The sequence below is a fragment of the Blastococcus sp. SYSU D00868 genome (genome assembly GCF_054050575.1).
Genome location: NZ_JBJGZO010000032.1, coordinates 1 through 54,276, shown reverse-complemented (window position 1 = coordinate 54,276; position 54,276 = coordinate 1). Strand labels below are relative to the sequence as shown.

Below are 54,276 nucleotides of genomic sequence, written 5' to 3'. Positions count from 1 at the left end.
AGCGCGTCCTCCCTCACGGTGTGCGGTGAGGGAGGACGCGCCACGATCAGGTTCCCTGATCCCGGCCCCGGAGCTCGCGGCGGAGGATCTTGCCGGTCACCGTCTTGGGCAGCTCGTCGATGACCTCGACCTGCCGGGGGTACTTGTAGGCGGCCATCCGCTCCCGGCAGTGCGCGATCAGCTCCTCCGGGGTCGCCTGCGCCCCGGCCCGCAGGCTCACGTAGGCCTTGACCGTCTCCCCGCGCTTCTCGTCGGGCACGCCGACGACGGCGGACTCGCGGACCGCCGGGTGCTCGGCCAGGACGTCCTCGACCTCGCGGGGCCAGACCTTGTAGCCCGACGCGTTGATCATGTCCTTCTTGCGGTCGACGATGAACACCCAGCCGTCGGGGTCCATGAACCCGACGTCGCCGCTGTGCAACGCCCCGCCGGGCAGGTTGGCGGCGGTCTCCTCGGGCTTGCCCCAGTAGCCCGCGACCACCTGCGGCCCCTCGGCGACGATCTCGCCCACCTCGCCCAGCGGCAGGTCGTTCCCGTCGTCGTCCTGGATCCGGACGACCGTGCTCGGCGCCGGGGTCCCGACCGACAGCGCCCCGGAGGTGGGGTCCACCGGCGAGGGGGAGCCGAACGGCGTCACGGTCATCGGGGACGTCGTCTCGGTCAGCCCGTAGGCGTTGTGCACCTGGATGCCGGTGGCCTCCCGGAACGCCTTCTCCGCCGTCGGCGAGATCGCCGCGCCCCCGGAGTACACGGAGGTGAACGAGGCGAAGTGGTCGCGGGTGAACTCCGGCGCGTTGAGCAGCGCGTTCAGCGCGGTGATCGCGCCGATGGTGAACGCCGGCCGGTGCTCGAGCAGCGCGTCGAGCACCACCTGCGGGTCGAACCGGTAGGCCAGCACCAACGGCGCCGGCACCAGCATGCTCACCGCGATGTGCCCGATCAGGCCGGTGATGTGGAACAGCGGGGCGATGCCGAAGATCGCCCCGTCGCGGCCGGCGTGCGCCCAGTCCCGGTACACCTGCGCGGTGAAGACGACGTTGCGGTGGGTGTTCATCGCGCCCTTGGGCACCCCGGTCGTCCCGGACGTGTAGGTGAGGAACGCGACGTCGTCCGCGCCGAGATCGGCCGGGGGCGGGGTCTGCCCCCGGTACCGGGCGGCGAACTCGAGCAGGTCCTCGGTGCCCTCGTGCCGCTGCCGGCGGGTGGCGGCGAACAGCCGCGGGTCGTCGCGGGTCTGGAAGTCCAGCTCGCTGGTGGTGAGGACCAGCCGGACGTCGGTGTCGGGCACGACGTCGCGCGCGACCTCGTCGTACAGCGCCTCCAGGGAGAGCAGCACCGTCGCGCCCGAGTCCTCGAGCAGGTACGACAGCTCCCGCTTCCGGCTCATCGGGTTGATCGACACCATGACGCCGCCGGCCTTCCAGGTCGCCACCATCGCGACGACGAACTGGGGCACGTTCTGCAGGTAGACGGCGAGCCGGTCGCCCGGGGAGAAGCCCGAGGCCAGCAGCCCGGCGGCGAGGGCGTCGCTGAGCTCGTCGAGCTCCCGCCGGGTCACGGTGCCGTCGAAGTAGTGCAGGGCGACGCCGTCGGGGTCGCGCTCGACCCCGGCGCGGTACATCTCCAGCGCGTTCGCGAACTCGATCTCGTAGTCGGCCGGCTGCCCCTCGGCGTAGCGGGCCAGCCAGGGCCGGTCGTCGTAGGCGCTCACGACCGGCCCTACTTGATCGCCAGCGGGTTGACCGGCGAGCCGGTGGCCAGGTGGATCTTCAGCGGCGCGGCGGCCCACAGGAACGTGTACTGGCCGTCCTCGGCGCAGTCGGCGGCCAGCTCCTCGAGGTCGCAGATCTCGGTGAGCGTGACCCCCAGGTTGCGCATCAGCGCGCAGTGCAGGGGCAGCGCGGTGCCGTTGTTCGGGTCGAAGGTGACCTCGTTGGCGATGGTGTCGGTCGCCAGGTTCGGGATCTCCATGTCCTGGAACCAGCGGACCAGCTCGGGGCTGTAGACCAGGCCCGGCTCGTTGAAGCCCTCGTAGAACGCGTCGCCCTGCTCGTGGAACAGCTGCAGGAAGTTGGTGCGGAGGACCAGGACGTCGCGCTTCTCGATCGGGGTGCCCTGGGCCTCGGCGCAGGCGACCAGGTCCTCGTGGGTGAACGTCTCGCCCTTCTCGAGGGTCGGCTTCCCGCGGAAGCGGGCCATGTCCAGCAGGATGCCGCGGCCGACGACACCGCGGCGGGCGATCGGCTCCACGCTGGCCTTGGCCATGCCGCCGACGGTGGTCCGGGCGTCGTAGCCGTTCCAGATCTGACCGCCGTACCAGACGTGACCCAGCGCGTCGTACTGCGTGGAGCCCTGCAGGAAGGCGTTGATCTTGTCGTCGGCGTAGTGCAGGCCGCCGGGGAACTGCGGGCCGCCGTCGCCGTCCCAGCTGGACTCGTCGAGGATCTGGGTCCGCTCGGCCGGGGTGCGGCCGGGCCACACCGGGTCGCCCTTCGGGTCGCCGATGAGCCGCTGCAGGGTGAACACCTTGCCCTGGCGGACGTGCCGGATCCCGCGCAGGACCTCGTCCGCGGTCAGGTAGTTCAGCGCGCCGACCTCGTCGTCCTCACCCCACTTCCCCCAGTTGGTGGGGGCGTCGGCCAGGACCTCGGTCATGTCGGGGGCGTCGGGCACGTCGGTCTCCTCGTCTGCAGGTGGTGGGGTGTGGCAACCGTCACAGCCGCCGCCCGGCCGGGGCAAGGGGCCCGGGGGGACGAGCCGGGCCGGTCGCAACGTCGGTGCAACCATCGCGGCCCGCGCGGAGCCAGTTCTGCGGCACCGGTCGGTGCGCCCGGCCACCTCGGCGGTCTCCGCCTGCCCGCCCGGCGTCCCTGACGACGCCGACCGGTGGGGCCGGGCCCTCGTCGAGGGCGTGTAGGGCACGGCGGCCGTCCCGCCCAGGCCGGACACCGCGCTGTTACCAGAGTGACGCCTGCGACCGGTGCCGCGGGCGGGTTCGGCCTGGGAGGATGTGCCGGTCGGGCACGAGTGCGTCGGGGGGTGAGCACGGTGGTGGAGCCGGGGCGGCGGAGCCTGGGTGAGCGCTACGAGCTCGGCCGGCTGATCGCCTCCGGTGGCATGGGCCAGGTCTGGCGCGGCACCGACGTGCTGCTCGGCCGGCCCGTCGCGGTCAAGGTGCTGCGCAGCGAGTACACCGGCGACCCGACGTTCCTCGCCCGCTTCCGTGCCGAGGCCCAGCACGCCGCCGCGCTGTCGCACCCGAACATCGCCAGCGTCTTCGACTACGGGGAGACCCACTCGGAGGACGGCGAGGCGCTGGCCTACCTGGTCATGGAGCTCGTCGAGGGCGAGCCGCTGTCGGCGGTGCTGCGCCGCGAGGGCCGGCTGGACGCCGCCACCACCCTGTCGGTGCTGCAGCAGACGGCCTCCGCCCTGGCCGAGGCGCACCGGGTCGGGCTGGTCCACCGCGACGTCAAGCCCGGCAACATCCTCGTCTGCCCCGACGGCAGCGTGAAGATCACCGACTTCGGCATCGCCTGGTCGGCCGGCAGCGTGCCGCTGACCCGCACCGGCCAGGTCATCGGCACGCCGCAGTACCTCTCCCCGGAGCAGGCCGAGGGCCGGCTGGCCACCCCGGCCAGCGACGTCTACGCGCTCGGCCTGGTCGGCTACGAGTGCCTGGCCGGCCACCCCGCCTTCGACGGCGACAACGCCGTCACGATCGCGCTCAAGCAGCTGCGGGAGGACCCGGAGCCGCTGCCCGGCGAGCTGCCCACGGGCGTCCGGACGATCATCACCCGGGCGCTGGCCAAGGACCCGGCCGCCCGGATGGCCGACGGCGCGGCCTTCGCCGCCGCCGTCGCCGACGCCCGCGCCGGGCGGCTGCCCGAGCTCGCCGAGACCGGCGTGCGCGCGGCCCCACTGGCGCCCCCGCCGGGGTCGCCGGGCGACGGCGGGCCGCCCACGGTCGCCGCCGGCGCGCACCGCTCGCCGCCGCCTCCCGGCCGGCGGCGGGCCACGGCCCTGCTGGTGCCCCTGGTCGCGCTGCTGCTCGGCGCGGCCGCCGCCGCCGGGGTGTTCCTCGTGCTCGCGGGCGAGTCGCCGGCCACCCCCGTCGCGGCCGCGCAGACGCAGGAGGCCGAGACGGTCGCGCTGTCGGCCGCCGACTACGTCGGCCGGCCGGTCGACGACGTCGCCGCGGAGCTGTCCGCGCTGGGGCTGAGCGTGTACCGGCACCCGCAGATCACCGACGACGTCGAGGCGGGCACCGTCACCCGCGTCGACCCGACCGGCCGCGGCCTGGAGCCGGGCGACGACGTCGACGTCTGGTACGCCGTGGCCGACGACGACGAGGGCCGGCCCTCGGGCGGCAACCGCGGGGCGGACGGCGGGGGGCTGACCCCCGTCGACGACGACGCGGCGCCCCCGACCCGCGACGTCCCGCCGGACACCCCCACCACCTCCGCCGCGCCGACCACCCCGGCGTCGCCGACCGGGTCCGGCACGGTCGCCCCGACCCCCACGGGGCCCACCACCACGACGACGGCTCCGCCGACGGAGACGAGCACGCCGACGACGCCGACCACCCCGTCGACCACGACCTCCGGCGAGACCCCGCCGGAGAGCCCGGCCGCGACCACCCCCTGAGCCCGGCGGCGCCCCCGGCTGAGCGCGGCGGCGTTCCCCCGGCCGGGGGAACGCGGCGCCCGGGCGGCCGCGCCGCGTTTCCCGACCGGCCCGCCGTGGCATCCCTGCACCTGCACGGGGACGCACGTCGGGGGGTCGGGCAGTGGGTGGACCGGTCCGTCGCGTCCTCGGTGGGCGGTACGAGCTGGTGGAGCTGCTGGCCACGGGCGGCATGGGCCGCGTCTGGCGGGCCCGGGACCTGAGGCTCGGCCGCGCGGTCGCCGTCAAGGTGCTGCGCGGCGAGTACACCGACGACGCGGTCTCGCTGGCGCGCTTCCGCGCCGAGGCGCAGGTCTCGGCCCGGCTGGTGCACCGCAACATCGCCGCCCTGCACGACTACGGCGAGGCCGACGGGCCCGACGGCGCGGTCTGCGCCTACCTGGTGATGGAGCTGGTCGAGGGCGAGTCGCTGGCCGCCCGGCTGGCGCGCGAGCCGCGGCCGCCGCTGGACCTCGTCCTCGACGTCGTCGACCAGACCGCCGCCGCGCTGGCCGCGGCGCACGCCGCCGGGGTGGTGCACCGCGACGTCAAGCCGGGCAACGTGCTCCTCGGCGCCGACGGCGTCGTCCGCATCACCGACTTCGGCATCGCCTGGTCGGCCACCAGCGCCCCGCTGACCCGCACCGGCCAGGTCGTCGGCACCGCCTGCTACCTGTCCCCGGAGCAGGCCGAGGGGCAGCACGCGACCCCGGCCAGCGACGTCTACGCGCTCGGCATGGTCGCCTACGAGTGCCTGGCCGGGCACCGCGCCTTCGACGGCGACAACCCGGTGCAGATCGCGCTGCGGCAGATCCGCGAGGTGCCCGCCCCGCTGCCGGCCGACGTGCCGGAGAACGTCCGCCGGCTGGTGGACCGGGCGCTGGCCAAGGACCCGGCCGAGCGGTACCCGGACGGCGCGGCCGTGCGGGCCGCCGTGGCCGACGTGCGCGCCGGGCGCCGGCTGGACCCGGTCCCGACGCCGCGCACCCGGGAGCTGTCGCTGCCGGTGGCGGCCCGGCGCGGGCGCCGGCTGCTGGTCCCGGTGGCGACCCTGCTCGTCGGGGCCGGCCTCGGGGTCGGCGCGCTGCAGCTGGCCGCCGGCTCCTCCGGTGTCGTCCCGCCCGCGGCCGCGGCGGAGGACGCGGTGGGGGACGGGGCCGCCGCGACGCCGGAGGTCGAGGTGCTGGCCGGCGACCTGCTCGGCCGGCCGGCCGACGAGGTGGAGGCCGAGCTGGTGCGGCGCGGCCTGCAGGTGGCGCGGGTCGAGCAGGTGACGACGCGGACGCCGCCGGGTGTGGTGGTCGCGGTCAGCCCGTCGGGCCGGCTCGCGCCGGGGACGGTGGTGACGCTCACCGTCTCCGTGACCCCGGCGGCGCCGCCGCCCGGCACGCCGTCGGCGCCCGGGCCGTCGAGCGGGACCAGCGGGACCGGGGCGCTGGCGGCACTCCCCTCCGCGCCCGCCCAGCAGGCGGCCCCGGCGCCGCAGCCGGCCGGGTCGGGGGGCGGCGGCTCCGGGAGCGCGGGCGGGTCCGGGGGCTCGGCGGGTCCCGGGACCTCAGGCGGCGCGGGCAGTGGCAACGGCGCGGCGAACGGGCACGGCGCCGCGAACGGCAACGGCGGGGGCAACGGCAACGGCAACGCGGGGAACGGCAACGGCAACGGCGGCGGGCGCGGCTGACCGGTCGCCGGACGGCCCGGGCACCGGCCCGCGCGCGGAGGCCGGTGCGCCGGAGTCTGCCTAGGGTGCAGGCGTGGGTACGCGCGCGGGCATCGTCGTCACCGGGACCGAGGTGCTCACCGGCCGGGTGACCGACCGCAACGGGCCCTGGCTGGCCGAGCAGCTGCGGCAGCGCGGCGTGGACGTCGCCGCGGTCGTCGTCGTCGGCGACCGCCCCGAGGACCTGCGTGCCGCGCTGGACTTCCTCGCCGGCGCCGGCGCCGACCTGCTGATCACCTCCGGGGGGCTCGGCCCGACCGCCGACGACCTCACCGCCCAGGTGGTCGGCGACTGGCACGGGCGGCCGTCGGCGGTGGACCCGGAGCTGGAGCAGCGGGTCGGCGCGATCGTCGCCCGGCTGACCGCGCGCCGCGGCTGGCGGGTGGATCCCGCGGCCCAGGCCGCCGGCGTCGCCAAGCAGGCGCGGGTGCCGGCGGGCGCGACGGTGCTGGAGCCGGTCGGGACGGCGCCGGGGCTGGTGGTCCCGCCCGGCGAGGGGCGCAGCGGGCCGCCGGTCCTCGTGCTGCCCGGCCCGCCGTCGGAGCTGCAGGGCATGTGGCCCGCGGCGCTGGCCGCCGGGCCGGTCGCCCGCGTGCTGGACGGCGCCCCCGAGCTGCGCCAGGAGACGGTGCGGCTGTGGGGCACGCTCGAGGCGCAGCTGGCCGCCACCCTGCGCGACCACGACGCGGAGCTGGGCGGCCTGGAGATCACCACCTGCCTGCGCGACGGCGAGCTGGAGATCGTCACCCGGTTCGGGCCGGAGGCCCAGCCCGCCTACGACCGGCTGGCCGAGGTCCTGCAGGGCGCCTACGGCGACACCCTGTTCTCCACCGGGCCGACCGTCGACGACCTCGTCGCCGGCGCCCTCGAGGCGCAGGGGCGCACCATCGCCACGGCGGAGTCGTGCACCGGCGGCCTGCTCGTCGCCCGGCTGACCGAGCGCGCCGGCTCCTCGGCGTGGGTGCTCGGCGGCGTCTGCTCCTACGCGAACTCAGCGAAGGAGGCGATGGTCGACGTCCCGGCGGCGATGCTCGCCGAGCACGGCGCGGTGAGCCCCCAGGTGGCCCGCGCCCTGGCCGACGGCGCCCGGACGCGCTTCGGCGCGGACGTCGGGGTGGGCATCACCGGCATCGCCGGCCCGGGCGGGGGGACGCCGGACAAGCCCGTGGGCACCGTGCACCTGTGCGCCGCCGGGCCGGACGGCGTGGTCGCCCGCTCCGTCCGGCTGCCCGGGTCGCGGTCGGCGGTGCGGGAGCGCTCCGTCGCCCTGGCCATGCAGATGCTGCGCGAGCTGCTGCTGGGCGGGCCGCCGGCGTGACCACGACGACGCTGCACGCGAGCGGGCCGCGACCCCCGACCGAGGTCTGGGACCGCTACCGGTTCCTGGACCGCTGGCGGGAGTGGGCGCCGCAGATCACCGGCGTCGACTGCCCGCAGCGGCTGCTCACCGCCGGCGCGCGCGGCCGGGTGCGCGGGCTCGGCGTCCCGCTGCCCTTCACGGTCGACGCCGTCGACCCGGTCGCCCGCTCGTGGTCGTGGACGGTCGGCGCCGGCCCCCTCCGGCTGCGGCTGCACCACTGGGTCGCCGACGGCCCGGACGGCGGCACGACGACCGGCCTGCGCACCTCCGGGCCCGCGCCCCTCGTCCTGGGCTACGCGCCGCTGGCGCAGTGGGCGCTGCACCGCCTCGTCCGCTGACGGCCCGGTTCCACGTGGAACCGGCGCCGTCCTACCGTGCCTCCCATGAGCGTCACGCACGAGGTCACCAACCAGGCCCCGCCGCTGGCCGGCCACGACCCGATCGCCGGGGACGCCGCCCTCGCCGAGGCGTGCGTGCGGCACGCCGACGCCGCGACGCTGGCCTCCCTGGCCGACCTCGGCGCGGTGGCCGGCAGCGAGCAGGCGCGCGAGTGGGGCCGGCTGGCCGACGAGAACCGGCCGGTGCTGCGCACGCACGACCGCTACGGACACCGCGTCGACGAGGTCGAGTTCCACCCGGCGTGGCACGAGCTCATGCGGACGGCATTCGAGCACGGCCTGGCCGGGGCGCCCTGGGCCGACCCCTCGCCGCACGCGCACGTCCGGCGCGCCGTCGGCTACCTCGGCTGGACGCAGGTCGAGATGGGCCACGGCTGCCCGGTCACGATGACCTACGCCGCCGTCCCCGCACTGCGCGCCGCGCCCGACCTGGCCGCCGTCTACGAGCCGGGGCTGACCGGGCGCGGCTACCGGTTCGGCCTCACCCCGCCGGCCGCGAAGCCCGGCCTGGTGGCCGGCATGGGGATGACCGAGAAGCAGGGCGGCTCCGACGTCCGCGCCAACACCACCCGCGCCGTCCCGGACGCCGACGGCACCTACGCGCTGACCGGCCACAAGTGGTTCACCTCGGCGCCGATGAGCGACCTGTTCCTCGTGCTGGCCCAGCTGCCCGAGGGCGTCTCCTGCTTCCTCGTGCCGCGGGTGCTGCCCGACGGCAGCCGGAACGTGTTCCGCCTGCAGCGGCTCAAGGACAAGCTCGGCGACCGGGCCAACGCCTCCAGCGAGGTGGAGTTCGACGGGACGACGGGCTGGCTGGTCGGCGACCCGGGCCGCGGCGTCCCCACGATCATCGAGATGGTCAACACGACCCGGCTGGACTGCGTGCTGGGGTCGGCGGCCACCGTCCGCGCCGCGCTCACCCAGGCGATCCACCACGCCCGGCACCGGCGGGCCTTCGGCGCGCTGCTGGCCGACCAGCCGCTGATGCAGAACGTGCTGGCCGACCTGGCCGTGGAGAGCGAGGCGGCGACGGCCCTGGCGATCCGGCTGGCCGCGGCGGTGGACGCGGGGGAGTCGGCGTTCCTGCGGCTGGCCGGGGCGGCGGCGAAGTTCTGGGTGTGCAAGCGGACGCCGGGCGTCGTCGCCGAGGCCCTGGAGGTGCTCGGCGGCAACGGCTACGTCGAGGAGTCGGGCATGCCGCGGCTCTACCGGCAGGCGCCGCTGAACTCCATCTGGGAGGGCTCGGGCAACGTCATCGCGCTCGACGTGCTCCGGGCGCTGGGCCGCTCGGCGGAGTCGCTGGCCGCGGTCGGCGCCGAGCTCGAGCTCGCCCGCGGCGCCGACGCCCGCTACGACGCGGCGGTCAAGCGGCTGCACGCCGAGCTGGGCGACCCCGACGGCCTGGAGCCGCGCGCCCGGCGGGTGGCCGGCCTGCTGGCGCTGTGCCTGCAGGGCTCGCTGCTGCTCCGGCACGCCCCCGGGGAGGTCGCCGACGCCTTCTGCGCCACCCGGCTCGGCGGCGACTGGGGCGCGGTCCTGGGCACCCTCCCGCCGGGGACGCCGTCCCGGCGGATCGTCGAGCGCGCGATCGTGGCGCCGGGCTGAGACGGGCCGGGCTCGGACCTGCCCACCACGGCGGCGTGCCACTACTCTCGGACGGGCGTCGGACTCCGTGCCGTCGTGGGGGTCGCTGCCGTCCGGGCGCGCGGGACCCGGAGCACGGGGCCCGGGCTCCGCAGGGGGAGAAGGAAGCGGGCGAGTGCACGGAGACGACGGCGGCACGGCGACGCGTGCCGAACGCGACCTCTTGGCGACGGTCCCGGACGCCGTCTACCACCTCGACCGCGACTGGCAGATCACCTACCTGAACGCCGCGGTGGAGGAGCTGGTGCGGCGGCGCGCCGAGGACCTGCTCGGCCACGACCTCTTCGAGGCCTTCCCGGCGCTGCGCGACACCGAGATGGAGCACCAGCTGGCCGCGGTGCTCGACGACGGGCAGCCGCGCAGCTTCGAGTTCCGCTACGAGCCGGTGGACCGCTGGTTCGAGGTGCGCGCGTTCGCCGACACCCTGGGGCTGTCGGTCTTCCTCCGCGACGTGGAGGAGGAGCGCCGGGTCCGCGACGAGCAGGCCCAGGAGATCCGGCAGCTCACCTCCGTGCTCGACGCGGTGCCGCCGCCCACGGTGCTCATCGACGCCGACTGGCGGATCCTGACCGCCAACCGGGTCTGGGCGGTCGCCGCGGAGTCCGCCCGCGAGGAGGGCTTCCGCCCGGCGCGCGTGGGCGACCACTACCTCGAGATGATGGCCCAGGCCCTCACCGCCGAGGACCGGCGGCGGATCGAGGAGGGGCTGCGGCGGCTCCTCGACGCACCCGGCCCCGCCTTCGTCCTCGACTACGCGGCCACCTACGCCGACCGCACCGCGTGGTGGCGGATGCAGGCCGCCCGGGTCGAGGGCTCCGGCCAGGTCGTCGTCACCCACACCGACATCACCGAGCGGGTGCGGCAGGAGGAGGCGCTGGCCTGGCAGGCCACCCACGACGACCTCACCGGCCTGCCCAACCGCAGCCGGCTGCTCCAGCTGACCCGCGAGTCGCTGAAGGCCGACCCCACCCGCACCTCGCTGCTGTTCCTCGACCTCGACGGCTTCAAGACGATCAACGACTCGCTCGGGCACGAGGTCGGCGACCAGTTGCTCAAGGAGGTGGGCGCCCGGCTGGCCGGGCAGGTCCGCCCCGAGGACGCCGTCGGCCGGCTGGGCGGGGACCAGTTCCTCGTCCTCGCCCGCTGCGACCTGTCCGAGGCCGCGGCCCTGGCCTTCCGGCTGCAGCAGTCCTTCGTGCAGCCCTTCGTCGCCGGGGGCATCTCGGTGCCGCTGTCGGCCAGCATCGGCGTCGCCGCCGGCCAGCCCGGGCAGCGCCAGTCCCACCAGCTGCTCAGCGACGCCGACGCCGCGGCCTACGCCGCCAAGGGGTCCGGCCGGGACCGGATCCACCTGTTCTCCCCTGGGCTCCGGGACGCCGCCCGCTGGCGGCTGGAGGTGGCCAACGCGCTACGGGACGGCGCGCTGGAGCAGCTCGTCGTCCACTACCAACCCGTGGTCCGCGTCGACGACGGCCGCATCGACGGCGTCGAGGCGCTGCTGCGCTGGCAGCACCCGGAGCGGGGGCTGCTCACCCCCGACGCCTTCCTCTCCGTGGCCGAGGAGACCGGCCAGCTCATCCCGATCACCCGCTGGCTGCTCGGCGAGACGACCCGGCAGGCCGCCGAGTGGGCCGCGCAGGGGCTGGACCTGCGGATGTCGGTCAACATCAGCGCCCGGCACTTCTCCGCCGAGACGCTCGTCCGCGACGTCCGGGTGGCGCTGCACGACTCGGGGCTGGCCCCCGACCAGCTGGTGCTGGAGCTGACCGAGACCAGCGTGGCCGAGGACCCGACCCGCGCCGAGGACCAGCTCTCGGTGCTGCGCAGCTCCGGCGTCCGGGTCGCGATCGACGACTTCGGCACCGGCTGGTCGTCGCTGGCGCAGCTCATGCAGCTGCCGATCGGGACGCTGAAGATCGACCGGTCGCTGCTGACCGCGGCCCAGCGGCTGGCCGCCGGCGGCACCGGCGCGGTGCTCGCCGCGATCGTCGCGCTCACCCGGACGCTGGGGATCCGCTCGGTCGCCGAGGGCGTGGAGACCGCCGAGCACCTGCGGATGGTGCGGGAGGCCGGGTGCGACCTGGCGCAGGGCTACCTCCTGGCCCGGCCGATGCCGGCGAGCGAGATCTGGCGGTGGGCCCGGCGGGTGCGGGAGGGCGGCGGCGACTCCTGCGCGCTCGCCCTGTCGGGGTCCCTGCGCTGAGCGGCCCGGTGCTGAGCGGCCCGGTGCCGGGCGGTCCGGTGCCGGGCGGCCCGCGGCACCGGCGGCGGGCCCGGTCGCCGGGCGGCGCGCCGTCGTCGGTGGTCCCCGCGCCGCCGGCACCCGCGCCTGCGGGGACGCCGGTCGTGCCGACCAGGCAGACTGCCCCCGTGACGGATCTCGCCGAGCCGCTGACCGGCGCCGCGGACGACGCCCCGGAGGGGCGGGCCCGCCCCGCGCTGGACCTGCTCATCTGGGACGCGCCGAACATCGACATGACCCTGTCGACGGTGATCGGCGCGCGCCCCACCGCGGCGTCCCGCCCGCGCTTCGACGCGATCGCGGCCTGGTTCGTCGACGCCGCGGGCGACCCGGCCGCGCCGGACGCCCCCGACGTCGAGGCGTGCGTCTTCGCCAACATCCCGCCCGTCGTCGGCAGCATGCGCGGCTGGGTGGAGGCGCTGCGGGGCTTCGGCTACTCGGTGTTCGCCCGGCCCAAGACCCAGCCGGACGACGACATCGACCAGGACATGCTCGACCACATCGACGTCCGCGCGCACAGCCACCGGCTGCGGCGGCTGGTCGTCTTCTCCGGCGACGGCCGGAACTTCGCCGAGCCGCTGGAGGAGCTCGCCCGCGCCGGCACGCAGGTCGTCGTCGTCGCCTTCAGCGAGGTGGCCGGCTACGCGATCGGCTCCGAGCTGCTGGAGTTCATCGACATCGAGGACGTGCCGGGCGCCTTCGCCGTCCCGCTGGACCGCGTGCGCCTCGACGCGCTGCCGCCGGACGGCGCCTGGCTGCGGCCGACCAAGAGCCTGCGGGAGTTCGTCGCCGGCTACACGGCCCGCCGCAACGCCTGACGCCCTTCCCCCGGCTCGGGCACGTGCGCCGGAGCCGCGGTTCGGGGCGGGGTCCTGCGGCGTGCGCGCACACGCTCTCGTCGGAGACATCCGTGCTGGTCGGCGGCCCGGAAGTGTCGTACCCCGGGCCTAGCGTGGGGGCATGGCGGTGGTGCGGGAGGTCGCGGTCGGGGTGACCGTGGTGTCCGTCGACAACGCGCCCACGCCGGAGGAGCGCGCCGCGCTCGATCCCCACGAGGACCTGGAGCCGGTGCCCGATCTGCTGCCGGAGATGCTGCCGGTGCACCGCACGAGCGCGCAGAACGCGGCGCTGTTGCGGCAGATCGTCGCCGCGGAGGCGATGCTGGCCGGGTTGCGGGTGCGGGCGGTGATGGGCCTGGCCGCCGCCCGCCCCGATCCCCGCACCCGCCACGGTGAGGACGCCCAGCGGCGGCCGGGCGAGCTGGACGGGGTGAGCGAGTTCTTCGCCGACGAGCTGGCCACGGTGCTGGCGACGTCGCGGACGGCGGCGGGCAAGCTCACCGACCAGTGCGCGGCCCTGTGGGAGAAGCTGCCGGCGACCCTGGCCGCGTTGGACGCCGGCACGCTCGACTGGCCCCGTGCCCGGGTGTTCGCCGACCAGCTGGGCTGGAGGGCCCGTGGCGTGGACCCGCAGGTGATCGCCGAGGTCGAGGCCGCCGTGCTGCCCGACGCTCGGGAGTTGTCCATCCGGCAGTTGGAGGCCGCCGTGCGCCGGGAGCTGACCGCCCGCGACGCCGCCGCCTCCGACCGCCGCCGCGCCGACGCCGAACGCGCCTGCGACGTCACCGTGCGGCATCTCGGCGACGGGGTCAGCGAGCTGGTCGCCCGGATGCCCGCCGAGCTGGCCACCGCCTGCCGCCGCACGCTCGACACCGATGCCCGGAGCGCGAAGACCGACGGCGACGACCGGCCGCTGGGCGTGCTGCGCGCCGGCGCGCTCGCCGACCGCATCCTGCAGCCCTGGGACGACCGGCAGCCGGCGGTCACCGCGGCCATCACCGTCGACGTGCCGCTGGCCGCCCTGACCGTCGACCGGTTCCTGGGCGACGGCGGCCCGCCTCCGCTGGTGTCCCGCCCCGGCACCGTATCCGCCCCGACCGCGGAGGTCGAGGGTGAACCGATCACCGCCGCCCACCTGCGCCGCCTGCTCGACGACCTCGACGCGATCGGCCTGCGCCCGCCGGCGGGCGGCAGCCTGCGCTTTGCGTTCACCGACGCCGACGGCCGGCTGCTCGCCGTCGCCACCGACGCCGAGCTGCGGTCCGCGGCCCGCCGCGGCTGCGTGACCCATCCGGACGGCTGCTGCGGCTGCGCGCTGCTCGACATCCCGCCGCCGGTCGACCGCTACCGGCCCACCCCCGCCCAGGTGCGCTACATCGCCACCCGCGACCGCACCTGCCGGCATCCCGGCTGCGCCAACCGCGCCGTGTGGGCCGATGCCGACCACGTCATCCCGCACGCCGCCGGCGGCGCGACCGCCTGCCAGAACCTGTGCTGCCTGTGCCGCCGCCACCACCGGGTCAAGACCCACGCCGTCGGCTGGACCTACACCATGGCACCGGACGGCACGCTGACGGTGACCACCCCGAGCGGCATCACCCGGGTCAGCCGCCCCTACCGGCGACGACGAGCCGACGCCGCCGGCCGGTGCCGCGGCAGCGACCCACCCCTGCTCCCTCTCACCGGACCCCGGGTCCTCCTCGACCGCCCCGGCCCAGCGTCCGACCCGAAGCCGGACGACGACCCGCCACCCTTCTGACCCCGGCGGGCGGCCGGTCGTGGATCGGGACGGGATCGCACTCACCCCGGCGGGGGGAGTGGCGGGGCGCGCCTCGAGCCACCGCCGCCGGGGTGCCGATGGACGGGTGTGCCCGACCTCCTCGTCCGCCGCCTCGTCGGCGCGCTGCTCGCCGGCGACGTGCCGGCGGGCCAGGACGGGCGCTCGACCGGGACGGCCGCCGAGGCCGCAGCGCTCCAGCAGCGCGCCCGCGCCTCCGGCCTGGTCATCGGGGCGGTGGCGGTCGTGGTCTTCCCCGCCTGGGCGGTGCTCGATGCCTACCTCGAGCCCGCGCTGGCGTCCCGCTTCCTCGCCGTGCGCCTGCTGGCCGATGTCCCGATGTTCTGGCACGGGCCGCACGGCGGCCGCGCCCTGACCGCGGAGGTGACGCACGTGGTGGCCGGCGCCGCCCCGCGCTGGCACCTGGCCGTCACCGCCCCGGCCGAGGACCGGCAGCGCCGCGCCGCCGTCCGCTGCCGGCTGGTCCTGCCGGTGACGGTCACGCTGCGCGGCGTCGCCCTGGAGGGGGAGTCCCGCGACCTCAGCGAGGCCGGCCTGCGCGTCCTGGTCGAGGGCTACGGCGCCGCGCCGGACGCCGGCACGCCGGTCGGCCTGACCGTGCACCTGGAGGACGGCGTCCTGCGCCACCGCGCCGAGGTGCAGCGGGTGCGCAGCCGGGGCCCGAACTGGCTGCTCGGCCTGCGGGTCCAGGACCCCGCCGAGCGCGACCAGGACCGGCTGCGCCGCCGCGTCTTCCAGGCCCTGCGCGAGGAGCGGCCCGCACCGCACCCGCCTGAGCCGGCGGGCCCGCGGCCGCCGTCAGGGCCCCAGCTCCGTGGCGACGCCCGGCGTCAGCCAGCGGAACCGCCGGCCGAGGTCGTCGGGAGCCGACGCGAGCTCCCGCTCGACGGCGGCCCGCCCCTGCCGGAAGTGGCTCCAACCCTCGTAGTGCACCGGCACCACCACCCGCGCCCCGACCAGATGGCACGCCTCCACCGCCTCCCGGGCGCTCAGCGTGTAGCGCACCGGACCGGTGACCGGGAAGCGGACGCCGCCCAGGTGCAGCACCGCCGTGTCGACCCGCAGCCGGTCGGCGACCTGGCGGACGCCGTCGAAGAGCACGGTGTCGCCGGAGATCCAGAGGACCTCGTCGTCCCCGTCCACCGGGCGGACGGCGAAGCCGACCACGTCGCCCACCAGCGGCCGGCTCAGCGGTGGGCCGTGGCGGGCCGGCGTGGCGGTGACCTGCAGCGGCGGGCGCCCGGGCGCCTCCAGCACCGTCACCTCCCACGGCCGCAGGCCGCGCACGCCCGCCCCGCCGCCGAGCCGGGCGGCGCCGGCGGCGGTCGTGACCACCACCGGCGCCTTGCCCAGCAGCGTGCGGCCCTCGTCGTCCAGGTTGTCCGCGTGGTGGTCGTGGGTGAGCAGCACCGCGTCGACCGGCAGCACGTCCGCGGCGGCCAGCGCCGGTCCGCGCACCTTGCGCGACCCCGTCCCCCAGCCGAAGGCGTAGTGCCGCCCGGGCGGGTCGAAGGTCGGGTCGGTGAGCAGCCGCCACCCGTCGAGCTCGAGCAGCAGCGTCGGCCCGCCGACGTGGGTGGCCCGCACGCCCCGCACGCCCGGCGCGCCCCGCGCGTCCCTCACCGTGCCGGCCTCACGGCACGTCGGCGGTCTGCGGCCGCGGGCCGGACACGTGCGCCAGCGCCCAGTCCAGGACGTCGTCGGCGATCTGCTGCCACCCCGGCTGGGCGGGCAGCAGGTGGGCGTACCCCTCGTACTCGCGCACCTCGACCGTGCCGCTGCGGTAGTGCTTGGCGTTCGAGCGCTGGACGCTCGGCGGCATGATGTGGTCCTCGCTGCCGGACACGAACAGCAGCGGTGGCCGCTCGGGGTTCGCGTAGTCGACGGAGACGTCCTGCGGCCCGGGCATCAGGTTGGCCAGCACCGAGTTCCACAGGATCCGCCCCGACGCGGGCACGTGGTAGCGCTGGTGGAGCCGGCGCGACTCGTCCTCGGGGAACGTGTTGGTGAAGGCGTAGTGCCACTGCTCCTCGGTCAGCCCGACCGCCCGGTGCCGGTTGGCCGGGTTCTTGAGCACCGCCCACGTGGAGCGGATCTGGGACAGCGGGGTCACCTTCACCCCCTCCGTCGGGGCGGAGTTCAACGCCACCCCGACCGCGCCGAGACCGCGGTCCAGGAGCAGCTGCACCCAGGCGCCGCCGGCCGAGTGCCCGATCAGCACCGGCGGCCGGTCCAGGCCCCGGACCACGGACTCCAGGTGCTCGATCACCGCGGTCGCGGTGAGGTCGGCGATCGGCGTCGGGTCGGCGTTGAGCGCCTCCACCTCCACCTCGAACCCCGGGTAGCCCGGCGCGAGCACCCGGAAGCCGCGGCCCTCGTAGTGGGCCACCCACTCCTCCCAGCTGCGCGGGGTCACCCAGAACCCGTGCACGAGGACGATGGTGTCCGGCGCGGCCGGGGGCGTGGTCATGGCGGTCTCCTCTGCGGTCCGGTGGCGGTGCGGCTCCCGGGCCCGGCGGTTCCGACGCCCGGGGAGCCGACCCTGGCAGCGGCCGGGGTGCCGCGATGGCCGGTGCGTGCGGACCTCTGGTCCCTGCGTGCAGGGATCGCCTCGTTCCGGAACCGTTCCGTCGATCCGGGTGCCTTCCCGCCGCCGCCGGCCTCTGCCAGGCTCCGGGCGTCGACGGGGGACCCCCGCACCGGCCGCGACGGCGACCGAGGCCGGACCAGGGACAGACGATGCTGCTGTTCGACACCGCACCCCTGCGGCGGACCGAGCGCGCCGAGGCCTTCCGCGCGGTCATGCAGGAGGCCGCCGCGCCCTGCCGCATCGAGCACCGCGAGGACCCCGAGCTGATGCGGGCCCGGATCTCGCTGTGGCCGCTGGGCCGGGCGGCGCTGCTCAGCACCGACGCCTCCCGGTTCGGCCTGGTCCGGACGTCGCGGCACGTCCGCTCGGGCGGCGAGCCGGCGGTGTCCCTGGCCTACCAGCGCCGCGGCCGCGTCGAGTTCGGCCAGGCCGGCTCCCGGCAGGTGGTCCAGGGGAGGGACCTGATGCTCGTCGACCCCACCGCCCCCTACACGTTCGCCTGCGCGACCGGCGGCGGGAACCGGGCGCTGCAGGTGCCGCTGGACCTGCTCGGCCTGCCCGAGGACCTGGTCCGGCGGGCCGCGCCGCGGCTGCGCGCCAGCCCGCTGCACGACCTCGTCCGCACCCACCTGGAGTGGATCGCCGACGCCGCGCCGGAGCTGTCCGGCGACCCGGGCGCGGCCGCGCTCGGCACGGCCACCGTCGAGCTGCTGCGGGCGCTGGTCGTGTCCGCCGCGGGGGACGACCCGCGGCGCGCCGACGTCCGCGAGGAGACCCTGCTGCACCGCGTGCGCGCCTACGTCCGCCAGCACCTGTCCGACCCCGGGCTGACCCCGCGGACGATCGCCGCCGCGCACAACGTGTCGGTGCGGCAGCTCTACAAGGCCTGCGCCGCGGCCGGCTGGAGCCTGGAGCAGTGGGTGATCCAGCAGCGGCTGGAGGACGCCCGCGCGCGGCTCACCACCCCGGCCGGGCTGCGCCGCCCGATCGGGGCGACGGCCCGGGCCTGCGGCTTCGCCGACCCCAGTCACTTCACCCGCCGCTTCCGGCAGATGTACGGGATGACCCCGCGGGAGTGGCAGCGCGCCGCCACCGCCCCCGCCGCGCCCGAGGGGTAGCCGCCGGTCTCCCGGGGCATCCCGGCTGGCGTGACGCTCCCCGCCCGGCTGCCCGACGCGCTCCGCGAGGTCCGCGACCGGGTCGCGGCCGCCCCGCTGGGGCTGGCCACGGCGGGGCGGGACGACGCCGTCCGCACCGCCCGCGCGGTCGTCGACCAGGTGGACGACTACCTGTTGCCGCGGCTGCGCGACCTCGACGCCCCGCTGCTCACCGTCGTCGGCGGGTCCACCGGCGCGGGCAAGTCCACCCTGGTCAACAGCCTGGTCGGGACGCCGGTCACCGCCTCCGGGGTGCTCCGCCCGACCACCCGCTCGCCGGTGCTCGTCTGCTCCCCGGCCGACGCCCCCGCCTTCGCCGGGGACCGGGTGCTGCCCGGCCTGGCCCGGGTGACCGGCGGGCCGGGCGGCGCGGGCACGCTGGAGCTGGTCGCCCGCGACGAGGTGCCGCCCGGGCTCGCGCTGCTCGACGCGCCCGACGTCGACTCCGTCGTCGCGACCAACCGCGACCTCGCCGCCCAGCTGCTCGGCGCCGCCGACCTGTGGGTCTTCGTGACGACGGCCGCCCGCTACGCCGACGCCGTCCCGTGGGACGTGCTGCGGACGGCGCAGGAGCGCGGCACCGCCCTGGCCGTCGTCCTGGACCGCGTCCCGCCGGAGGCCACGGCCGAGGTCGCCCAGGACCTCGCCGGGATGCTGCAGCGCGCCGGCCTGGCCTCCGCCCGGCTGTTCGTCGTCGAGGAGCGGCCGCTGGTCGGCGGGCTGCTGCCGGCCGACCAGGTCGGCCCGATCCGGGACTGGCTGCACGGGCTGGCCGCCGACCGGGAGCAGCGGGCCGCCGTCGTCCGCCAGACCCTCTCCGGCGCCCTCGCCAGCCTCGGCGACCGGGTCGCGCTGGTGGCCGCCGCCGTCGACGAGCAGGACCGCGCCGCCGGCGAGCTGTCCGCCGCGGCCCGCGCCGCGTACGCCGACGCCTGCTCCTCGATCGACGAGGGCGTCCGGGGCGGCGCGCTGCTGCGCGGGGAGGTGCTCTCCCGCTGGCAGGAGTTCGTGGGCACCGGCGAGTGGATGCGCTCGCTGCAGAGCTCGGTCGGCCGGCTCCGGGACCGGCTCACCGCGGCCCTCACCGGCCGGCCCACCCCCGCCGAGGACCTCTCCGGCGCCCTGGAGACCGGGGTGGCGACGCTGCTGCGGGCCGAGGCCGACCGGGCCGCCGAGCGCACCGCCGGCACCTGGCGCGCGCTCCCCGGCGGCGCCGGTCTGTTGGGGGCGGAGGCCGAGGAGCTCTCGCGGATCTCACCGGACTTCCCGGAGGCGGCCGCGGCGCAGGTCCGCGACTGGCAGGGGGCGGTGCTGGACCTGGTGCGCGAGCAGGGCGCCGACAAGCGCACCCGCGCCCGGCTGGCGTCGTGGGGGGTCAACGGGGCCGGCGCCGTCGTCATGGTCGCCGTCTTCGCCTCCACCGGGGGCCTCACCGGCGGCGAGATCGCGGTGGCCGGCGGGACGACGGCCGTGGGCCAGCGGCTGCTCGAGGCGCTGCTGGGCGACGCCGCCGTCCGGTCGCTGGCCGACCGCGCCCGGGAGGACCTCCTGGGGCGCGCCGACCAGCTGCTGCTGACCGAGCGGGAGCGGTTCGACGACCGGATCGCGGCCGCCGCGCCGACCGGGGACGCGGCCGCCGGCCTGCGCGAGGCCGCCGCCCGCCTGACCGCCGCCGTCCGGGCGGGCGCATGAGGGTCCGGGAGGTGCCGCTGGCCGACCGGCTGGCGGCGCTGCGGGAGGCCGTCGACGTCGCCGCCGACCGGCTGGAGGGCCCGGAGGAGGCCGCGGCGGTGGGCCGGGCGCGGTCGCTGCTGGCCAAGGCCGGCGCCCGGACGGCGCTGGGCGAGGCCACCGTCGTGGCGCTGGCCGGCGCGACCGGCAGCGGCAAGTCCACGCTGTTCAACGCGCTGTCCGGGGCGGAGGTGAGCAGCCCCGGCGTGCGCCGGCCCACCACCGGCGTCGCGCACGCCACCGTCTGGGGCGCCGACCCGCAGGACCGGCTGCTGGACTGGCTGGAGGTGCCCCGCCGGCACCGGCACCCGCCCGACCCGGCGCTGGACGGGCTGGTCCTGCTCGACCTGCCCGACCACGACAGCGTCCGGCTGGAGAACCGGCTGGAGGTCGACCGGCTGGTCGGGCTGGTCGACGTGCTGGTCTGGGTGCTGGACCCGGAGAAGTACGCCGACGCCGCGGTGCACGAGCGCTACCTGGTGCCGCTGGCCGGGCACGCCGGGGTGCTGCTCGTCGTCCTCAACCAGGTGGACCGGCTCGACCCGGCGGCGGTGCGCGCCTGCCTGGCCGACCTGCGCGCCCTGCTCGACCGGGAGGGGCTGGCCGGGACGCCGCTGCTCGCCCTCTCCGCGCGGACCGGCGCCGGCCTCGGCGAGCTGCGGGCCGACCTCGCCCGCCGGGTGGCCGCCCGCAAGGCCGCGACCCAGCGGCTGGCCGCCGACGTCTCCACCGCGGCGGCCGAGCTGCGGGCCTGCTGCGCGGGCGACGGCACGCCGGCGGAGCGCACCGGCCGGGCGGATCGCGAGCGGCTCACCGACGCGCTGGCCGGCGCGGCCGGCGTCCCGGTGGTCGCCGCGGCGGTGGAGCGCTCGGTCCGCCGGGAGGGGGCGGCCGTCACCGGCTGGCCGCTGGTGCGCTGGACCCGCCGGCTGCGGCCGGACCCGCTGCGCCGGCTGCACCTGGGCGCCGGCGGGGACGACGCCGCGGCGCTGCCGGCCCGCACGTCGCTGCCCGTGGCCGGCGCGGTGCAGCAGGCGGCCGTGGCGACGGCGGTCCGCGCCGCCCGGGAGGCCGCGGGCGCCGGCCTGCCCCGGCCGTGGGCGGACGCGCTGCGCCGCGAGGCGGCGGTCAGCGAGGAGCGGCTCGCCGACCGGCTGGACGCCGCCGTCGCCGGCACCGACCTGCGCCCCGGCCGGACCCCGCTCTGGCAGCGCGCGGCCGGCGGGCTGCAGTGGCTGCTGGCGGCGGTCGCGCTCGTCGGCGTCCTGTGGCTGCTCGCCCTGGCCGGGCTCGGCCTCCTCCAGCTCGACGACGTGGTGCCGCTGCCCCGCGTCGAGGGCATCCCGCTGCCCACCCTGCTGCTGGTCGGGGGGCTGCTGGCCGGCGCGCTGCTCGCGCTGCTGGCCCGGCCGCTGGTGCACGCCCGCGCCCGCCGGCGCCGGCGGCGGGCCGAGCTGCGGCTGCGGGCCGCGGTCGCCGCGGTGGGCGAGGAGGAGCTGCTCGCGCCGATGGCCGACGTCCGCGCCGACCACGACCGCTTCGCCGCCGCGCTGGCCCGGGCGGGCTGACCGGCCCGGCCGACGTCGGGCCGCCGTCCCGCCGTCCCGTCCTCCCTCACCGCAGGGCGTCCTCCCTCACCGCAGGGCGTCCTCCCTCACCGTCCGCGGTGAGGGGAGACGCGCCACGATCAGGTGAGCTGATCCCGGCCCGGGGCGCCGCTACTCGCGGTGCAGGCGGGGGGAGCGGGGCTCGGGCACCCGGTCGGAGCCGGCCTCCACGGGGCGCAGCCCGGAGGGCAGCCGGGCCCAGACGTGCTTGCGCCCCGGCCGGCACTCCCAGCCGTAGTCGACCGACAGCTGCGCCACCAGGTGCAGCCCCATGCCGCCCAGCGAGGGGTCGCGGTCCACCGCCGGGACGGGCGGCCGGTCGGGCGCCTCGTCGCTGAGGTCCAGCAGCCAGCCGTCGTCGTTGGCCACCACCAGGGCCCGGACGGCGCCGCCGCCGTGCCGCAGCGCGTTCGAGGCGAGCTCCTCGAAGACGAGCAGCAGGCCGTCGCGGGCGTCCTCGGTGGAGGTGGTGGAGACCGACGGGTGGGCGATGCGGGCGCGCAGGTCCGACCGCACCCGCGAGACGACGTGCATCGCCTCCAGCTGCCAGTGCCAGACGTCCCCCGAGACGGAGGGGACCGCCGACTGCGGCCACGCCGCTGCGTCCATCGGCCCCCCTCGCGTCGGCTCCGCCGGGTGCCGGCGCGGGCACCGGCGGTCCCCATCCTGACCGACACCGCGCCGTCCCGCAGCCGAGGGGGCCGCCGCCCGCAGACGATCATGCATCCGGCGGGCTGCCGGGTGCGGCAGGATGCAGGGATGGAGTCGTTGCTGCGCGAGCTGAGCCGGGTGGCCCTGGCCGACCGCGCACTGGGCGACGTGCTCGCCGAGATCACCGCCATCGCCACCCGCGGCATCCCGGGCGCGGAGTCGACGTCGACCACGCTGGTCCGTGCCGACGAGGCCTTCACCGCCGCCCACGACGGCGAGATGGCGCTGGCCGCCGACGAGATGCAGTACGAGCGCGGCCACGGCCCGTGCATGGACGCCGGCCGCGGGAACGTCGTCCTGCGCATCGACGACGCCCGCACCGAGCAGCGCTGGCCGGACTACGTGGCCCGCGTCGTCCAGGTCGGCGTCCGCAGCTCCCTGTCGGTGCCGCTGCCCTACCAGGGCGAGGTGATCGGGGCGCTCAACGTCTACTCCTCCCGGCCGAACGCCTTCGCCTCCCCGGAGTCGCTGGCGGCCGGCATCGAGGTCGCCGAGGTGGTCGCCGTCGCCGTGGCCAACGCCGAGGCGCACCACCGGCTGGGCGAGGACGCCCGCAACCTGCGCATCGCGATGGAGTCGCGGTCGGTGATCGAGCAGGCCAAGGGCGTGCTCATGGCCCAGCAGGGCGTCGACGCCGATCAGGCCTTCGAGATCCTGCGCGCGGCGTCCCAGCGGTCCAACCGCAAGCTGCGCGAGATCGCCGCCGGCGTCGTCGCCTCGACGCAGCCGGCCCGCGACTAACCCCGCGCGGCCAGGCCGGCCAGGCGGGAGACCAGGAACTCCACGGCCGCCGGGCTGTCCACGCCCTCGGCGACGTGCACCGCGGTGGGCGAGCCCGAGGGCTCCCGGCGGTCCACCACCGTCTGGCCCCGGGTCAGCCCCAGGCCGGTGTCGACGACGACGTCCCGCGGCACCGTGGTCAGCGTCCCCGGGACGACGGCCTCGGTCACCGCCAGCGCGTCGTGCACCACCACGCCGTCCACCCCGTAGCGGGCGCGGGCGACGTCCATGTACTGCCGCAGGATCGCGCCCGCGGTCGCCCCGAGCGGGCCGGCGGCCGCGAACCGCGCCACGCCGTCCTCGCCGAGCACGGTCGGCAGGGTGACGTCCAGCCCGACCAGCACCGTGGGCACCGTCGAGGCGAACACCGCCTGCGCGGCCTCCGGGTCGGCCCAGGCGTTGAACTCGGCGGCCGCCGTCACGTTGCCGCCCGCGCCGGCGGAGCCGCCCATGACGACCAGCCGGCCGATCCGCTCGGCCGCCTCCGGATACACGGCCAGCAGCAGCGCGACGTTGGTCAGCGGGCCGATCGCGCACACGGTGACCGGCTCCTCCGACGCCGTCAGCAGGTCCGCCAGCGCGGTCACCGCCGGCCGCGGGTCGACGGCGGCGGGCGAGGCCGGCAGCTCCACCCCGCCCAGGCCCGCGGTGCCGTGCACGTGCGCGGCCCGCTCGGCGAGCGGGTGCACCAGCGGGGCGCGGGCGCCCGCGGCCACCGGCACGTCGGACCGCCCCGCCAGGTGCAGCACCCGCAGCGCGTTGTCCGTGGTCTGGGCCAGGTCCACGTTGCCGTGCACCGTGGTGACCAGGCGCAGGTCCACCTCCGGGCTGGCCAGGGCCAGCAGGATGGCCAGCGCGTCGTCGATGCCGGGGTCGGTGTCGATCACCAGGGGGGTGGGCACCGGCCCATCCTGGTCCACGCCGGTCACGCCGCCGTCGGGTCCTCCCGGCGGGTGGCCGCCGTCGCCCGGCCGGCCGACACGCGGGCGCGGCGGGTCGGGTCGCGGGACGACCGACGGCCTGAGCTGGGCGTTCCACGCTCACGGGGGCACGGCTTGTCGACAAGCGACCGGCGGGGAGGAGGGGTCACCGACCCCTCCGCGGCCCCGGCGCAACGGTTCGGTCACGCGGTCTCCAGGACGTGTCCCGGCGAGCCGCCCCCGGGCCCCGCGGTGCCTACGTTTCTCCCTGTCCGCGACACCTTCCCCCCTGGTCGCGGTCACTACGTCAGGAGGCGGCATGGCGATCGGACGGGCCCCCGGGTCCTCGCCGTCGTCCTCCTCCGCGGACGGTCTGAGCGGCCTGCTGGCGGTGCTGGAGCGCGCCGAGGCGCTGCCGCCGGCGGGCCGGCCCGGCGCCCTCCCGCGGCCGCGCCGCGCGGTGCTGCACGGCGCCGCCGGCCGCCGCGGGCGCCGGGTGCTGCCGGCGGCCCGGCCCGTCCCGGTGCCCCGCACCCGGCCGGTCGTGCGGGCCGCCGTCCCGCCGCGCACGCCGAGCCCGGCCCCGGTGATGTGGCGGCCGGCCGGCGCGCCGCCGGTCGTCCCGCCGCCGCCCGCGCCGCCGCGGCGGCCCGGGCTGGTCCGCCGGCTCGCGCTCTGGGGCGCCGGCCCCGACGGCGCCCACCTCGCCTGGAACCGGCCCGCGCCGGCCCCGGCGCCTCCCTCGGCTGCCGCTCCCGCCCCCGCCACGGCACCCGCCCGCTCCGGCGGCCGGCTGCGGCGCGGCATCCGGCGGCTGGCGCTGTGGGGCGCCGGCCCCACCGGTGCCCACCTGGCCTGGAACGTCCCGCCGCAGCCGCGCACCTGGTCCGCGCGGCTGCCCGCCCCGCCGGCCCCCCGGGCCGTCGTGCGGCTCACCGCGCTGCCCAGCAGCCTCCCGATCCAGCCCGTGGCGTCTTCCCCCGCCGCGGCGCTCCTCCCGGCCCCCGCTCCCCGGGCGGCCGGTGTCCACCTCCGGGCTCCGGCCCGGCCACCCCGGGCGGCGCAGCCCCGGGCATCGGAGCCCACCGGATGGCCTGCCACCCGGTCGGAGCCCTGCCCCGCACTGCCGGCGCCGTCGGGCTGGCCGGCCCGCGATCCCCGGGACCCCGGTCGCCCGAGGACCCGCGGTGACCCGACCGCCTGCCGGATCCGGGGCTCCCCGCCCTGACCCGCACCGCCAGCACACCCGGCCGACCCCGGCCGCCGTCCCTCGGCACCGCACCCACCGCGACCGGTCGCAGCCAGCGACCGCGACCGACGACCCGCGTCGCCGACTCCTCGCCCTGGCCGCACGCCAGGCGCCCCCCGGCCCACTCCCGACGGTGCTCCCCCCGCACCGCCTCCGCAGACCGCACCGCACGACGTACGCGCCTCGACCCCCCGCCGGCCCTGCCCCGAGCAGCGGCGCGCGGACCCTCCAGGGAGGCGCCGACGACCGGCGGAGCGGCGCCGCGGAGGCCCGCGCGGACCGTCCCGCGGAGTAACTCCCGGTCCAGCCGGTGCCCGTGATCGGGTCTCCGACCGGCTCGACCCGGCCGCGCGGCGCCCGCCTGCGCCCCCCGCGAGCAGTCGCCGCAGACCGGTCGCCGGCCGCTCCGGTCGCCGGGCCCGGTGCCCGGCGGACGGCCGGCGGGGAACGTCCGCGGACCCGCAACCCCGGCGGGCGCTCGCCCGGGGTCCCGACCGCTCCGCCCGCGGTCGGGACCCCCGGGCGGCGCCCGCCGCCGTCGTCCCCGGGCCCGGTTCCCGGTGTCGTCCCCCACACCGGATGGCCGCGGACGGCGCGCTGTGGGAGAAAGGGAGGGATGAACGGGCTGGGCGCGACACGGTGAGATCCCTCCCCCCGCGCCCGGCCCGCGAGGACGGCACGCCGGGGACCGCGGAGGCCGCCGAGCGGCTCCGCCTCGAGCTCGCCGTCGAGGCGGCCGGCATCGGCAGCTTCGACTGGGACCTCGTGACCGGCCGGCTCGACTGGGACGACCGGCTGCTCGACATGTTCGGCTACGCCCGCGACGAGTGGGACGCGCGGATCGAGGCCTTCACCGCCCGCCTCCACCCCGACGACGTCGAGTCCACCTCGGCGGCCCTGCGGCACGCCATCGACAGCTGCGGCGCCTACGACGCCGAGTTCCGCGTCGTCCTGCCCTCCGGGGAGACCCGGTGGGTGCGCGGCCGCGGGCGGGCGCTGTGCGACGAGCGCGGCGCCGCGGTCCGGCTGCTCGGCGCCGCCTACGACACCACCAGCGCCCGCGCCGCCGACCTGCACGTCGCCCGGGTGCTCGAGGCGATGAACGAGGCGTTCTTCTCCCTCGACCGCGACTGGCGCTTCTCCTACGTCAACCGGCGAGGCGAGGAGGTGCTGGCCCGCTCCCGCGCCGAGCTGGTCGGCGGGGACATCTGGGAGCTGTTCCCGCACGCCGTGGGCAGCGACTTCGAGACCCACTACCGCGGCGCCGTCGCGACCGGCCAGGAGCGGGTGTTCGAGGCGTACTACCCCGAGCCGCTGGACGCCTGGTACGAGGTCCGGGCCTGGCCCACACCCGACGGGCTGTCGGTGTACTTCCTCGACGTCAGCGAGCGCCGCGCCGCCGAGACCCGGGCCGGCGTCGCCGCCGCCCGGCTGCGGGTGCTGGCCGAGACCAGCGCGGCCATGGTCGAGCAGCTGGGCCGCGGCCGGGACGAGCGGACGGCGCTGCAGCGGGTCACCGAGGCGGTCGTGCCGGCGTTCGCCGACTGGGCGATCGCCACGCTGATCGACGAGGACGGCCGGATGCACGACGTCGCCAGCTGGCACGCCGACCCGCAGCTGCGGCCGACCACCGCCCGCTACGCCGAGCTGCGGCTGGACTCCATCCAGGACGACGCCCCGGTGCTGCGGGCGCTGGGCTCCGGCCAGGCGCTCACCGTGGACGACGTGCGGGGCGCCATCCGTCCCACGCTGCCGGCCGGGGAGGTGCGCGACGTCTTCGACCGGCTCGCCCCGAGCACCGCGCTGACCCTGCCGATGGTGGCGCACGGCCGGACCCTCGGCGCGCTGAGCATGTACCGCGGCGCCGGCGGGCGGGCGGCCGACGGCGAGGACGTCGCCGCGGCCCGAGAGGTCGCCGAGCGGGTGGCCCTGGCGCTGGACAACGCCCGGCTGCACGACCAGCAGCGCCGGCTGGCCGAGGAGCTGCAGCGGAGCATGCTGACCGCGCCGCCGCGCCCCGACCACGCGCAGGTCGAGGTGCGCTACCTGCCGGCCGTGGAGGCCGCGCAGGTCGGCGGCGACTGGTACGACGCGTTCCTGCAGCCCGGCGGCGCCACGATGCTGGTCATCGGCGACGTCGTCGGCCACGACATCGCCGCCGCGGCGGCCATGGGCCAGCTGCGCGGCCTCGTGCGCGGCATCGCGTTCCGCGAGGGCGCGTCGCCGGCCACCGTCCTCGCCGACCTGGACACCGCCGTCCGCGGGCTGGAGATGGACACGATGGCCACCGCCGTCGTCGCGCGGATCGAGCAGAGCCCGGAGCAGCGGGCCGCCGGGACGACGACGCTGCGCTGGTCGAACGCCGGGCACCCGCCGCCGCTGCTGCTGCACGGCGACGGGCGGGTGGAGCAGCTGACCGGGGCGCGGACGGAGATGATGCTCGGCGTCGACCCCGGCACCGCCCGCAGCGACTCGGTGGTCACCTTCGACCGGCCGGCGACGGTGCTGCTCTACACCGACGGGCTCGTCGAGGCCCGCGACCAGGTCCTCGACGACGGCATCGCGGCGCTCGAGCAGGCGCTCGCCGACCTCGCCGAGCGCCCGCTGGCCGAGCTCTGCGACGGGCTGCTGGCCCGGCTGCGCCCGCGCGGCGTGGCCGACGACGTCGCGCTGGTCGCCGTCCGGCTGCACCCGGAGGACCGGCCGCGCCCGGCCGAGGCCGGGCCCGTCCACGTGCCCCCGGTCCCCGGCGCCTGAGCCCTCCCGGGTGCCCGCTCAGGCGGGCAGCAGCGCCCAGACGTGCTTGGTGTCGCCGTCGACGTACCAGCCGTGGGCGCTCGCGAGCTCGGCGATGAGGTAGAGCCCGAGCCCGCCCTCGCTGGGGTCGCGGCCCACGGCCGGGGTCGGCGGCGTGTGCGGCGCGCGGTCGGAGACCTGGAGCAGCCAGGCCGCCTCGGTGCGGCGCACCGCGGCGCACACGCCGTCGCCGCCGTGCCGCAGGGCGTTGGAGGCCATCTCGTCCAGCGCGAGGACCAGCCGGTCGCGCAGCTCCGGGTCGGCGGTGCCGCGCAGGTGGGCGCGCAGCTGCGCCCGGACGCCGGGCAGCTCGGCGATGTCGCCGAGCTCCCAGGTGAGGGCGTCGGTCGCGGGCGGGGGGGTCGCCGAGGGCCAGATCGACCCGGTCGACTCCCGTGTCACGCCCGTGCTACCTCGCATCCTCGCGCCGGCCGTGCCACAGACCGAACACTCGCGTATGCGCCGCCGCGGAGCGCCTCAAACATGGACGTGACCGGCATCACCGGGCGGGCACCTCCGGCGCCCCGGCGTCCCGCAGCGCGTCGAGGTACTCCGCCACCCGGGACGGGTCGCGCATGACCGGGCCCATGACCGCGACGCCGGCCGCCCCGGCGCGCAGGCAGTCCCGGACGTCGGCCGGCGCGACCCCGCCCAGCGCGTACGCGGGCGGGCCGACGCCGGTGAGCCGGGCCAGGCCCGCCGGCCCCAGCGCGGGCCCGTAGCCGGGCTTGGACGAGGTGGCGTGCACCGGCGACACGAACACCCAGTCGCAGCCCTCGGCCGCCGCCCGGGCGACCTCGCCGGCGTCGTGGCAGGAGCGCCCCAGCAGGGCCGGCCGCGGGCCGGGCAGCGGGTCCGCCGCCGCCAGGTGCACCGCGGCCCGGCCCGCCGCGCCGGCCGCCCCGGCCCAGACCAGGACCCCGCCGACCGGCTCCAGCACCGCCGCCAGGGCGGCGGCCAGCGCCGCGCGCTCGGGCAGCGGCAGGTCCTTGTCCCGCAGCACCACCGCGCGGGCGCCGGCGGCCACCGCCGCGGCGACCACCTCGGGCAGCGGCGCGGCGGCCTGCGTCCGGTCGGTGAGCACGAGCAGCGAGGGCAGCGGCCCGGGAGGGCTCACAACTGCGGCAGCCCCTCGAACTGCGTCGAGGCCTCGGCGTGCCAGCGCCGCGGGATCCGGCCCGCCGACCGGGCCAGCCGCCCGGCGTCCACCGCGGACCGCATCGCCAGCGCCATCCGCTCCGGGTCCCGGGCGCGGGTGACGGCCGAGGCGAGCAGCACCGCGTCGCAGCCCAGCTCCATGGCCAGCGCGGCGTCCGAGGCGGTGCCGATGCCGGCGTCGAGCACGACCGGCACGTCGACGGCCTCGCGCAGCAGCGCGATCGCGTGCGGGTTGCGGATGCCCAGGCCGCTGCCGATGGGGGAGCCCAGCGGCATGACGGCGGCGCACCCGGCGTCGGCCAGGCGCCGGCCCAGCACCGGGTCGTCGGTGGTGTAGGCGAACACCCGGAAGCCGTCGTCCACCAGCTGCTCGGCGGCGTCCAGCAGCTCCACGGCGTCGGGCAGGAGCGTCCGCTCGTCGCCGATGACCTCGAGCTTGACCCAGTCGGTGCCGAAGGCCTCCCGACCCAGCCGGGCGGTGAGCACCGCCTCGCGGGCCGTCCGGCAGCCGGCGGTGTTGGGCAGCAGCCGCACGCCGCAGCGGTCCAGCACCCGCATCATCGCGGCGTCGGCGGAGGCCTCGACCCGCCGCAGCGCCACCGTGACCACCTGCGTGCCCGACGCTCGGACGGTGCGCTCCAGCGTCTCCATGCTGGTGATGCCGCCGGTGCCCAGCACCAGGCGGGACGTCAGCTCCACCCCGGCCAGCTCGAGGGGGTCCTCGCTCATCTCAGCCTCCCGCCGTCGGGGCCAGCACCTCGAGGACGTCCCCCGCGGCCAGCGGTGTCGACTCCCACGCGCTGCGGGGCACCACGTCGCCGTTGCGCGCCACCGCGACCCGGTCGTGCGCACCTCCCCGCGCGGCCACCAGCGCCGCCACCGTCGCGCCGTCCGGGACGTCGGCCCCGGCTCCGTTGACCGTCACCCGCACGCGGTCACCTCCCGAACCTGTCGATGCCGAAGGGGGCGGCGAGCGCCGGGACCTCGCCCGAGACGAGCAGGTCGGCCAGCAGCTCGCCGGTCAGCGGGGTGAGCAGCACCCCGTTGCGGAAGTGCCCGGTGGCCAGCAGCAGCCCGGGCGTGCCGCAGGGGCCGAGCACCGGCGCGTTGTCCGGGGTGCCCGGCCGCCAGCGGGCCAGGGTCTCGGCGAGCTCCAGCTCGGTGACGCCGGGCACGACCTCGATCGCGTCGTGCAGCAGGTCGTGCACGCCGCCGGCGGTGACGGTGGCGTCGAAGCCCCGCTCCTCCACGGTGGCGCCGACGACCAGGCCGTCGTCCCCGTGCGGCACCAGGTAGACCGGCCGGCCGCGGACCAGCGCCCGCACCGTGCCCGCGAGCAGCCCGGCGGCGCCGCGCAGCCGCAGGACCTGCCCCTTCACCGGCCGGACCGGCACAGCCGGCGCGCCGGGCAGGGCGCCGCTGTGCGCGCCCAGGGCCAGGACGACGCGGCCGGCCCGGACCTCGCCGCCGTCCGCCAGCGCGACCCCCGCCGCCCGGCCCCCCGCGCGCAGCAGGCCGGCCACCCGGGCCCGGACCAGCCGGACGCCGGCGCCCTCGGCGGCCGCGCGCAGCACCGGGTGCAGCTCGCGGGGGTCGACCGACAGGTCGCCGGGCACCAGCACCCCGCCCCGGACCCGCGGGGTGAGCGACGGCTCCCGCCGCCGCGCCTCGCGCCCGGTCAGCCGGTCCGCGGCCAGGCCGAGTTCCACGTGGAACCGGTGCAGCTCCGCCAGCGCGCGGGCGTCGTCGTCGTCGAAGCCGACGACCAGCGTCCCGGCCTCCCGCAGCGGGACCCGCACGCCCGTCGCGGCGGCGAGCTCGTCCAAGAAAGCCGGGTAGCGGACCAGCGACGCCTGGCACAGCCGCAGCAGCGGCTCCTCGCCGTAGCCGGCCTCGGAGACCGGCGCGAGCATGCCGGCGGCGGCCCGCGAGGCGCCGCTGCCCGGGGCGTCGTCCACCACGGTCACCGACAGCCCGCGCTGCGCGGCCCGCCAGGCGACCGACAGCCCGACGAGGCCGCCGCCAGCGACCACCAGGTCGGCGGTCACCGGGCGGCCCGCCGCCGGCGCACCGCCCCGGGCAGGCAGAGCAGCGCGGTCAGGGCCGCCGCGACCGCCAGCCCGACCAGCGAGGCCGACCAGCCGTTGGCCGGGTGGATGCCGAGGTCCTGCTGCCGCGCCGTCCACCACGCCGTCCAGCCGGCGCCCGGGCCGGAGAAGAAGGTGGGCAGGGTCAGCTGGTAGGCCACGAACCCCGCCGCCCAGGGCAGCAGGAACGCCGGCCGGGCGCGGGCGGTGTCCGAGGTGTCCCAGCCGCCGCGCGGGGTGAGCGCGTAGGCGACGGCGAAGACGCCGACCAGCGGCACGAACACCGCGCCGATGAGGAAGAGGAACGGCTCGTAGGCGGCGATGTCGAAGCCCAGCGCCAGCCCGGTCGCGGCCGCGCCCACGACGACGGCCAGCACCCGCCGGTCGGCCCGGGGGACGACGTTCTGCGCCGACACCGCGGTCGAGTAGAGGTTGGCGAACGCCTCGTCGAGCTCGACGGCGACCAGCACCAGCACCGCCACGGCGCCCAGCGGGACGGCGAGCAGCGCGTCGATCACGTCGAGCCCGGAGCTGCCGTAGGCGGCCAGCGCCAGCACCCCGAGGGTGAACATGACGAAGGTCGCCAGGCCGTAGCCGATGCTCGCGCCGGCGAACGCGGCGCGGCCGCTGCGCACGTGCCGGGTGTAGTCGGCGGCCAGCGGGAACCAGGAGATCGGCAGGGCGATGACGATGTCGGCGGCGGTCCAGAACGAGGTGGCCGCGCCGTCGGTCAGCGCCGGCAGCGGCTCGAGCAGCACCTCGACGAACAGGTAGCCGATCGCCGCGGCCGCCGCCCAGATCGCGTAGCGGGCCAGCACCCGGACCACGCCGAGCGGGCGCAGCGCCATGAGCGTGGCCAGCACCCCGGCGGCGAGCACGAACGGCCAGCGCGGCGCGTCCAGCACCCGGGACGCCGCCTCGGCGATGATCACGATCTCGAACGTCGCCCAGCCGACGCACTGCACCAGGTTGAACGCCGTCGGCAGCCAGGACGTCCGCCGGCCGAGCAGCCCGCGCAGCAGCACCATCGCCGGCACCCCCTCGCGGGCGCCGGCCGCCGCCCCGATGCCCAGCAGCACCGCGCCGATCGCCGCGCCGACGGCGACCGCGCCCAGCGTCTCGCTCAGCGGCCGGCCGGGCAGGACGACGAACACCGCGGCCACCGGCAGCAGCAGGCTGACCCCGAGGTTGCCCCACAGGCCGAGGGCGTCGCGCAGGCCGAGCGAGCGGGCGGGCCGCTCGGTGAGGGTGAGGGGCGCGTCCCCCGGACCGGAGGACGCGCGGACGACGTCGGACGTGCTCACAACCAGCTCCCTACGCCGGCATTACCCGGACAGGTTCCAGCGGTCGGCGGCGCGGTCTGCCGCCCTCTCAGCCCGGTCAGCCCGAGCTCCCGCACAGTGCGGGGCGACTGTAGCCCCGCCCGTACTGTCGCGCCGTGCCCACCTCCGACCTGGTCCGCGACCACCCGGACGCGTGGCGGCGCGCCACCCACCACCGGTTCCTGCTCGGCGTGCGCGACGGCACCCTGCCCCCGGGGGCCTTCGAGACGTGGCTGGTGCAGGACGCGCACTACGTCGCCGACCTGCTGCGCTTCCAGGCCCGGCTGCTCGCCCGGGCCCCGCGCCCGGCGCAGGCGGTGCTCGCCGCGGGGGCGGTCGCGCTGGTCGAGGAGCTGGCGTGGTTCGAGGAGCTGGCCGGGCGCCGCGGGCTGGACCTGGGCGCGCCGCGGCTGCCGGCGACGACGGCCTACGCCGAGCTGCTGCGCCGGCTGGACGGCGCCGACGTCCCGGAGGCGCTGACCGCGCTGTGGGCCGTCGAGCGGGTCTACCTCGACGCGTGGACCGTGGCCGCGCCCGGCGCGGAGGGGTACGCGGAGTACGTCGCGCACTGGACGGCGCCCGGGTTCGCCGCCTACGTCGACGGGCTGGCCGGCGCCGCCGACGCGCTCGGCGGGCGGCACGACGACGTCGTCCTGGCCGTCCTCGACGCGGAGGTCGCCTTCTGGGCGATGGCAGTCGACGACGCGGCGCTGGGGAGCGGCGGGTGAGCCTGGCCCGCCGCCTGTGGGCGGACTCCGCCGACCTCGCCGCCGCCGCGCTGGACAACCCGTTCGTCCGCGGCCTGGCCGACGGGACGCTGCCGCGGGACCGGTTCGCCGGCTACGTCGCCCAGGACGCGTTCTTCCTCCAGGCCTTCGCCCGCGGCTACGCGATGGCCGTCGTCCGCAGCCCCGACCGGGCCGGCCTGGAGGCGTTCGCCGACCTGCTCGCCGGGGTCCGCGACGAGTTGCGGCTGCACGACGGCTACGCCGCCCGCTGGGGGATCGACCTGGCGACCGTGACCCCGGCCCCGGCGACCGCCGCGTACACCGACTTCCTGCTGGCCACGGCCGCCACCGGCGGGCTGGGGGAGACCTGCGCGGCGATGACGCCGTGCATGCGGCTCTACGCCCACCTCGGTCAGGCGCTGGCCGGCCGGTCCGCCGGGCCGTACGCCGAGTGGGTCACCACCTACGCCGACCCCGGGTTCGAGGCGCTGGCGGCCACGCTGGAGGAGCTGCTGGACCGGTACGCGGCCGACACCGCGCCGGTCGCGCGGGCCTACCGGCGGGCGATGGAGCTGGAGGTCGGGTTCTTCGCGGCGGCCTGGGCGGGCTGACCGCCGGGGGAGCGGCTGACCGGCAGCGGTGCGCCGCCCGCTTGCTACGTTCTCTGCCGACACGGGGTGCCCGCGCGCGGCGGGCTGAGATGACACCCGTCGAACCTGCCCAGGTCATGCTGGCGAAGGGATGTCACGGCGTGGACGCCGACGCGCTCGCGGCCGCTCGGGCCGCACTCACCGAGGGTGCCCCCCTCGTGCACTGCCTCACCAACACCGTGGCGCAGACGCTGACCGCGAACGTGCTGCTCGCCGTCGGCGCCGCGCCGGCGATGGTCGTCGCGCCCGAGGAGGCCGCGGACTTCGCCGCGATCGCCTCGGCGCTGCTGGTCAACGTCGGCACGGTGCACGGCGCCTCCGCCGAGGCCATGCGGGTCGCCGTCCGGTCGGCCGGGGCGGCGGGGACGCCGTGGGTGCTGGACCCGGTGGCCGTGGGCGGGCTGCGCTTCCGCACCGACCTGGCCCTCGAGCTGGCGGCCCTCGGGCCGGCGGTCGTGCGCGGCAACGCCTCGGAGGTCATGGCCCTGGCCGGCACCGGCACGGGCGGCCGGGGCGTGGACTCCACGGCGACCGCCGACGACGCGCTGGAGGCCGCCGTCGCGCTGGCGGTCCGCACCGACGGGGTGGTCGCGGTCAGCGGGCCGGTCGACGTCATCACCGACGGGTCGCGGGTCGTGCGGATCGGCGGCGGCTCGCCGCTGCTGACCCGCACCACCGGGGCCGGCTGCGCGCTGGGCGCGCTGACCGCCGCCTACGTCGCGGTGGCGGGGGACCGGATGACCGGCGCCGTCGCCGCACACGCCCACGTGGCGCTCGCCGCCGAGGCCGCCGCGGCGATCGCGCAGGGCCCCGGCAGCTTCGCCGCCGCCTGGGTGGACGCGCTGGACGCTGTCAGCCCCGAGGACCTGGCGCGGGCCGCCGTCCGCGACGCCTCCTGAGGCCGGCGCCGTGCGACCGGCGTTCGACCCCACGCTGTACCTGGTCACCGACACCGCGCTGTCGCGCCCCCGGACGGTGCCCGACGTCGTGCGGGCCGCCGTCGCCGGCGGGGCGACCGCCGTGCAGGTGCGGGACAAGCAGGCCTCCCGCCGGGAGCTGTACGCGCTGACGCTGGCGGTCCGCGCCGTCGTCCCCCCGGGCGTGGCGCTGTTCGTGAACGACGCGGTGGACGTCGCCCTGCTGGCCGGCGCGGACGGCGTGCACGTCGGCCAGGACGACCTACCCCCGGCCGAGGTCCGCGCCCTGATCGGCCCGGACCGGCTGCTCGGGCTCTCCGCCGGGTCGCCCGAGGAGCTGGCGCTCGCGCTGGCCCTGCCGCCGGGCACCGTCGACGTCGTCGGGATCGGCCCGGTCTGGACCACCCCCACCAAGCCCGACGCCGGCGCCGGGCTCGGCGCCGCGGGGGTGGCCGCCCTCGCCGCGCGGGCCCGCGCCGGCGGCCTGCGGTCGGTGGCGATCGGCGGCATCGACGCGGGCAACGCCGCCTCGGTGACCGGCGTGGACGGCGTCTGCGTGGTCTCGGCGATCTGCGCGGCCCCCGACCCGGCGGCCGCGGCCCGCCGGCTGCGGGACGCGCTGGGGGTCCGGGCATGACCGCCGTCGCGCTGACCGTCGCCGGCAGCGACCCCAGCGGCGGCGCCGGCGTCCAGGCCGACCTCAAGACCTTCAGCGCGCTCGGCGCCTACGGCACCGCGGTGCTCACCGCGCTGACCGCGCAGAACACCCGCGGGGTCACCGGCGTGCACCCGGTGCCGGCGGCGTTCGTCGGCGAGCAGCTGCGCACGCTGCTCGACGACGTCCCGGTGGGCGCCACCAAGCTCGGCATGCTGGGCACGGCGGACGTCGTCCGGGAGGTCGCGGCGGTGCTCGCCGAGCGGCGGCCCGGACCCGTGGTCTGCGACCCGGTCATGGTGGCGACCAGCGGCGACCGGCTGGTGGGGGCCGACGCCGTCGACGCCATCCGCGCCGACCTGCTGCCGCTGACCGACCTGATCACCCCGAACGTGCCCGAGGCGGCGGCCCTGCTGGACGGCCCGCCGGCGGAGTCGGTCGAGGCGATGGTGGAGCAGGCCCGCGCGCTGCTGGCCCTCGGCCCGGGGGCGGTGCTGCTCAAGGGCGGCCACCTGGGCGGGGCGGAGAGCGTCGACGTCCTGGTCTCCGCGGACGGCGTCGTCGTCACCCGCCGTCCCCGGGTGGACACCACCACCACGCACGGCACCGGCTGCACGCTGTCCTCGGCGATCGCCGCGCTGGTCGCCCGCGGGGTCGGCGGGCCGGGGGCGTGGACGCCGGTGGTCGAGCAGGCCCGCGACTACCTGCAGGAGGCGCTGGCCGCGGGCGCCTCGCTGGGCGTCGGGGGCGGGCACGGGCCGGTGCACCACTTCGTCCGCTGGTGGTGACGGCCGCCGCCCCTGACCCCCTCGACGAGATCTGCACACTCGTCGCGATCAGGCCCTGATGGCGACGAGTGTGCAGATCTCGCGGGGGTCAGCCGAGGACGAAGCCGAGCAGCAGGTGGGCGTTCAGGCCGATGATCAGCGCGGCGACCACGCTGCCGACGACCGTGGTGATCGGCCGGTTCACCCAGCCGCCCATCAGGTCGCGCCGGCTGGTCAGCCACAGCAGCGGCACGAGAGCGAACGGGATGCCGAAGCTCAGCACCACCTGCGACCAGACCAGCGCGGTGGTGGGGTCGCCGCCCAGGACCAGGACGGCGAGCGCCGGCGCCAGCGTGATCAGCCGGCGGGTCAGCACCGGGATGTGCCGGCGCAGGAAGCCGGCCATCACGACCTGCCCGGCGTGCGTGCCGACCGACGACGACGCGAACCCGGAGGCGAGCAGGGCGAGGGCGAACGCGACCGAGGCGCCGGCGCCGAGCTGGTCGCCCAGCCCCGCGTGCACCGCCTCCAGCGAGTCGGCCTCCCCGCCGCCGGTGAACAGCTGCGCGGCGATGACCAGCATGGCGGCGTTGACCAGCCCGGCCAGCCCCATGGCCAGCAGGACGTCGAGCCGCTGGGCCCGCAGCAGGCCCCGCCGCCCCTCCGCGGTGCGCCCGGCGGTGACGACGTCGCCGTAACGGCCCGGGGTCAGCGCCGAGTGCACGTAGATCACGTGCGGCATCACCGTCGCGCCGAGGATGCCGGTGGCCAGCACGAGGCTGTCGGGCCCGTCGAAGCTGGGCACCATGCCGCCGGCCATGCCGCCGAGGTCCACGCCGGAGCCGACCAGCGTGTAGAGGAACCCGCCGCCGATGACCAGCAGCAGCCCGGTGATGACCCGCTCGAAGGGCCGGTGCCCGCGGGACTGGGCGCCGAGCAGCACGAACGCGACCACGGCGGTGATGACGCCGCCGATCGGCAGCGGCACCCCGAACAGCAGGTTGAGCGCGACGGCGCCGCCGACGATCTCGGCCAGGTCGGTCGCGATCGCGACGGCCTCGGCCTGCAGCCACAGCATCCGGGTGACCGGGCGGGGCAGCTGCTCGCGGCAGTTGGTGGCCAGGTCGCGGCCGGTCGCGAGGCCGAGCTTCGCCGTCAGCGACTGGATGAGCATCGCCATGAGGTTGGCCGCGACGATCACCCACAGCAGCGTGTAGCCGAAGCTCGCGCCGCCGGAGAAGTTGGTGGCGAAGTTGCCCGGGTCGACGTACGCGACCGCGGCCACGAAGGCGGGGCCCAGCAGCGGCCAGACCCGGCGTCGGCCCGAGGGCGGCGGTGCGGGGGTCCGGGGCGCGGAGACCAGGGTGGTCGGCAGGACGGCGGCCTCGGTCTTGGAGAGGTACACGGCGGCCTCACGGGGAACGGCGGGGAAGCGGGCGCTCCTCTCCTGCCCGGCCGGGGTGTCACCCCCGGGCCACGTCGTGGCCCCCGGGGGCCGAGGTGAGCCTGGCCTACGGCACCGGCCGGTCCGGCGCCGCCGGCGGCTCCCGCACCGCCCGGCGGACGAGCTCGTCGATGCGGCGGGCGTGCGCGCCGCGCCAGTAGACCCGCCCGCACGCCGGGCAGCGGGAGAAGTCCGTCTGCGTGCGCAGGGTGCCCGGCTCCAGCCGGTCGGCGACCTCCGCGGCGGTCACCGCCGCCAGCGGCGCGCCGCAGGCGGTGCAACGGGTGAGCGGGGCCAGCGGCGGGGCGAACCGGTCGAGGACGTCGTCCAGCTGCTCGTCGGGGCCGGTGCCGCGGACGTAGGCGCCCCAGGTGCGGTCGCCGGCCCGCAGCGCCCGGCGCCGGAGCAGCCCGCGGTCCTGGGTCAGCAGCACCCGCCGCTCGGCGAGCGCCTGGGCCACGAGCTCGGCGTCGTCGGCGTCGGCGGCCCGGCGGTCGGGGGACCAGGCGGCGTCCACCCCGAGCAGGCGCAGCCGCCGGGCCAGCGCCCCGAGCCCGACGTCGAGCAGGAAGCCCCCCGGCGGCGCCGGCTGCGGCCGGGGCACCGGGCCGACGGTCACGGTGGCGCCGGGACGGGCGCGGGCGGCGGCGTCCACCGCCTCGCCGTCCAGCCGGAGGGCGCCGGCCTCGGTCAGCGGGACGCCGGCGGCCTGCACCAGGTGCCCGACGGTGGCGTCGGGGTCGAACCGCAGCTGCCGGCGACCGCCGGCGCGGGCCCCGGCGGGCAGGAACAGCCGCAGCGGCCCGGCGACCGCCACCGTCACGGTCGCCGGGCCGGCGGTCACTGCCGCACGACCCGCAGGCTCTCCATGGAGGGGTCCGCGGCGTCCGGGACCAGCATCCCGGCCCGCACCCCCGTGGTCAGGTAGTCGACCGCCTCGGCGGTGATCCGCTCGCCGGGCGCCAGCACGGGGACGCCGGGCGGGTAGGGGCTGACCATCTCCGCGGAGACCCGGCCCACGGCCTCGGAGACCGGCACCTGCTCGACCCGGGCGAAGAACGCGTCCCGCGGGGCCTGGGTGGTGACGCCCTGGGACTCGCGGCGGTCGTCGAGGCCGTTGAGGGTGAGCACGTCGGAGGCGAACACGCCGGCGCCGACGACCTCCAGCACCCGCGGGTCCACGCCGCGGCCCTGCTTGTGCCCCGGCGGGCCGAACACCACGTCGCCACGGCGGCGGAACTCCTGGAGGGCCTCGAGGACGGGAGCGCGGGAGTGGTCCATGGGCCGCCCCTACCCAGGGACCGAGGGCCCAGATACTTGAACTCTCATCTATCGTCGGGGACAGTGGAGGAGCACCCACCCGACAGGAGCTCCGCCATGCCCGTCCAGCGCCTCAACCACGCCGTCCTCTACGTCCGCGACGTCGACCGCAGCGTCGCCTTCTACCGCGAGGTGCTCGGCTTCCGGCCGGTGATGGAGATCCCCGGCCGGGCCGCCTTCCTGCAGGCCGAGGGCTCGACGAACGACCATGACCTCGGCCTGTTCGCCATCGGCGACCGCGCCGGCGGCTCCGAGGCCGGCCGGCGCACCGTGGGGCTCTACCACCTGGCCTGGGAGGTCGACACCCTCGACGAGCTCTCCCGGGTGCAGGACGCGCTGCTGCGGGCCGGCGCGCTCGTCGGCGCCTCCGACCACGGCACGACCAAGGCCCTCTACGCCCAGGACCCCGACGGTCTGGAGTTCGAGGTCTCCTGGCTGGTCCCGGCCGCGCTCATCACCCCCGAGGTGTCCGAGGCGCGGACCCGGATCGGCCGGCTCGACCTGGCCCGCGAGATCGCCCGCTACGGCGGCGGCACGCGCGGCGGCGTCGGCGTCTCCGTTCCCATCTGAGCGGAGTTGCCGGGGTGCGGTTCCCGCACCCGAGCGACTCTGTGGAGGATGGGTCCCCGTGCAGCCCGCCCAGCCCCTGGAACCGGCCGACCTCGAGGCGGGCCCCGTGCGGCTGCGGCCCTGGCGCGCGAACGACGTCGACGACGCCTGGAGCGCGTTCCGGGACGAGCAGATGCGCCGCTGGGGCGGGCTGGTCGTCGACTCCCGGGAGGACGCCGTCGCGTGGGTCGGCCGCCGGCTGACCCCGGCCCCGGACCGCGTGAACTGGGCCGTCGCCGACCCCGGCACCGGCACCCTGCTGGGCTCGGTGGGCCTGCACGCCGTGGACCCGGTCGAGGGCCAGGCGATGGTCGGCTACTGGACGGTGCCCGCGGCCCGGGGTCGCGGGGTGGCGGCCCGCGCCGTCGACGCCGCCTGCCGGGAGCTGTTCGCCCGCACGCCGGTCGACCGGATCGAGCTGTGCCACGCCGTGGGCAACCCCGCCTCGGGCCGGGTGGCGGAGAAGGCCGGCTTCACGTGGGAGGGGCGGCTGCGCCGGTCCCACCGCTACGGCGGCGGCATCAAGCTCGACCAGTTCCTGTGGGCGCGGCTGGCCGACGACCGCCCGCCCCTGCTGTGAGGCCGCTCAGCACCCGCAGCTGACCCCGGCCGGCGCGGTGAGCGGGTCGACGGCGGGGCGGTGCACGCCGTCGGCCGTCTCCACCGGCAGGCCCTCGCGCGCCCAGTACTCGAAGCCGCCGATCATCTCCCGCACCCGGAAGCCCCGTTGGGCCAGGGCGAGCGCGGCCCGGGTGGCGCCGTTGCAGCCCGGGCCCCAGCAGTAGGTGACGACCGGGACGGACGGGTCCAGCTCCGTCGCCCGGGCCCCGATCTCCCGGCCCGGCAGGTGCACCGCGCCCGGGACGTGCCCCTGCGCCCACGCCTGCGCGCTGCGGCTGTCGAGGAGGACGAAGCCGGGGTCGCCGGACTCCAGCGCGGCGTGCACGTCGCTCACGTCGGTCTCCACCGCCAGGCGGCGGGCGAAGGAGGCGGCGGCGTCGGCGGGGTCGGTGCTCCAGTCCATGCGCCGATGCTCGTGGGCCGTCCGCGGCGTGCCCAGGGGCCGGACTGCCGCCGTCCGCACCGTTCCTGCCAACCCCGTGTGCGATGTGGCGCTTCTGCCCGGGGCGAGAGCGCCACAGTCGCCACGAGGGGTTGACGGCGAGGCCGCTGACATCTGAGATGTCAGTTGTGTCCCTCGCCCCGGTCGGCCGCGTGCTGCTGCGCGACGTCGCCCTGACCCGCCTGCGGGAGGCGATCGTCAGCGGCGAGCTCCCGCCCGGCGCGGTGGTCAAGGACGCCGAGCTCGCCGGCCGCCTCGGCCTGTCGGTCGCCCCGGTGCGCGCCGCGCTGGCCCGGCTGGCCGACGAGGGCCTGGTCGAGGCCAAGCCGCAGAGCCACACCCGGGTCACGCCGCTGGCGGTCGGGCCGGTCCGCGACGCCGCGGCCGTCGTCCGGGTGATGCACGAGCTGGCCGTGCGGGAGGCCGTGCCCCGCCTGACGGACGACGACGTGGCGCGGATGCGCGCGGCCAACGCCGACTTCGCCGCCGCCGTCGAGCGCGGGGACGTCGACGCCGCCCTGGCCGCCGATGACGCCCTGCACGCGGTGCTGGTCGAGCGGGCCGGCAACACGGCGGTGGCGGCCACCGTCGACCGGTTCACCCCGGCCGTCCGCCGGCTGGAGCGCCGCCGCTTCGCCACCGCCGGCGGCCGGCACAGCGTCGTCCTGCACGACCGCCTCATCGCCGCCTGCGCGGCCCCCGACGTCGACGCCGCCGTCGCCACCACGACCGAGATCTGGACGGCGCTGCTGTCCGAGCTGTCCGAGGAGACCGCGTGACCACCCTGTCCGACTTCCCCCGCCACCCGCTGCTGTTCGGCCCGTCCCCGGTGCACCGCCTCGACCGGCTCACCGCGCACCTGGGCGGCGCCGCCGTCTGGGCCAAGCGGGAGGACGTGAACTCCGGCATCGCCTTCGGCGGCAACAAGACCCGCAAGCTGGAGTACCTCGTCGCCGACGCCCTCGCCCAGGGCTGCGACACGCTCGTCTCGATCGGCGGGGTGCAGAGCAACCACACCCGCCAGGTCGCCGCGGTCGCCGCGCACCTGGGCCTGTCCTGCGTGCTCGTGCAGGAGAGCTGGGTCGACTGGCCCGACGCCGTCTACGACAAGGTCGGCAACATCCTGATCAGCCGGCTGGCCGGCGCCGACGTCCGGCTGGTCAAGGCCGGGTTCGGCATCGGGTTCAAGGAGAGCTGGGAGGCCGCGCTCGCCGAGATCGAGGCCCGCGGCGGCAGGCCCTACGCCATCCCGGCCGGGGCGTCGGACCACCCGCTCGGCGGTCTCGGCTTCGCGAACTGGGCGCACGAGGTCGCCGCGCAGGAGGCCGAGCTCGGCGTCTTCTTCGACACCGTCGTCGTCTGCTCGGTGACCGGCTCCACGCAGGCCGGGATGGTCGCGGGCTTCGCGCAGCTCGAGGAGCAGGGCGGCCGGCCGCGCCGGGTCCTGGGCATCGACGCGTCGGCCAAGCCGGCCGAGACCCGCGACCAGGTGCTGCGGATCGCCCAGCGGACGGCGCGAACCATCGGCGTGCAGCGCGAGCTCACCGCCGACGACGTCGAGCTCGACGAGCGCTACCACGCCGGCGTCTACGGCATCCCCGACGAGACGACGATCCGCGCGATGGAGACCGCCGCCCGCACCGAGGGCATGGTCACCGACCCCGTCTACGAGGGGAAGTCGATGGCGGCGACGATCGACCTGGTCGGCCGCGGCGAGATCGACCCGTCCTCCACCGTGCTGTACGCCCACCTCGGCGGCCAGCCCGCGCTCAACGGCTACAGCGCCCTCTTCGGCTGAGGTCGTCTCCGCTCAGCGCCGGCTGCGGGGGTCGAGGGGGACGGCGAGGCCGCCGGGGTCGTCGAGGGCGGCGGCCACGTCCGGTCGCCACTGCCCGAACCCGGCCCCGGCCAGGACGACGTCGCGCACCAGCGCGTGCCACACCCCTGACCGGCGCACCATCGAGTGGCCGCCGGCGACCGTGAAGCGGGCGATCCGCGCACCGGCCCGCTGCGCCCGCACCGCGTAGTCGGCCGACAGCCGGGCCGGCACCCAGCGGTCGCCGCGGCCGTGCAGCAGCACGGCGGTGCGGCCGCGCAGGTGCGCCACCGGCTCGCCCGGCGGCGTCCACGGCGCCAGGCCGCAGACCGCGGCGACCCCCGGCTCGCCGCCGGCGCGCAGCACCGCCCGGCCGCCCATCGAGTGGCCGACCAGGACGACGGGCACGCCGTCGCCGTGCTCCTCCCGGATCCGCGCCAGCGCCCAGCGGACGTCGGCGAACGCGTCCGCGGCCACCCCGTTCCAGCCGGCCACCCGGTAGCGCAGCAGGTAGGTGTCCAGCCCGCGCGGGCCCATGGCGCGGCGGACGAACTCCTCGATCGCCCGCATGCGCAGCAGCGACAGCGCCCGCTCCCGCGGCGGCTGCACGCTCTCCACGGTGCCGCCGTGGCAGAACAGCGCGACGGCGCGGGCGGGCACCGGCGCCGCGGCGTGGTCCAGCGCGGGCTGCCGCGTCGAGGTCGTCACCGAGGGGAGGGGGTCGACGACGGGTGCACGGACCCCAGGGTGCCCGATCGCCCCCGGCCGGGGACCGCGCCCCCGCCACCGGCCGCCGCACCCAGGGATACCAGCCGCCTCACCGGACACGGCGCCGGGGCGTGTCGCCGTCCGGTCGGTCCTCCGGGGATCCCTCCCCGGGTCGTCCGTCCCGCCGACCCGCCCTGACCGTCCGGCCGCGGGCGACGGCGTACGGCGCCTAGTCCGGGTCGGGGGCGAGCCGGACGACCATCTTCCCGGTGTTGGCCCCGCGGAGGAGGTCGAGGAAGGCCGGGACGGCGGCGTCCAGCCCCTCGTACACCGTCTCCCGCGCGACCAGCTCGCCCGACCGCAGCCAGCCGGCGATCGCCTCGGTGGCCTCGCCGCGCAGGTCGCCGTGGTCGCCCACGAGGAAGCCGCGGAGGGTCAGCCGCTTGCCGACCATCAGGCTCATGTTCCGCGGGCCCGGCGGCGGCTCGGTGGCGTTGTAGCCGGAGATCGAGCCGCACAGCGCCGCCCGGCCGTGCACCCGCAGCGCGCCGATCGCGGCCTCCAGGTGCTCGCCGCCGACGTTGTCGAAGTAGACGCTGATCCCGTCCGGCGCCGCCGCTCGCAGCTGCCGGGCCACCGGGCCGTCGTGGTAGTCGAAGGCGGCGGTGAAGCGCAGCTCGCCGGTCAGCCAGGCCACCTTCTCCGGGCTGCCGGCGCTGCCGACCACCGCGCCGGCGTCGCGCAGCCGCGCGAACTGGCCGACCAGGCTGCCCACGGCGCCCGCGGCGCCGGAGACGAGGACGTCGTCCCCCGGCTGGAACGCCGCGATCCGGAACAGCCCCGCGTAGGCGGTCAGCCCGGGCATGCCGAGGACGCCGAGGTGGTGGGTCGGCGAGACCCCCTCGAGCACGGGCAGCACCCGGACCTCGCGGGCGGCCAGGACGGCGACGTCGCGCCACGCCGCGTCGGTGAGCACCAGCGCGCCGACCGGGACGCCGTCCGCCCGCGACTCGACCACCCGGCCGACCGCGCCCCCCTTCATCACCTGCCCGACCTCCCACGGCGGCGCGTAGGAGGGTTCGGGGCGCATCCGCCCGCGCATGTAGGGGTCGACCGACATGGCGACCATGCGGACGACGACCTGCCCCTCGGCCGGGTCGGGGTGCTCGACCTCGACCAGCCGGAAGTCGGCGGGCGTCGGCTCGCCGTGCGGGGTGGCCGCGAGGTGCCACTCGCGGGCGGACACGGGCACGGGGCACCTCCGGTGGGCGGCGGGCGGGGGACGGCGTCGATCCTCCAACGCCCGCGCCCGCGGCGCCGATCGGAGTGGCGGGCCGCGCCTACGCTGGGGGTATGTCGTTGTTCTCGCGGTACAAGACCGAGCCCGTGGCGCGCGAGGACGCGCTGCCCGGCCGTCCCGACCCCCTGCCCGCCATCCCCGAGTTCCACGCGGTCAACGGCAACCGCATCCGGCCGCCGTTCCCCGACGGCATGCAGACCGCCGTCTTCGGCGCGGGCTGCTTCTGGGGCGTGGAGAAGGCCTTCTGGCAGCTGCCGGGCGTCTACTCCACCGCCGCCGGCTACGCGGGCGGGTTCACGCCGAACCCGACCTACGAGGAGGTGTGCTCGGCGCGCACCGGCCACACCGAGGTGGTGCTGGTCGTCTTCGACCCGGCGGTGACCTCCTACGAGCAGCTCCTCAAGGCGTTCTGGGAGGACCACGACCCGACGCAGGGCATGCGCCAGGGCAACGACGTCGGCACCCAGTACCGCTCGGCGATCTACTACGCCTCGCCCGAGCAGGAGGCCGCCGCCCGCGCCACCCGGGACGCCTACCAGGAGCGGCTGCGGGCCGCCGGCTACGGCGAGATCACCACCGAGATCGCCCCGCTCGGGGAGTTCTTCTACGCCGAGGACTACCACCAGCAGTACCTGCACAAGGTGCCCAACGGCTACTGCCCGGTGCACTCGACCGGCGTCTCCTGCCCGGTCGGTCTCCCCGGCGTCTGATGAAGGACCCCCGTGCCCCCCACGCCTCGCAGGCTCGGCGCGGGCCCCTGCACGGGGGCCGGCGGCTGATGGCGTGACCCTGTTCGACCAGCTCCGCAGGGAGCCGGACGTCGAGGCGCCCGAGCTGGTCGCCGTCGACGCCACCGACCGGCTGCTGCTCGACGAGGCCGCGCCGCTGCTGGCCGCCGCCGGACCCGGCGAGGTCGTGGTGGTCGACGACGCGCACGGCGCGCTGACCCTGGGGGCGGTGGCCCTGCACGGCGTCCGCGAGCCGCGGGTGCACCAGGACCTGCTGGTCGGCGAGCTCGCGCTGGCCGCCAACGCCGAGCGCACCGGCCTGGCCGGCAGCTACCGCTCCCTGCCGCTGGACGCCGCGCTGTTCGCCGGCGCGCGCGTGGTGCTGGCCAAGGCCCCCAAGGCCCTCGACGCGCTGCGCGAGCTCACCGAGCTGGCCGCCGGGTCGGCCGCACCCGACGTCACGCTGCTGGTCGGCGGGCGGGTCAAGCACATGACCCACGCGATGAACGACGTGCTGCGGCTCGGGTTCGCCGACGTCTCGGCGACCCTCGCCCGGCAGAAGTCGCGGCTGCTCGTGGCCCGGGGGCCGCGCGCCGGCACGCCGTCGTCCTTCCCGCGGTGCCGGCGCGACGAGGCCGCCGGGCTGACCGTCTGCGCGCACGGCGCCGCCTTCGCCGGCAACCGGGTGGACGACGGCACGCGGGCCCTCCTGCGGGCGCTGCCGGCCATGGCGCCGGACGCGGGCACCGCGCTGGACCTCGGCTGCGGCACCGGCGTGCTGGCGGTGGCGCTGGCCGCGGCGCGGCCGGGGCTGACCGTGCTGGCCTCCGACCAGTCCGCGGCCGCGGTGGCCTCGGCCGCCGCCACCGCGGCCGCCAACGGGGTGGCCGAGCGCGTCCGGGTCGACCGGGACGACGCCGCGGCCGGGGTCGCCGACGGCAGCGTGGACCTGGTCGTCTGCAACCCGCCGTTCCACCTCGGCACCTCGGTGGTGACCGCGGCGGCCGACCGGCTGTTCGCCGCGGCGGCCCGGGTGCTGCGGCCCGGCGGGCAGCTGTGGACGGTCTACAACAACCGGCTCCCGCACCGCGCGGCGCTGCGCCGCCTGGTCGGGCCGACCCGGGTGGCGGAGGCCGGACGACAGTTCACGGTGACGGTGTCGACGCGCTACTGAACCGCGCCCGGCGGCGCGCCGACCGAAGAATCCTTGAAATCCGGTGCAGTTCGGCTGTAGTCGCTCCACCTCCCCGCCGAACCAGAGCGCACGGTGTCCGGGTCACGGACGCCGCCCGTCGTCCACACGGAGCCCCCGCCATGGCGCGCTACTGGTCCGACCGTCCCCTCGGTGTGAAGCTCGCGGCGCTGGTCGCCGCCGGCGCCGTCGCGCTCGCGGTGTTCGCGGCCGTGACGCTGCAGGCGCTCGCGGGGACGGGGGAGACCGCCGACGACCTGCTGGCCAGCGCGGAGGCGGTCGAGGACGCGCTGCTCAGCGACATGATGCACGACGCCGTCCGCGGCGACGTCCTGCAGGCCCTGGTCAGCGGCGGGCAGGGCCCGCTGTACACCGGCGCGGCCGCCGACCTCGAGGAGCACACCGGCGTCTTCACCGGCCTGCTCGACGAGATCCGCGCCGACCGGCTCAGCCCCGAGGTGCTGGCCGCCCTCGACGAGGTGACGCCGGTGGTGGAGGCCTACCTCGCCTCCGCAGCCCGGATCGTGCAGCTGGCCGGCCAGGACCCGGCGGCGGCCGCGGCGGGCTACGCGGACTTCGCCGCGGCGTTCACCGCGCTCGAGGACGAGCTGCCGACGCTCGGCGACGCCGTCAACGCCTTCGCCGGGGCGGCGGCCGAGCACTCGAGCGAGCAGCGCGGCACCGCCGCGACCCTGGCCGTCGTCGTCGCCGTGGCCGGCGTCGTCGTCCTCGCCCTGCTGGGCTGGGTGGTCACCCGCTCGGTCGTCGGGCCGCTGCGCCGGGTCGGCGCGCTGGTAGCCGGCCTCGCCGAGGGCGACCTGCGGGGCAGCGCCGGGGTGACCAGCCGCGACGAGGTCGGCCGGATGGCGACCGCGCTGGAGGCGTCGATGGCCAGCATGCGGCAGGTCGTGACCGCGATCGGGGACAGCTCCGCCACGCTGGCCTCGGCCACCGAGGAGCTCTCGGCCTCGGCCCAGGACCTGAGCCGGCTGGCCGTCGAGTCCTCCGCGCAGTCGGAGGTGGTGGCCGGCGCGGCGAACCAGGTGTCGCTCAACGTGCAGACCGTCGCCGCGGGCTCCGAGCAGATGGGCGCCTCCATCCGCGAGATCGCGCAGAACGCCGCGGAGGTGGCCCGGGTCGCCGGGCAGGCCGTCGCGGTCGCCGACGAGACCACCGCGACCGTGGCCAAGCTCGGCCAGTCCTCGCTGGAGATCGCCGACGTCGTCCGGGTCATCACCGGGATCGCCGAGCAGACCAACCTGCTCGCGCTGAACGCCACCATCGAGGCGGCGCGGGCCGGGGAGGCCGGCAAGGGCTTCGCCGTCGTCGCCAACGAGGTCAAGGAGCTGGCCCAGGAGACCGCCAAGGCCACGCAGGACATCACCGCGCGGGTCGCGGCCATCCAGGGCGACACCGAGGGCGCCGTCGTCGCGATCCGCCAGATCGCCTCGATCATCAAGGTGATCGACGACTCGCAGAGCACGATCGCCGCCGCGGTGGAGGAGCAGACGGCGACGACCACGGAGATGAACCGCAACGTCGGCGAGGCCGCGGTCTCCGCCGGGCAGATCGCGGAGAACATCACCGCGGTCGCCGGGGCCAGCGGCGCCACCACCGCCGCGATGGACGACGCCCGCACCGCCATCGACGAGGTGGCGCGGATGGCCACCTCCCTGCAGGCCTCGGTCGCCCACTTCCGCTACTGACCGCCCGGCGGGTCGGTGGGCGGCGGTCGGTCGGCCCGGGTCAGTGGGCGGGGCGGTCGCCGCGCCGGCGGACCGGGGGCTGCGACGACCACGGGAAGTCGATCCAGCGGTCGGTGCGCCGCCACACGTAGTCGCAGCGGACCACCGACTGCGGCTTCTCGTAGACCACCGCCGTCCGCACCTCGGCGACGTAGCCGGTGCAGAAGTCCCGGACCAGCTCCAGCGTCTTGCCGGTGTCGGCGACGTCGTCGGCGACCAGCACGTCGGCCCCGGTGATGTCGACCTGGTCGAGCGTCGGCGGGAGGACGACGGGCAGGTCCAGCCGCTCGTCGACGCCGGTGTAGAACTCCACGTTCATCACGAAGAGGTTCTTCACGTCGAGCGCGTAGCCCAGCGCGCCGCCGAGGAACAGCCCGCCGCGGGCGATCGCCAGGATCAGGTCGGGCTCGAAGCCGTCGGCGGCGACCTGCTCGGCCAGCTCGCGGCTCGCGGTGCCGAACAGCTCGTAGGTCAGGATCTCCCGCTCGGCGGTCACGGGCGCCGATCGTGCCAGGGCCGCGGGGCACTGGGCACACCGAGCCCGGCCCGGCAGGGTGGGGGCGTGGCCGTGGCTCCCGTCCTCGCTCCCGTCCTCGCTCCCGTCGTGCGTCGGGTCCTGCCCTGGGTGGCCGGCCTGGCCGCCGTCCAGGGCGCGGGGGTGCTGACCGGCCGGCTGCTGGCCCGACGCCACGACGAGGGCGACGACACCACCGCGGGCATCCGCCGCTTCCGGCTCATGGGCGGAACCGCACTGCACCCGCACCACCCGGAGCTGTCGCGGGTGCGGCTGGACCTCGTGATGGCGGGGGCCGAGGTCGACCTGGGCCGGGTCCCGCGGGTGCCCGGCGGCGTGGACCTGACCGTCCGGGCCTGGATGTCGGGGGTCGAGGTGCGGGTGCCCGGCGACTGGCGGGTGTGGGTCCGCGCGACCGGTGCGGCCTCGGGCGTCGCCGTCGACCCGCGGCTGGAGCGCACGGACGACGAGCGCGGCGCCGACCTGCGGGTGCACGCCACCGCCGTCGCCGCAGGGGTCACCGTCGAGCCCGCCTGAGCGCTCAGCAGAAGCCCGGCGTCCCCTGCCACGCCACCGCGGCGGCCGGGACGTCGTCGCGCTCGACGACCCCCTCGATGAGGCCGTAGGGGCGGTCGTCGGCGTGGTAGACGACGTCGGGGTTGTCCAGGCCGAGCGCCGACAGGTCCTGCAGGAAGTGGTGCCGGTTCGGCATGGACATCCGCACCTCGGCGACGTCCGGGAACCGCTCCAGCACCGCCTCGCCCATCGCGTACAGCGTCTGCTGCAGGGCGAGGGAGTGGGTGGCGGCGAAGGTCTCCAGCAGCGTCGTCCGCACCCCGGCGAACGCGGCGTCCCAGTCCAGCTCGGCGCTCGTGTAGCGCCACCGGGCGGTGACCGCCGTGGCCAGGATGCGGTCGCGGGTCTCGGCCAGCGTCGTGTAGCGGTCACGCGGGAAGCCCCAGAACTCGCTGCCGGTGGTCTTGAGGACGACGAGGTCGGCCAGGCCCGCCAGCACGTGGACGTCGTCCCCGTCGACCGTCACCACCGCCGTCCGGACCTCGCCGCCGGGCCGCCGGAAGGCGTGCTCGTGCGGCGTCCCGCCGACCGCGAGCCGCTCCCAGCCGTAGGACTCCACGCCCACGCGCGCCCCGGTGACCCACGGGTAGGAGCCGGCGAAGTGGCAGGCCAGCCGCAGGCCGAACGCCTCGGGCGACCCCACGCCCTCGCGGGCGAAGGCGAAGACCGTGTTCTTCTGCGCGTCGGTGGTCAGCACGTGCGCGTTGTCGCCGGCGGTGTGCGCGGCGGTGAAGTCGCCGCGCAGGGCGCTGGAGACGTTCAGGTCGACCAGCTCGTGCCGCGGGGTGCTGCGGTCGACCGCGACGACGCGGACCTCCGCCTTGCCGTACTGGTTCGCCCCGAGCCGGATCGCCATGGCTGCACCCTCTCCCGTCGCTGTTGCGCGCATGTTGCACGTGGAACGGAGTCGCCGGGGCGCGGTCTCCGCCACCCGGCGACCCCGCTCACGAGCCGCGGTAGGTGCTGTAGGCGAACGGCGAGAGCAGCAGCGGCACGTGGTGGTGCTGCGCGGGGTCGGCGACGGCGAAGGTCAGCACGACCTCGGGGTAGAAGGTCGCGACCTCCCGCGCCGCGAACCAGGCGCCGGTGGCGAACACCAGCCGGTGCACGCCGGCGGCGGTCTCGCCCTCGGCCAGCCGGCAGCGCCCGTCGTCGTCGGTGACGCCGCCGGCGACGAGCTCGTCGCCGGCGTACAGCCGGACGGCGACGCCCGCGGCCGGCCGCCCGGCGACCGCGTCGAGCACGTGCGTCGACACGCTCATGCCACGAGCCCCCGCACCCGCAGCTCGGTGATCTGCGCCAGTTGCTCGGTCACCTCGGCCCGCTCGGCGTCCTCGTCGGCCGTCAGCCGGCGGCGCAGCTCGGCCAGCACCTCCTCCGGCGAGCGCCCGGCCGCGCGGATGAGGAAGACGTGCCCGAAGCGCTCCTCGTAGTCCCGGTTCCCCTGCACGATCGCGGCGCGCACGTCGTCCTCGGCGTCGCCCATCGCCGCCTGCTCGCGGCGGGAGGCGGCGGCCTCGGCGGAGGAGCCGGACACCCGGTCACCGATCCGCGGGTGGGCGGCCAGCGCCATCGACACCTCGTCCCACGACAGGCGGCGCGCCACCTCGCCCGCCCGGTGCACCAGCGTCTCGACGTCGGGGTAGGGGCGTCCCGCCGCGATCTCCGCGGCGAAACGCGCGGCGGCGTTACAGGCCCGCAACGACTCCACGGCACGGTCGGCGGGCCCGGAGTTGAACTCGTCGAGGCTGGCCACGGTGAGAGGATGCCAGCCCCGCAGCACAGAGGAGGCCCTGATGACCGACGTGCGCGTGGTCGGACCGGACGTCGACCGGGCCGGGGAGGTGCTGACCCCCGAGGCGCTGGCCTTCGTCGCCGACCTGCAGCGCCGCCACGGCGCCGAGCGCGACGCGCTGCTGGCCGCCCGCGCCGCGCGCCGGGCCGAGATCGCCGCCGCCGGGACGATCCGCTTCCGGCCCGGGACGGCGGACGTCCGGGACGGCGACTGGCGGGTGCCGCCCCCGCCCCCGGGGCTGGTCGACCGGCGGGTGGAGATCACCGGCCCGACCGAGCCGAAGATGGCGGTCAACGCGCTCAACTGCGGCGCCGACGTGTGGCTCGCCGACCTCGAGGACGCCAACACCCCGCACTGGCGCAACGTCGTCGGCGGGCAGGTGGTGCTCCGCGACGCCGTCCGCCGCACGCTCGCCTTCACCTCCCCGGAGGGCCGGGAGTACCGGCTGCGGGAGGACGGCGAGCTGCCCACGATCGTGCCCCGCCCCCGCGGCTGGCACCTGCCCGAGCGGCACCTGCTGGTCGACGGCGAGCCGGCGGTCGGCGCGCTGGTCGACGCCGGGCTGTACCTCTTCCACAACGCCCGCGAGCAGCTCGACCGCGGCAGCGGCCCCTACCTGTACCTGCCGAAGATGGAGGGCCACCTCGAGGCCGCGCTGTGGGCGCTGGTGTTCGACTCCGCCGAGCAGGCGCTGGACCTCCCGGCCGGGTCGATCCGCGCCACGATGCTGATCGAGACCATCCCGGCGGCGTTCGAGATGGAGGAGATGCTGCACGCGCTGGGCAGCCACGCCACCGGGCTGAACGCCGGCCGCTGGGACTACCTGTTCAGCGTCATCAAGACCTTCCGCGACGCCGGCGGCGCGTTCGTGCTGCCCGACCGCGGCGCGGTCACCATGACCGCCCCGATGATGCGGGCCTACACCGACCAGCTGGTCGCCGTCTGCCACCGGCGCGGGGCGATGGCGATCGGCGGCATGGCGGCGGCGATCCCCAGCCGCCGGGACCCCGAGGCCAACGAGCGGGCGCTGGCGAAGGTCAGGGAGGACAAGACCCGCGAGGCCGGCGACGGCTTCGACGGCTCCTGGGTCGCCCACCCCGACCTCGTGCCGGTCTGCCGGGAGGCCTTCGACGCCGTGCTCGGCGACCGGCCCAACCAGCTGGACCGGCAGCGGCCCGAGGTGGCCGTCACGCCGGCCCAGCTGCTCGACGTCCGCGGCGTGCCCGGCGAGCGCACGATGGCCGGGCTGCGCTCCAACGTCGAGGTCGCGATCCGCTACCTGGCCGCCTGGCTGGGCGGCAACGGCGCGGTCGCCATCCACGGCCTGATGGAGGACGCCGCCACCGCGGAGATCAGCCGCTCCCAGGTGTGGCAGTGGGTGCACAACGGCGTCGAGCTCTCCGACGGGCAGACGGTCACCGAGGAGCTGGTCCGCCGCGTCGTCGCCGAGGAGGTCGCCGGCATCGGCGAGCTGCCGCACCTCGCCGAGGCCCGGGACCTGTTCGAGCGGGTCGCCCTGGCCGACGAGTTCCCCGACTTCCTGACCCTGCCCGCCTACGAGCTGGTCGACCGGTGACGCTGGGCGAGGAGGTCTACGCGGAGCTGGACCGGCGGCTGACCCCGACCGACGCGCTGCGGCTGGCCCGGTACCCCGGCGACTGGCCCGAGCGGCAGCCGGTGCACACCTGCTACGTGCCGGCCGACGCCGTCGTCCCCGGGCTGGCCGGGGAGTGGGGGACGGCCGCCCTGGCGGCGCTGGACGAGCACGGGCTGCCCGACCTCGGCCTGGATCCGGCGCTGCTCGAGCAGGTGCTGCCCCGCGTGCAGTCGAAACTGGCGACCGAGCCGGTCGAGGACCTCCGCGTCGACGCCGAGGACGGCTACCGGGGCGCGGCGGACGCCGAGGACGGCGACGTGCAGGCCGCGGCGGCCGCCGTCGCCGCCGACCGCGCGGCCGGGGTCGCCCCGCCGTCGGTGGGGATCCGCGCCAAGTCCCTGGAGGCGCCGACCCGCCGCCGCGGCGTCCGCTCCCTCGACCTCTTCCTGGGGGCGCTCGGGCCGGGGCGCGCGGTGGTCACCCTGCCGAAGGTCACCGACGTCGAGCAGGTGCGGGCGTTCCTGCCGGTCCTCGACGCGCTGCAGGCCGCGCACGGCGCGACGCTGGACCTGGAGCTGCAGATCGAGACCCCGCAGGCCGTGATCGGCGCCGACGGGACGGCGGTCCTCGCCCGCATGGTGCACATCGCCGGGCCCCGCCTGATCGGCCTGCACTACGGCACCTACGACTACAGCGCCGCCCTCGGCATCGCCGCCGAGCACCAGGCCTCCGACCACCCCGCGGCCGACTTCGCCAAGCAGCTCGTGCAGGTGGCGGTCGCCGGCACCGGCGCCCGCCCGGTGGACGGGTCGACGAACGTGCTGCCGGTCGGTGCGACCGCCGACGTGCACGCCGCCTGGCGGCTGCACGCCCGGCTGGTGCGCCGGGCGCTGGAGCGCGGCTTCTACCAGGGCTGGGACCTGCACCCGGCGCAGCTGGTCACCCGCTACACGGCCACCTACGCGTTCTTCCGGGCCGCGCTGCCGGCCGCGGCCGCCCGGCTGGCCGCGTACCTGGACCGGGTGGACGGCGGCGTGCTCGACGAGCCGGCCACCGCCCGCGCGCTGGCCGGGGTGGTGCTGCGCGGCCTGGACTGCGGCGCCGTGGACGAGGCGGAGGTCTCGGCGGCCACCGGGCGGCCGGTCGCCGAGGTGGCCGCGGTGGCCGGACGCCGCGCCCGCTGACGCCGCCGTCCCCCCGCCGCCGCCGTCCCGCTGCCGTCGCCGTCCTCCCTCACCGGGACGCGTCCTCCCTCACCGTGGGGGGGGGGGGGGGGGGGGGGGGGGGGGGGGGGGGGGGGGGGGGGGGGGGGGGGGGGGGGGGGGGGGGGGGGGGGGGGGGGGGGGGGGGGGGGGGGGGGGGGGGGGGGGGGGGGGGGGGG

51 protein-coding genes, 1 pseudogene and 2 riboswitches are annotated in these 54,276 nt (G+C 77.3%); of the genes and pseudogenes, 30 read left to right on the top strand and 22 right to left on the bottom strand.

Annotated features, from left to right (window positions below; genetic code table 11):
- Positions 1-46: 46 nt before the first annotated feature.
- Both ACI79F_RS20635 and ACI79F_RS20630 read right to left on the bottom strand, forming a co-directional pair.
- Entirely contained in the window at positions 47-1,711 is a 1,665-nt protein-coding gene (locus tag ACI79F_RS20635) for an AMP-binding protein (RefSeq protein ID WP_456545414.1), read from the bottom strand.
- Between the two features lie 8 nt (positions 1,712-1,719).
- On the bottom strand, positions 1,720-2,673 hold the full coding sequence (locus tag ACI79F_RS20630; RefSeq protein ID WP_456545413.1) for a cyclase family protein: 954 nt from the start codon (positions 2,671-2,673) through the stop codon (positions 1,720-1,722).
- Between the two features lie 366 nt (positions 2,674-3,039).
- On the opposite strand from ACI79F_RS20630, the gene ACI79F_RS20625 reads away from it, so the two are divergent.
- The 9 genes and pseudogenes from ACI79F_RS20625 to ACI79F_RS20585 all read left to right on the top strand — a co-directional run.
- A complete protein-coding gene (locus ACI79F_RS20625) occupies positions 3,040-4,647 on the top strand; it encodes a protein kinase domain-containing protein (protein WP_456545412.1) in 1,608 nt (535 codons plus the stop codon).
- Between the two features lie 142 nt (positions 4,648-4,789).
- Positions 4,790-6,343, top strand: a complete 1,554-nt coding sequence (locus ACI79F_RS20620; protein WP_456545411.1) for a serine/threonine-protein kinase — start codon at positions 4,790-4,792, stop codon at positions 6,341-6,343.
- Positions 6,344-6,416: 73 nt separating this feature from the next.
- Positions 6,417-7,700, top strand: a complete 1,284-nt coding sequence (locus tag ACI79F_RS20615) for a competence/damage-inducible protein A (RefSeq protein WP_456545410.1) — start codon at positions 6,417-6,419, stop codon at positions 7,698-7,700.
- A complete protein-coding gene (locus ACI79F_RS20610) occupies positions 7,697-8,080 on the top strand; it encodes an SRPBCC family protein (RefSeq protein WP_456545409.1) in 384 nt (127 codons plus the stop codon). The genes ACI79F_RS20615 and ACI79F_RS20610 overlap by 4 nt, the downstream gene beginning before the upstream one ends.
- A 45-nt stretch (positions 8,081-8,125) precedes the next feature.
- Positions 8,126-9,745 (top strand): acyl-CoA dehydrogenase family protein, encoded by a 1,620-nt coding sequence (locus tag ACI79F_RS20605; RefSeq protein WP_456545408.1) that lies wholly within the window; start codon positions 8,126-8,128, stop codon positions 9,743-9,745.
- Between the two features lie 154 nt (positions 9,746-9,899).
- Entirely contained in the window at positions 9,900-11,987 is a 2,088-nt protein-coding gene (locus ACI79F_RS20600; protein WP_456545407.1) for a putative bifunctional diguanylate cyclase/phosphodiesterase, read from the top strand.
- Between the two features lie 167 nt (positions 11,988-12,154).
- Complete coding sequence (locus ACI79F_RS20595; RefSeq protein WP_456545406.1) at positions 12,155-12,844, top strand: NYN domain-containing protein; 690 nt, start codon at positions 12,155-12,157, stop codon at positions 12,842-12,844.
- 142 nt (positions 12,845-12,986) lie between these two features.
- The gene (locus ACI79F_RS20590) at positions 12,987-14,624 is read left to right on the top strand and encodes a DUF222 domain-containing protein (RefSeq protein WP_456545405.1); all 1,638 of its coding nucleotides are present in this window, start codon (positions 12,987-12,989) and stop codon (positions 14,622-14,624) included.
- A gap of 357 nt (positions 14,625-14,981) precedes the next feature.
- Positions 14,982-15,389 (top strand): annotated as a pseudogene (locus ACI79F_RS20585) (PilZ domain-containing protein); the annotation flags it as partial.
- 72 nt (positions 15,390-15,461) lie between these two features.
- Here the strand turns inward: ACI79F_RS20585 and ACI79F_RS20580 are convergent.
- Together ACI79F_RS20580 and ACI79F_RS20575 are read right to left on the bottom strand one after the other, a co-directional pair.
- Complete coding sequence (locus ACI79F_RS20580) at positions 15,462-16,286, bottom strand: MBL fold metallo-hydrolase (RefSeq protein ID WP_456545404.1); 825 nt, start codon at positions 16,284-16,286, stop codon at positions 15,462-15,464.
- A gap of 10 nt (positions 16,287-16,296) precedes the next feature.
- Positions 16,297-17,133: an alpha/beta hydrolase gene (locus tag ACI79F_RS20575; RefSeq protein WP_456545403.1), complete on the bottom strand. Its 837-nt coding sequence runs from the start codon at positions 17,131-17,133 to the stop codon at positions 16,297-16,299.
- 269 nt (positions 17,134-17,402) lie between these two features.
- Here ACI79F_RS20575 and ACI79F_RS20570 point away from each other — a divergent pair, with 269 nt between their 5' ends.
- The 3 genes from ACI79F_RS20570 to ACI79F_RS20560 are packed head-to-tail and all read left to right on the top strand — an operon-like array spanning position 17,403 to position 21,709.
- Entirely contained in the window at positions 17,403-18,371 is a 969-nt protein-coding gene (locus ACI79F_RS20570) for a helix-turn-helix domain-containing protein (RefSeq protein WP_456545402.1), read from the top strand.
- A 30-nt stretch (positions 18,372-18,401) separates the two neighbouring features.
- Positions 18,402-20,102 (top strand): ABC transporter, encoded by a 1,701-nt coding sequence (locus tag ACI79F_RS20565; RefSeq protein ID WP_456545401.1) that lies wholly within the window; start codon positions 18,402-18,404, stop codon positions 20,100-20,102.
- The gene (locus ACI79F_RS20560; protein WP_456545400.1) at positions 20,099-21,709 is read left to right on the top strand and encodes a GTPase; all 1,611 of its coding nucleotides are present in this window, start codon (positions 20,099-20,101) and stop codon (positions 21,707-21,709) included. The genes ACI79F_RS20565 and ACI79F_RS20560 overlap by 4 nt, the downstream gene beginning before the upstream one ends.
- Positions 21,710-21,859: 150 nt before the next feature.
- Here ACI79F_RS20560 and ACI79F_RS20555 read toward each other — a convergent pair whose 3' ends face one another.
- Entirely contained in the window at positions 21,860-22,357 is a 498-nt protein-coding gene (locus ACI79F_RS20555; RefSeq protein ID WP_456545399.1) for an ATP-binding protein, read from the bottom strand.
- 150 nt (positions 22,358-22,507) lie between these two features.
- Here ACI79F_RS20555 and ACI79F_RS20550 point away from each other — a divergent pair, with 150 nt between their 5' ends.
- Entirely contained in the window at positions 22,508-23,200 is a 693-nt protein-coding gene (locus ACI79F_RS20550) for an ANTAR domain-containing protein (protein WP_456545398.1), read from the top strand.
- On the opposite strand, the gene ACI79F_RS20545 is transcribed toward ACI79F_RS20550, so the two are convergent.
- Positions 23,197-24,141 carry a nucleoside hydrolase gene (locus tag ACI79F_RS20545; RefSeq protein ID WP_456545397.1) on the bottom strand — a complete coding sequence of 315 codons (945 nt, stop codon included), beginning with the start codon at positions 24,139-24,141 and terminating at the stop codon, positions 23,197-23,199. The two genes, ACI79F_RS20550 and ACI79F_RS20545, sit on opposite strands and share 4 nt — an antisense overlap.
- Before the next feature lie 337 nt (positions 24,142-24,478).
- Between ACI79F_RS20545 and ACI79F_RS20540 the strand changes: the two genes are divergently transcribed.
- Entirely contained in the window at positions 24,479-25,387 is a 909-nt protein-coding gene (locus ACI79F_RS20540) for a hypothetical protein (protein WP_456545396.1), read from the top strand.
- A gap of 660 nt (positions 25,388-26,047) precedes the next feature.
- Positions 26,048-28,165, top strand: coding sequence for a SpoIIE family protein phosphatase (locus tag ACI79F_RS20535; RefSeq protein WP_456545395.1), 2,118 nt, complete (start codon positions 26,048-26,050; stop codon positions 28,163-28,165).
- Between the two features lie 18 nt (positions 28,166-28,183).
- Here the strand turns inward: ACI79F_RS20535 and ACI79F_RS20530 are convergent, their stop codons facing one another.
- The 6 genes from ACI79F_RS20530 to ACI79F_RS20505 all read right to left on the bottom strand — a co-directional run bounded on the left by ACI79F_RS20530 (position 28,184) and on the right by ACI79F_RS20505 (position 32,753).
- Positions 28,184-28,606 (bottom strand): ATP-binding protein, encoded by a 423-nt coding sequence (locus tag ACI79F_RS20530; protein ID WP_456545394.1) that lies wholly within the window; start codon positions 28,604-28,606, stop codon positions 28,184-28,186.
- A 97-nt stretch (positions 28,607-28,703) separates the two neighbouring features.
- Positions 28,704-29,321: a thiamine phosphate synthase gene (locus tag ACI79F_RS20525; protein WP_456545393.1), complete on the bottom strand. Its 618-nt coding sequence runs from the start codon at positions 29,319-29,321 to the stop codon at positions 28,704-28,706.
- The gene (locus ACI79F_RS20520; RefSeq protein WP_456545392.1) at positions 29,318-30,091 is read right to left on the bottom strand and encodes a thiazole synthase; all 774 of its coding nucleotides are present in this window, start codon (positions 30,089-30,091) and stop codon (positions 29,318-29,320) included. The genes ACI79F_RS20525 and ACI79F_RS20520 overlap by 4 nt, the downstream gene beginning before the upstream one ends.
- Position 30,092: 1 nt before the next feature.
- Positions 30,093-30,287, bottom strand: coding sequence for a sulfur carrier protein ThiS (gene thiS / locus ACI79F_RS20515; protein ID WP_456545391.1), 195 nt, complete (start codon positions 30,285-30,287; stop codon positions 30,093-30,095).
- A 10-nt stretch (positions 30,288-30,297) separates the two neighbouring features.
- Positions 30,298-31,410 carry a glycine oxidase ThiO gene (thiO, locus tag ACI79F_RS20510; protein ID WP_456545390.1) on the bottom strand — a complete coding sequence of 371 codons (1,113 nt, stop codon included), beginning with the start codon at positions 31,408-31,410 and terminating at the stop codon, positions 30,298-30,300.
- A complete protein-coding gene (locus ACI79F_RS20505) occupies positions 31,407-32,753 on the bottom strand; it encodes a purine-cytosine permease family protein (protein ID WP_456545389.1) in 1,347 nt (448 codons plus the stop codon). The genes thiO and ACI79F_RS20505 overlap by 4 nt, the downstream gene beginning before the upstream one ends.
- A riboswitch (TPP riboswitch) is annotated at positions 32,744-32,856 on the bottom strand. It overlaps the preceding gene by 10 nt.
- Positions 32,857-32,887: 31 nt before the next feature.
- Between ACI79F_RS20505 and ACI79F_RS20500 the strand changes: the two genes are divergently transcribed.
- The 5 genes from ACI79F_RS20500 (at position 32,888) to thiD (ending at position 36,509) form a co-directional block, all read left to right on the top strand.
- The gene (locus ACI79F_RS20500) at positions 32,888-33,499 is read left to right on the top strand and encodes a thiaminase II/PqqC family protein (RefSeq protein ID WP_456545388.1); all 612 of its coding nucleotides are present in this window, start codon (positions 32,888-32,890) and stop codon (positions 33,497-33,499) included.
- Complete coding sequence (locus ACI79F_RS20495) at positions 33,496-34,110, top strand: TenA family protein (RefSeq protein WP_456545387.1); 615 nt, start codon at positions 33,496-33,498, stop codon at positions 34,108-34,110. The genes ACI79F_RS20500 and ACI79F_RS20495 overlap by 4 nt, the downstream gene beginning before the upstream one ends.
- A gap of 52 nt (positions 34,111-34,162) precedes the next feature.
- A riboswitch (TPP riboswitch) is annotated at positions 34,163-34,258 on the top strand.
- Positions 34,251-35,048: a hydroxyethylthiazole kinase gene (gene thiM / locus ACI79F_RS20490; protein ID WP_456545386.1), complete on the top strand. Its 798-nt coding sequence runs from the start codon at positions 34,251-34,253 to the stop codon at positions 35,046-35,048. It overlaps the preceding riboswitch by 8 nt.
- 10 nt (positions 35,049-35,058) lie before the next feature.
- Positions 35,059-35,703 (top strand): thiamine phosphate synthase, encoded by a 645-nt coding sequence (thiE, locus tag ACI79F_RS20485; protein WP_456545385.1) that lies wholly within the window; start codon positions 35,059-35,061, stop codon positions 35,701-35,703.
- Entirely contained in the window at positions 35,700-36,509 is an 810-nt protein-coding gene (gene thiD, locus ACI79F_RS20480; RefSeq protein ID WP_456545384.1) for a bifunctional hydroxymethylpyrimidine kinase/phosphomethylpyrimidine kinase, read from the top strand. Before thiE ends, thiD begins: the two co-directional genes overlap by 4 nt.
- Positions 36,510-36,597: 88 nt before the next feature.
- On the opposite strand, the gene ACI79F_RS20475 is transcribed toward thiD, so the two are convergent.
- From ACI79F_RS20475 to ACI79F_RS20465, 3 genes are all read right to left on the bottom strand, one after another.
- The gene (locus ACI79F_RS20475; RefSeq protein ID WP_456545383.1) at positions 36,598-37,893 is read right to left on the bottom strand and encodes an Nramp family divalent metal transporter; all 1,296 of its coding nucleotides are present in this window, start codon (positions 37,891-37,893) and stop codon (positions 36,598-36,600) included.
- 106 nt (positions 37,894-37,999) lie between these two features.
- Positions 38,000-38,776, bottom strand: a complete 777-nt coding sequence (locus tag ACI79F_RS20470; protein ID WP_456545382.1) for a Mut7-C RNAse domain-containing protein — start codon at positions 38,774-38,776, stop codon at positions 38,000-38,002.
- A complete protein-coding gene (locus tag ACI79F_RS20465) occupies positions 38,773-39,213 on the bottom strand; it encodes an Orn/Lys/Arg family decarboxylase (RefSeq protein ID WP_456545381.1) in 441 nt (146 codons plus the stop codon). Before ACI79F_RS20465 ends, ACI79F_RS20470 begins: the two co-directional genes overlap by 4 nt.
- A gap of 96 nt (positions 39,214-39,309) precedes the next feature.
- Here ACI79F_RS20465 and ACI79F_RS20460 point away from each other — a divergent pair, with 96 nt between their 5' ends.
- A complete protein-coding gene (locus ACI79F_RS20460) occupies positions 39,310-39,822 on the top strand; it encodes a VOC family protein (RefSeq protein ID WP_456545380.1) in 513 nt (170 codons plus the stop codon).
- A gap of 58 nt (positions 39,823-39,880) precedes the next feature.
- A complete protein-coding gene (locus ACI79F_RS20455; RefSeq protein WP_456545379.1) occupies positions 39,881-40,441 on the top strand; it encodes a GNAT family N-acetyltransferase in 561 nt (186 codons plus the stop codon).
- A gap of 6 nt (positions 40,442-40,447) precedes the next feature.
- Here ACI79F_RS20455 and ACI79F_RS20450 read toward each other — a convergent pair whose 3' ends face one another.
- Complete coding sequence (locus ACI79F_RS20450) at positions 40,448-40,885, bottom strand: rhodanese-like domain-containing protein (protein ID WP_456545378.1); 438 nt, start codon at positions 40,883-40,885, stop codon at positions 40,448-40,450.
- A gap of 167 nt (positions 40,886-41,052) precedes the next feature.
- Between ACI79F_RS20450 and ACI79F_RS20445 the strand changes: the two genes are divergently transcribed.
- Together ACI79F_RS20445 and ACI79F_RS20440 are read left to right on the top strand one after the other, a co-directional pair.
- Positions 41,053-41,703 carry a GntR family transcriptional regulator gene (locus tag ACI79F_RS20445; protein WP_456545377.1) on the top strand — a complete coding sequence of 217 codons (651 nt, stop codon included), beginning with the start codon at positions 41,053-41,055 and terminating at the stop codon, positions 41,701-41,703.
- Complete coding sequence (locus ACI79F_RS20440) at positions 41,700-42,722, top strand: 1-aminocyclopropane-1-carboxylate deaminase (protein ID WP_456545376.1); 1,023 nt, start codon at positions 41,700-41,702, stop codon at positions 42,720-42,722. Before ACI79F_RS20445 ends, ACI79F_RS20440 begins: the two co-directional genes overlap by 4 nt.
- Positions 42,723-42,734: 12 nt before the next feature.
- Here the strand turns inward: ACI79F_RS20440 and ACI79F_RS20435 are convergent, their stop codons facing one another.
- Both ACI79F_RS20435 and ACI79F_RS20430 read right to left on the bottom strand, forming a co-directional pair.
- A complete protein-coding gene (locus tag ACI79F_RS20435; protein WP_456545375.1) occupies positions 42,735-43,448 on the bottom strand; it encodes an alpha/beta hydrolase in 714 nt (237 codons plus the stop codon).
- A gap of 229 nt (positions 43,449-43,677) precedes the next feature.
- Positions 43,678-44,700 carry an NADP-dependent oxidoreductase gene (locus ACI79F_RS20430; protein WP_456545374.1) on the bottom strand — a complete coding sequence of 341 codons (1,023 nt, stop codon included), beginning with the start codon at positions 44,698-44,700 and terminating at the stop codon, positions 43,678-43,680.
- Positions 44,701-44,801: 101 nt separating this feature from the next.
- Between ACI79F_RS20430 and msrA the strand changes: the two genes are divergently transcribed.
- The 3 genes from msrA (at position 44,802) to ACI79F_RS20415 (ending at position 48,374) form a co-directional block, all read left to right on the top strand.
- The gene (msrA, locus tag ACI79F_RS20425) at positions 44,802-45,458 is read left to right on the top strand and encodes a peptide-methionine (S)-S-oxide reductase MsrA (RefSeq protein WP_456545373.1); all 657 of its coding nucleotides are present in this window, start codon (positions 44,802-44,804) and stop codon (positions 45,456-45,458) included.
- Between the two features lie 73 nt (positions 45,459-45,531).
- The gene (locus tag ACI79F_RS20420; RefSeq protein ID WP_456545372.1) at positions 45,532-46,650 is read left to right on the top strand and encodes a class I SAM-dependent methyltransferase; all 1,119 of its coding nucleotides are present in this window, start codon (positions 45,532-45,534) and stop codon (positions 46,648-46,650) included.
- 140 nt (positions 46,651-46,790) lie between these two features.
- Complete coding sequence (locus ACI79F_RS20415) at positions 46,791-48,374, top strand: methyl-accepting chemotaxis protein (protein WP_456545371.1); 1,584 nt, start codon at positions 46,791-46,793, stop codon at positions 48,372-48,374.
- 40 nt (positions 48,375-48,414) lie between these two features.
- On the opposite strand, the gene ACI79F_RS20410 is transcribed toward ACI79F_RS20415, so the two are convergent.
- Positions 48,415-48,909 (bottom strand): phosphoribosyltransferase, encoded by a 495-nt coding sequence (locus ACI79F_RS20410; RefSeq protein WP_456545370.1) that lies wholly within the window; start codon positions 48,907-48,909, stop codon positions 48,415-48,417.
- Between the two features lie 66 nt (positions 48,910-48,975).
- On the opposite strand from ACI79F_RS20410, the gene ACI79F_RS20405 reads away from it, so the two are divergent.
- Positions 48,976-49,464 carry a hypothetical protein gene (locus tag ACI79F_RS20405; protein WP_456545369.1) on the top strand — a complete coding sequence of 163 codons (489 nt, stop codon included), beginning with the start codon at positions 48,976-48,978 and terminating at the stop codon, positions 49,462-49,464.
- Between the two features lie 4 nt (positions 49,465-49,468).
- On the opposite strand, the gene pucL is transcribed toward ACI79F_RS20405, so the two are convergent.
- The 3 genes from pucL to uraD form a co-directional block, all read right to left on the bottom strand.
- Positions 49,469-50,359 (bottom strand): factor-independent urate hydroxylase, encoded by an 891-nt coding sequence (pucL, locus tag ACI79F_RS20400; RefSeq protein WP_456545368.1) that lies wholly within the window; start codon positions 50,357-50,359, stop codon positions 49,469-49,471.
- Between the two features lie 88 nt (positions 50,360-50,447).
- Positions 50,448-50,765, bottom strand: a complete 318-nt coding sequence (gene uraH, locus ACI79F_RS20395) for a hydroxyisourate hydrolase (protein ID WP_456545367.1) — start codon at positions 50,763-50,765, stop codon at positions 50,448-50,450.
- Positions 50,762-51,259 carry a 2-oxo-4-hydroxy-4-carboxy-5-ureidoimidazoline decarboxylase gene (uraD, locus tag ACI79F_RS20390; protein WP_456545366.1) on the bottom strand — a complete coding sequence of 166 codons (498 nt, stop codon included), beginning with the start codon at positions 51,257-51,259 and terminating at the stop codon, positions 50,762-50,764. Before uraD ends, uraH begins: the two co-directional genes overlap by 4 nt.
- Before the next feature lie 40 nt (positions 51,260-51,299).
- Here uraD and aceB point away from each other — a divergent pair, with 40 nt between their 5' ends.
- Both aceB and ACI79F_RS20380 read left to right on the top strand, forming a co-directional pair.
- Positions 51,300-52,874 (top strand): malate synthase A, encoded by a 1,575-nt coding sequence (gene aceB, locus ACI79F_RS20385; protein ID WP_456545365.1) that lies wholly within the window; start codon positions 51,300-51,302, stop codon positions 52,872-52,874.
- On the top strand, positions 52,871-54,079 hold the full coding sequence (locus ACI79F_RS20380; RefSeq protein ID WP_456545364.1) for a DUF6986 family protein: 1,209 nt from the start codon (positions 52,871-52,873) through the stop codon (positions 54,077-54,079). The genes aceB and ACI79F_RS20380 overlap by 4 nt, the downstream gene beginning before the upstream one ends.
- Positions 54,080-54,276 lie beyond the last annotated feature (197 nt).

Excerpts from the sequence above, each read along its gene's own strand:
- ACI79F_RS20555 (WP_456545399.1), bottom strand. The coding sequence starts at position 22,357 with ATGGACGCAGCGGCGTGGCCGCAGTCGGCGGTCCCCTCCGTCTCGGGG.
- uraH (WP_456545367.1), bottom strand. The coding sequence starts at position 50,765 with ATGAGCGTGTCGACGCACGTGCTCGACGCGGTCGCCGGGCGGCCGGCC.
- ACI79F_RS20550 (WP_456545398.1), top strand. The coding sequence starts at position 22,508 with ATGGAGTCGTTGCTGCGCGAGCTGAGCCGGGTGGCCCTGGCCGACCGC.
- ACI79F_RS20450 (WP_456545378.1), bottom strand. The coding sequence starts at position 40,885 with ATGGACTGGAGCACCGACCCCGCCGACGCCGCCGCCTCCTTCGCCCGC.
- ACI79F_RS20540 (WP_456545396.1), top strand. The coding sequence starts at position 24,479 with ATGGCGATCGGACGGGCCCCCGGGTCCTCGCCGTCGTCCTCCTCCGCG.
- ACI79F_RS20520 (WP_456545392.1), bottom strand. The coding sequence starts at position 30,091 with ATGAGCGAGGACCCCCTCGAGCTGGCCGGGGTGGAGCTGACGTCCCGC.
- msrA (WP_456545373.1), top strand. The coding sequence starts at position 44,802 with ATGTCGTTGTTCTCGCGGTACAAGACCGAGCCCGTGGCGCGCGAGGAC.
- ACI79F_RS20415 (WP_456545371.1), top strand. The coding sequence starts at position 46,791 with ATGGCGCGCTACTGGTCCGACCGTCCCCTCGGTGTGAAGCTCGCGGCG.
- thiD (WP_456545384.1), top strand. The coding sequence starts at position 35,700 with ATGACCGCCGTCGCGCTGACCGTCGCCGGCAGCGACCCCAGCGGCGGC.
- ACI79F_RS20560 (WP_456545400.1), top strand. The coding sequence starts at position 20,099 with ATGAGGGTCCGGGAGGTGCCGCTGGCCGACCGGCTGGCGGCGCTGCGG.
- ACI79F_RS20605 (WP_456545408.1), top strand. The coding sequence starts at position 8,126 with ATGAGCGTCACGCACGAGGTCACCAACCAGGCCCCGCCGCTGGCCGGC.
- ACI79F_RS20570 (WP_456545402.1), top strand. The coding sequence starts at position 17,403 with ATGCTGCTGTTCGACACCGCACCCCTGCGGCGGACCGAGCGCGCCGAG.
- ACI79F_RS20465 (WP_456545381.1), bottom strand. The coding sequence starts at position 39,213 with ATGGACCACTCCCGCGCTCCCGTCCTCGAGGCCCTCCAGGAGTTCCGC.
- ACI79F_RS20460 (WP_456545380.1), top strand. The coding sequence starts at position 39,310 with ATGCCCGTCCAGCGCCTCAACCACGCCGTCCTCTACGTCCGCGACGTC.
- aceB (WP_456545365.1), top strand. The coding sequence starts at position 51,300 with ATGACCGACGTGCGCGTGGTCGGACCGGACGTCGACCGGGCCGGGGAG.
- pucL (WP_456545368.1), bottom strand. The coding sequence starts at position 50,359 with ATGGCGATCCGGCTCGGGGCGAACCAGTACGGCAAGGCGGAGGTCCGC.
- ACI79F_RS20575 (WP_456545403.1), bottom strand. The coding sequence starts at position 17,133 with ATGACCACGCCCCCGGCCGCGCCGGACACCATCGTCCTCGTGCACGGG.
- ACI79F_RS20590 (WP_456545405.1), top strand. The coding sequence starts at position 12,987 with ATGGCGGTGGTGCGGGAGGTCGCGGTCGGGGTGACCGTGGTGTCCGTC.